Here is a 57,033-nt window from a genome sequence, read left to right as displayed (position 1 = left end):
GCTTGTGTGGCCGACTTGACCTGCTCCGTCAGTTGGGCGGGATCCAGCCCACGTTCTTTGGCGACGCGGTCCACCTGAGCCAGCACCGCATCGAGCGGCAGGTGGGGATCGAGGCCGGAAGCCGAGCGTGTCAGCATGGCTGGGGAGTTGGTTTCAGGCTGTGCCTTGGCGGCCTGTTCGGCAAACTCTGCCCGCAGCGGCGAGCTCATCCCCAGATTGCTGGCGCTGCCGCCAATGGTGTTGAAATCGCTGGCGGAGGGGCGGGGATGGAAGTAGTCAGCCCGCTCGAATTTCTGCCCCAGCAGGGCGCTGCCGATGAGTTGCTGTTTGCTGTCGGTGAGCTGGCTACCGTTGGCCTGCCAGGGGAACAGCAGTTGGGCCAACCCGGTGACGGCCAGCGGGTAGGCGACCCCCAGCAGCAGGGTCAGGGTCAACAGGGTTCTGATTGCTATCATGATTCTCTTGCTCCAAAAGGATGGCTGGGGATGCGGGTTTGCCCCGCATCCCGGTTACGTCGTTACACCAGACCCAGGCCGGTAATGACCAGGTCGATCAGCTTGATGCCGATAAACGGCACCAGCAGGCCACCGACACCGTAGATCAGCAGGTTGCGGCGCAGCAGGCTGGCGGCCGAGCCTTTCAGATCGACACCGCGCAGCGCCAGCGGCACCAGCGCTACGATGATCAGGGCGTTGAAGATGATGGCCGACAGGATGGCGCTCTGCGGGCTGCCCAGTTGCATCAGGTTCAGCGCCCCCAACTGCGGGTAGGCGGCGATGAACAGGGCCGGCAGGATGGCGAAGTACTTGGCCACGTCGTTGGCGATGGAGAAGGTGGTCAGGGCGCCACGGGTCACCAGCAGCTGTTTGCCGACCAGCACCACGTCCAGCAGCTTGGTGGGGTTGGAGTCGAGATCCACCAGGTTGCCCGCCTCCTTGGCGGCCTGGGTACCCTCGTTCATGGCCAGACCCACGTCAGCCTGTGCCAGTGCGGGCGCATCGTTGGCGCCGTCACCGCACATGGCGACCAGACGGCCATCGGCCTGCTCCTGCCGGATATAGGCGAGCTTCTTCTCCGGCGTCGCTTCGGCGATGAAGTCATCCACCCCGGCTTCGGCGGCGATGGCGGCGGCGGTTTTCGGGTTGTCGCCGGTGATCATCACGGTGCGGATCCCCATATGGCGCAGGATCTGGAAGCGGGCCTTGATGCCGGGCTTGATGATGTCCTTGAGGTAGACCACTCCCAGCAGTTTTTCCTGAGTGCAGACCAGCAGCGGAGTCCCACCCTGACGGGCGATGCTGTCGACTGACTTGAGCACCAGCTCCGGCACCGCTTTGCGGTCGAGGGAGAGGTAGTTCAGTACCGCATCGACTGCCCCCTTGCGATATTGATGACCGTTGCGATCCAGTCCGCTCAGACGGGTCTCTGCGCTGAAGGGGATCACCTTGTCATCGTCCAGTTGGCTCGGTTTGGTGTGGCTCTTGCCCGCCAGGGTCAGGATAGATTTACCCTCGGGAGTGTTGTCACCCAGCGAGGCCAGCATGGCCGCTTGTGCCAGCAGGGCCGGGTCGACGCCCGGTGCCGGGATCAGTTCGTCAGCCATCCGGTTGCCGAAGGTGATGGTGCCGGTCTTGTCCAGCAGCAGGGTGCGCACGTCACCGGCCGCCTCGACGGCCCGGCCCGACTTGGCAATCACGTTCAGTTTCACCAGTCGATCCATACCGGCAATGCCGATGGCGGAGAGCAGGCCGCCGATGGTGGTCGGGATCAGGGTGATAAAGAGCGCGATCAGGTAGAGGCGCGGGACCTGAGTGCCGTTGTAGTCGAGGAACCAGGGTAGGGTAGCCACCACCAACAGGAAGATCAGAGTCAGACCCACCAGCAGGGCGTCCAGCGCCATCTCGTTGGGGGTTTTCTGGCGTTTGGCCCCTTCCACCAGTGCAATCATGCGATCCAGCGTGCTTTCGCCCGGATTGTTGCTGACGCGTACCCAGATCTCGTCTGAAACGACGGTGGTATTGCCGGTTACACCGCTGCGATCGGTACCCGATTCGCGGATGACGGGGGCGGATTCGCCGGTGATGGCGGCCTCGTTGACCGAGGCGATACCGGCGATCACCTCGCCGTCGGCCGGGATCATCTCGCCGCTGCGTACCAGCACCAGATCACCCTTCATCAGGCTGGTGGCGGGGACCCATTCGCCCTGACCATCTTTTGCATTAGCTACCCGACGGGCCTTGAGCTGGCTCATGCCAGCCTTGAGGCTGTCGGCTCGCGCCTTGCCGCGACCTTCGGCCAGCGTCTCGGCGAAGTTGGCAAACCAGAGGGTGAGCCAGAGCCAGGCTGTCAGCTGCCAGGCCAGCGAGGGGGCGACCCCGGAGAACGGCTGCCCCAGCAGTGACTCCACCGTCGCCATGACTGCTGCCAGCCAGAGGGTGAACAGAATGGGGCTGCCAAACAGCGCCTTGGGATGGAAGCGGTAGATAGCTTCAACCATGGCCTGCAGGATCTGCGATTGCTGTTTTTTGCCCTTCACCTGCATGGTGTCGGGACTCATTGAAGTGGACTTGCTCATTTAGAAAGCTCCCAGCATCAGATGTTCTGCCACGGGGCCCAGTGCCAGCACCGGCAGGAAGGAGAGGCCGCCAATCAGCAATACGGTGATGATCAGCAGGGTAATGAAGAGCGGGCCGCGGATCGGGAAATCCCCTTCGCTTATCTCCTGACGCGGAGCGCGGGCGAGCTGGCCGGCAATGGCCATGATGGGGATGATGTAGCCGAAGCGACCGAGCAGCATGGCCAGACCGATGGCAACGCACTGCCAGTTGTCACCGGCAGCAAAGCCGGCGAAGGCTGAGCCGTTGTTACCGGCAGCCGAGGCGTAGGCATAGATGAGGCGTGACAGACCGTGTGGGCCATCATGGCCGATGATGGTGCTGGCATCCGGCATCAGCAGGGTGATACCACCGATCACCAACACCCCCACCGGCATCACCAGCATGCTGGCGACCACCCACTTCATCTCGGTGATACCGAGGCGTTTGCCCAGATAGGTCGGGGTGCGCCCCACCATCAGGCCGCACAGGAACACGGTCAGCAGCACGAACAGCATCATGCCGTAGATACCGGCACCCACGCCGCCGAACACCACTTCACCCAGCAGCATGTTGATCATGCCCACCATTCCGGCGAGGGGGGCAAAGCTGTCGTGCATGGCGTTGACCGAGCCGTTGGAGGCGGCGGTAGTCGCCACTTCCCAGATGCTGGAGAGCACAGGGCCGAAGCGGCTCTCCTTGCCTTCCCAGTTGCCTGCCATATTGCTGGCGTCAGTGGTGAGGTGGGCGAGGGCCGGATCCAGTTTCAGCTCCTGAGTGATGGAGACGAAGAGCCCCAGCACCAGCATGAGGGTCATGGCGCCGAGAATGGCACGGCTGTGGGCCATGTCTTTCACATAGCGGCCCAGGGTAAAGACCATGGCGGCGGCGATGGTAAGCAGAGTCACCATCTCCAGCCAGTTGGAGAGGGCTGTCGGGTTCTCGAACGGATGTGCCGAGTTGATGCCGAAGAAGCCGCCGCCGTTGGAGCCAAGCTGCTTGATGGCGATCTGAGAAGCAGCCGGGCCGAGGGGCAGCAGTTGCTCCTGACCTTCCACACCGTGGAACGGCAGATAGGCGGAGAGGCTTTGCGGCACCCCTTGCCACACCAGCACCAGCGCCATGATCAGCGCGATTGGCAGCAGCACATAGAGGCAGAAACGCACCAGATCCTGCCAGAAGTTGCCAAGGTTGATGGTCTGTTGGCGAGCGATACCGCGGAACAGGGCAATGGCTACGGCGGCGCCCGTCCCTGCGGAGACGAAGTTCTGGGTGGTCAGGCCCACCATCTGGCTGAAGTAGGAGAGGCTGGCCTCACCGGAATAGGCTTGCCAGTTGGTGTTGGTCATAAAGCTGACCGCGGTGTTGAAGGCGAGTTGCCAGTTCAGACCCGGCAGTTGTTGCGGGTTGAGGGGCAGCAACCCTTGCGCCATCAGGATCAGGAACAGCAGGCCGAAACCGGCGCCGTTGAAGGCCAGCAGGCTGAGGGCGTAGGACTTCCAGTCCTGCTCCCGTCCATCGGTGCCACAGCAAGCCAGGGTGGCGCGCTCGACCGGTGCCAGCCAGCGGGTTTTGCCTTCAAATACCCGGTAGATGTAGTTGCCCAGCAGCGGTGCTGGCAGCAGAACCAGCAGCACGAAGGCTACCGGATAGATCACTTCTTGCCACATGTTCTAGCTCCTCACTCGTGGTCGCGGTGCGTCAGGGCACACATTGGATTGCTCACGAGGCTCGGCAGTTTGCTGGCCACCGGGTAGATAATTTCTTGCTGCATACAGGTAGTCCCTCACTCGTGACTGCGCGTGAGTGCACGCAGCAGGTAGACCATCAAGGCGAGGACGAGCAGCAGATATAGCCAATTCATATCGACTCCATTGAGATAATTAGCTGCGAGAGTCGATGTAAAACCCTATCGACTCTGTTGGTGTCATTGACGCTGAAAGGGTATGTAAAACAGGCGTAAAGGCGCCATAAAGCGCCATGGGGCAGGCGTAAAATCGGCGTAAAGAACGGCGGTTTTGCGAGAGAAATGGCGAGGAGGAATCAAAAAACCCGGCCTGAGCCGGGTTTGGGTGAAAGACGATGCGATTGCCGAATCACCTGTCAGTTTTCATCAGGCATCACCACGCGCAGCGGGCGGGTCCCAATCTTTGCCCCGGTCACTTCATCGACCACGATGGCCTTGATTTCTGTGCCGGCCTCCATATCGAAGAAACGGATCATGTTGTCGTCGCCCCGATATTGGCGACCCCACTCACCAATCATGAAGAGTATCGGTAGAAAATCGCGACCGGCGGCGGTCAGCAGATACTCCTCACGGGGTGGATGTTCAGAATAAAGCCTTTTTTCCAGCAAACCCTCTTCGGTCAACGTCGCCAGTCGGCGGGTCAACATCGTGGGTGCTATTCCCAGACTTTTCCGGAATTGGTCAAAGCGAGTGAGACCGGCATGGGCATCGCGCAGGATCAATATGCTCCATGCATCACCAGCAATCGCCATGCTGCGCGCGATTGGGCATGGGGTATCGTAACTTTTTTTCATGTTCATACTGTTTTGATTGTGACTTGGTTGTGAATTGATAGTAAGTTGATATCAATTTGATAGTAACACTGCAACCACCAACAATCCACCCAACACGGAGATCTCGGACATGGTTACAAAGAAGATGGGGATCGCCTCGATGACCGGGAGATCTGCCAGCCACCGCCCGGTGACCACACTACGTCAGACAGGGCATATGGATTGGAAAGATGTGCCGACCCGCACCCTTGATGTGAACGGAACATCTTTTGCCTATCGGGCGCTGGGCCCCGACACCGGTGTGCCGGTGATCTTTTTGCACCATCTGATGGCGGTGCTCGATGACTGGGATCCCGGTGTTATCGACGGTATCGCCGCGAAGCGGCGGGTTATCGCTTTCGATAATCGTGGCGTCGGCGCCTCGGGGGGAGCGGTGCCACATACCATTGAGGAGATGGGACGTGATGCCATCGCCTTTATTCGCGCCATGGGATTGCAGCAGGTCGATCTGCTCGGGTTTTCGTTAGGTGGTGGTGTAGCGCAAATGGTGGCTTTGCAGGCGCCGGATCTGGTGCGCCGGATTGTGCTTGCCGGAACCGGGCCGCGGGGAGGTGGCGGTATCGACGAGATCAACAAGATTGCCGCCACCGCCTACCTCAAAGCGGCATTGACGCTGAACGATCCGCGGCACTTCCTGTTTTTTCCCCGCACACCGGATGGCAAGCGCGCGGCAAAAGAGTACTTCTCTCGCCTGAAAGCACGCACGACTGACCGTGACCAGCCCATCTCCCTGCAGGCCAGATATGCCCAGCTCAAGGCGATCCGGAGTGCGGGATTGAGTGCGCCGGATGATCTCTCGGTCATCACGCAACCGGTGTTCGTGGCCAATGGTGAACATGACCTGATGGTCGATAGCCGACTGTCAGCGGACATGGCTCGCCGGCTGCCGAATGCCCGAACCATGAAAGCACTCACATTCAAACGTTACGGCAAGTCGCCGGAGATTGGGCTCACGGATATCCCGCGTCCCGCACTGAAGGCGGATGAAATGCTGGTTCAGGTTTATGCCGCTGGCCTGAACCCGATCGACAACATGATTCCGACCGGCATGTTCAAACCGGTGCTTCACTTTCAGCTTCCCGCCACATTGGGCAGCGATCTGGCCGGTGTCGTGACCGAGGTTGGCAGTCAGGTGACCCGTTTCAAACCGGGCGATGCCGTCTTCGCCAGTATTTTCGATCTCGGAACCGGATCGCTGGCTGAATTTGCGGTGGTGCCTGAGCGCGCTGCGGCGTTGAAACCCGCCAATCTGGATTTCGTGCAAGCCGCCTCGATCCCGATGGTCGGGCTCACCTCGTGGCAAGCGCTGAAGGAGCGCGCCAATCTGCAGGCTGGCCAAAAGGTGTTTATCCCTGCCGGATCCGGTGGCATCGGCACCTTTGCTATCCAGCTGGCCAAGCTGCTGGGGGCCAGGGTGGGCACCACGGTCAGTAGCGGCAACATCGAGCTGGTGCGCGAGCTGGGGGCCGATGAGGTGGTCGATTACAAGCAACAGGCATTCGAGCACCAACTGCACGGCTACGATGCCGTGCTGGGGACCGTCAGGGGCGATGCGATCGAAAAAGCCATCGATATCCTCAAACCGGGCAGCAAGATTATCTCCCTCACCGGCCCGCTGGATGCTGCCTTCGCGCGGGCCCGGGGGCTGAACGTATTGCTCCGCCTCCTGTTCGGGCTGATGAGCCGAAAAATCAGGTCGCGGGCGAACAAGCGGAACGTCGCCTACTCGTTCCTGTTTGTGCGTCCCGATGGCGACCAACTCACCGAAATCGGCGAGCTGCTCGATGCTCAACGCATCAAGCCGGTTATCGACAAGGTATTCCCGTTCGACCAGGCCAAAGAAGCGCTGGAGTACCTCGCCAAGGGCCACGCCAGGGGCAAGGTCGTCGTCAGCATCAAGCCGTGATCACGGCCGCATTGGCTCGTTCACCCACGCCATCCATATCAAGGAAATAACATGACCACACTACCGACAGTCTTTATCACCGGCGCCTCCAGCGGTATCGGTGCCACCTATGCCGAACGTTTTGCTCGTCGCGGCCACGATCTTGTTCTTGTTGCGCGCAACAAGTCACGGCTGGATGCGCTGGCCATGCGCCTGCGTGAGCAACACCAGATAGCCGTTGAGGTGCTGCAGGCTGACCTGACCAATTCGGCAGAGCTGCCGGCACTGGAAACTCGCCTGCGGCATGACGCACGTATCGGCATCCTCATTAACAATGCCGGTATGCCGCAATCCGGGCATTTTCTGGAGCAATCTCCCGAGGCCATCGAATCCCAGATCGCGCTGAACATAACCGCATTGACGCGGCTCGCCGCAGCGATCGCACCGCGCCTTGCGCAATCCGGCACGGGGAGCATCGTCAACATTGGTTCGGTGGTGGGATTTTCGCCCGAGTTCGGTATCTCTCTCTACGGTGCGACCAAAGCCTATGTGCTGTTTTTGTCGCAGGGGCTGGCTCATGAACTGTCACCCAAAGGGGTCTATGTGCAAGCCGTGTTGCCGGCCACAACCCGCACCGAAATCTGGGCGCATGCAGGTGTGGATGTCAACACGCTCCCCGAGGTGATGGAAGTGGGTGAGCTGGTTGATGCTGCACTGGTCGGGTTCGATCGCCGCGAGTTGGTGACGATTCCGCCGCTTCATGTCGCCGAACGTTGGACCGCTCTGGATGAGGCACGTCAAGGGCTGATGTCGGATCTTCGCCAAGCCCATGCGGCCGAACGATATCAGCCGCAAGCCTGAGTACCTCAATCTGCCAGATTGGACTTGGATGCAATGCGAGGAGATACGATCGTCATGCCATTCAACCTGACAGCCACTGCGTAAGAACCGCAGTGTGATGGTGGTACTGATGCGCAGACCGTGGTCGAATCTCGCCGTGTGGTGATAGCGCTGCTACAGGAAGTGGTTGGCGTGTGGTGGCCCACTCTGTCATGCAGTCGTGAGTAGGGAAGGAAAGCGGAACTGAGTTGTCGAAGCCGGCCTGATGGTGATCAGGCCGGCTTCGACGTGCTTAGCACATGGTTACAAACTCTTCTGCGCTGGTGGGATGAGGCGTGGAAACACAGTTGTTGAAGCGGGTCTGATAGTGACAGGCCAGCTTCCAACGTGCCTATCGCATTGTCACAAACTCTTCCGCACTGGTCGGATGGATAGCGACACAGTTGTCAAAGTCCGCCTTGGTGGCACCCATCTTCATGGCGACGCCGAAACCTTGCAGGATCTCGTCCATCGCAAAGCCGATACCGTGCAGACCGACCACCTTCTCTTCCGGGCCGACACAGACCAGCTTCATCCTGGTGGGCTGGCGATGCTGGGTCAGCGCCGAGTACATGGCAGTGAACTGGCTGCGGTAGACCTTCACCTGATCTTCACCGTATTCGGCGATGGCTTCCGGCTCGGTCAGGCCAATGGTACCGATGGGCGGGTGGCTGAACACCACGGTCGGTACCAGATCGTAGTTGAGGTGCTCGTTCGGCTTGTTGTTGAACAGCCGTTCGGAGAGACGACGGCCCGCCGCGACGGCCACCGGGGTGAGCTGGATGCGGCCGGTGTTGTCACCCACCGCATAGATGTTGGCGACGGCGGTGTTCTGGAATTTGTCGGTCGGGATAAAGCCCTTCTCGTCCAGCGCGATGCCAGCGGCAGCCAGATTGAGGTTGTCGGTAGCCGGTACGCGGCCGATGGCCCAGATCAGGCAGTCGACGGTGAGATGGCGGCCATCTTCCAGCTGCAGGGTCAGGCTCTCATCGGCGTTCTTGAGCACGGCTTTGGGAATGGCGTGGGTGTGCAGCTTGGGCCCTTCCTGCGCCATGATTTCGACCAGTGTCTCGTGGATCATGGGGTCGAAGTTGCGCAGCGGCGCGTGCTTGCGCACCACCAGATGAGTCTCGGAGCCAAGCGCCTGCATCACGCCGGCGATCTCCACCGCGATGTAGCCCGCACCGACTACGGCAACCCGCTTGGGTTGGCTCTGCAGCTCGAAGAAACCGTCGGAGTCGATACCCAGCTCGGCGCCCGGAATGGCAGGTACTTCGGGACGGCCACCGGTGGCGATCAGGATATGATCGGCGGTGTATTGCTCGCCATTGACCTCGATGGTGTTGCTGCTGACGAAGCGGGCGAAGCCCTTGATCACCGTGATCTGGTTCTTGCCCAGCACGTTCTCGTAGGACTGGTGGATGCGGCCGATGTAGGCCTGGCGGGACTCGACCAGCTTGGCCCAGCTGAAGTGGTTGAGGGTGGTGTCGAAACCGTAGTCGGCGCCATATTTCAGGGCATCGGCGATCTGGCCGGCATACCACATGGCCTTCTTCGGTACGCAGCCGACGTTGACGCAGGTTCCACCCAACTCTTTGGCTTCAATCAGGGCGACTTTCTTGCCATACATGGCAGCCCGGTTGGCCGAGGCGATGCCGCCGCTGCCGCCACCGATGGCGATATAGTCAAAATGCTGTGCCATTGCGAGGTTCTCCGCTCATTAAGAATGCAATCACAGCATGATGGGGATAAAGCGGCTGGCTCACAAGAGCCAGCGCTCAGTTATGTTGGATCGGCAGGCGAATATGGAACTGGGCACCGTTGCCCGGTTCGCTGGCACAGCTGATACGGCCTTTCAGCAGTTGCACCACCAGGTTGTAGATGATGTGGGTACCGAGCCCGCTGCCACCCTGGCCCCGTTTGGAGGTGACGAAGGGATCGAAGATGCGCGGCAATATTTCGGGCGGGATGCCGCGACCGTTGTCCGAGTAGTCGATAAACAGCTCCTCTCCCTGCTGTTCCACCTTGATGGTGATCTTCTTCGGCTTGTCCCAGTTGTCGAAACCGTGGTTGATGGAGTTGAGGATCAGGTTCGAGTAGATCTGGGTAAAGCTGCCTGGGAAGGAGAAGATCGACAGCTTGGGATCGCACTGGATATCCACTTCGCACTGACTCTTCTTCAGTTTGTGACCGAGGGAGACCACCACCTGATGCAGGTTGTCGGCGAGGCTGAAGTTGTAACGCGCTTCCGATGACTGATCGACCGCTACCTGCTTGAAGCTGGCGATAAGCTCGGAGGCGCGGCGCAGGTTGCTCTGCAGCAGCTGCATCGATTCGTCGAGGTTGACGGTGAACTCGTTGAGATAGGAGCGCGACAGCTGCTTGGAGTCGATATGGGACTTGAAGTCGGCGACCCGCTCCTGCAGATAGGAGGAGGCGGTCACGCTGATGCCGATCGGGGTGTTGATCTCGTGTGCCACCCCGGCTACCAGCGAGCCGAGGGAGGCCATCTTCTCCGACTCCACCAGCGTCTGCTGGGCTTGTTTCAGATCGTCGTAGGCCTTGCCCAGCTGGTTGTTCGCCTCGCTCAGGCTGCGGGTACGCTCCTCCACCTTGCCCTCCAGCTGTTCGTTAAGCTGGATAATCTCCCGCTCGACTTTTTTCAGCTGGGTGATGTCGTAGCCAAACCCGATCTGGTACTTGAGGTTGGGGCCATCGTAGAAGGGAACGAAGGTCCACTGCAGCACCAGCTCGTGGGCCTGCTGGTCATGCATGATGACCTCCTGGTCTGCCAGCGAACCCTCTGCGGCCAGGATATTGTTCAGCTCTTCCCGCTGGGTCGGGCTGACAAACAGATCCAGCCAGTTGTGCTGCAGCAGCTCCTGCTGGTGGTAGCCGGTCAGCAGGATGGCGGCCGGGTTGATGCTGGCAATGGTCAGATCCGGCTCCATGCAGCAGATGACCATGTTGGCCGAGTTGATCAGGGTGGCGGAGAAGTCCCTCTCCTGCTGCAACTGTTCAGCCGCCTGATGGCGGGCAACCAGTTCGTCACGCAGTCGGGTGCGCATCTGGTTGAGGGTGGCGACCAGGGTATCCAGCTCATCGGGTTTCTTGCGCGGTTGCGGGCGCCCCTCCAGCTCCAGCTCCATATCGAGCCGGTCCAGATTGAACTTCTGGGCGTAGCTGGCAATGCGATTGAGGTGCCGCACCACCAGATAGTAAATGATGATCAGGATACAAAATGAGACCACCAGGGTCTTGATGGTCTGGCTGACCATGATCAGCACCGATTTTTCGATCAGGCGCTGGTAGATCTGCTCGAGAGAGGCGGCAACGAACAGCTTGCCGACGATTTCACCCTGATAGGTGAGGTTGAATTCGCGGGAGATATCGTAGCTTTCCCGTTCGGTCCCCTGGGTCAACAGCGGGACTTCCGAGTTGCCGAGCATCTCCTTGACCATCACGAACTGCATGTTGGGCAGGTTCATGATCCCTTCGATCTGCACCTTGACCTGCTCTTCATCGAGGTTCCACAAGCTGGCGGCGATGGGTTGCAGGAAAGAGGCCTCGATCTGGCCGATGCTGTCTTCGATAACGGCCACATCCTTGCGGTAATCCCAGGCGAGTTGCAACACCGTAATGATCATCGCCAATACGGTACTGCACACCAGAATGTAGGAGAGCAGGCGGTATGAGAGTCCGTTGCGGCCTACGGCCTCGGCGGTCTTGGAGATAAGTCCTGACATGGCGTCCTTGCGGTCTGGATGTGATGTTTTTTAGTTTAACTGCTTCATGCACTTATGTCGTCTTTCCTGCGAAGCATAAAAAAGGCCCCGTGTCGGGGCCTTGGTGTGTCGTGATGATCAGTGTCCGCTGTTTGCCTTGGGCGGAATGGTTTCATCGAATACCGGCAACGGTTTGTGCTCGGACGCCAGATAGGTGTAGATCACCGGCAGCACGAACAGGGTGAACAGGGTACCGATGGCGAGACCGGCCACGATGACGATACCGATGCTGAAACGCTGGGCTGCACCGGCGCCAGTGGCGTAGAGCAGCGGGATCAGACCGGCAATCATGGCGGCGGTGGTCATCAGGATCGGACGCAGACGCACCTTGGCGGCTTGCATCACGGCTTCCATCCTGTTCATGCCGCGCAGCAGCTGCTCTTCCTTCGCCACTTCACAGATCAGGATGCCGTGCTTGGTAATCAAGCCAACGAGCGTGATCAGGCCCACCTGTGAGTAGATGTTCATGGTCGCCAGTCCCCATGCCAGGGCAATCAGCGCCCCGCTGATTGCGAGCGGTACCGAGACCATGATGACCAGCGGGTCACGCACCGACTCGAACTGGATGGCCAGCACCAGGAAGATGATGGCCAGTGCCAGCGCGAAGGTGGCATAGAGTGCATTGCCTTCGGTGACGAACTGACGGGCTTCCCCCATGAAGTCGTAACGATAGCCTTGCGGCAGCTTCTCGTCGGCGACGGTCTGGAACCAGTTGATCGCATCACCCATGGCCACGCCGGGAGCCGGAACGGCGCCTATGGTGGCGGAGTTCAGCTGGTTGAAGTGGGGCAGGGCGCGGGGCTCGCCAACCACTTCAATGGTGATCAGGCTGCCGAGCGGGATCGACTTGCCGTCTGCGGCCCGCACGTAATAGCCCTTTATGGACTCCGGATTGAGACGGTATTTGCGCTCGACCTGCGGGATCACCTCGTAGGAGCGGCCATCCAGGTCGATACGGTTGACGTAACCGTCCGCCATCATGGTGCCCATGGTGATACCGATGTCCTGCATGGTGATGCCGTAGGCACCCGCCTTGTCCTTGTCGATGCGGATCTTCATGGTGGCGGAGTCGTAGTTCAGATCGAGATCCGAATAGACGAACTGACCGTTACCCTGAGCGGCAGCCAGAATTTCACCGGCCACCAGGAACAGGCTTTCGAAGCTGTTCGGGGTGGTGATGACGAACTGGATCGGCAGACCACTCGATGCACCCGGCAGTTCCGGGAACTGGAAGGTGGTGATGGCCATACCCGGGATGTCTTTTACCAGATTGGCGACCCGATCCAGCACCTCTTTCTGGCTCGCTTCACGCTGACTCCAGGGCACCATGGAGGCGATACCGAACGCCTGGTTGGCGTTGAACACCCCAGAGAAGACCTGGGAGAAGGCGATTTCCGGCTGCTCATCCAGGATCTTGTTCACATCCGCCATGGTGTTTTCGATGTAGTCCAGGTTGGCGTTGGACGGTGCTGTACCCAGCACCGCCATTACCCCCTTGTCCTCTGACGGGGCCAGTTCGCTCGGGATGAACTTGAACAGCAGCGGCAGGCTGCCGAACACGATGACGGCGAACGCCACGATGACGATGCGCTTCTTCATCACCGCATGCAGCATGCTGTCGTAGCGATCGGTCATCCGTTCCAGCAGGTGGTGGACAGTGCTCTCGAATTTGCCCGGCGTTTCATTGGCCTTGAGCATCTTGGAGCACATCATCGGCGACAGGGTCAGCGCGATGATGCCCGAGACGAACACGGCGCCTGCCAGCGTCAGGGCAAACTCCTTGAACAGCGAGCCGGTGATGCCGCCCATCAGGGCGATAGGGGCGTATACCGCGGCCAGGGTAACCGTCATGGCGATGACCGGCACCGCAATTTCACGGGTACCGATAATGGCGGCCCGGAACGGCTCTTCCCCCCCCTTGATATGGCGGTCGACGTTCTCCAGCACCACGATGGCGTCATCCACCACCAGACCGATCGCCAGCACCATCGCCAGCAGGGTCATCAGGTTTATCGAGAAGCCGAACATATCCATCATCATCACCACGCCGATAAGGCTGAGCGGAATGGTAATGATCGGGATGATGACCGCGCGGAATGAACCGAGGAACAGGGTGATCACCACCAGTACGATGGCGGCCGCCTCCAGGATGGTCTTGATAACCTCGTGAATGGACTCGTTGATCGCCACGGTGGAGTCATACATCACGTTGAGATGCATGGTGCTCGGCATGTTGCGCTCAAGGCTCGGCAGCAGATCCAGCACATCGCGGGCGATGTTGATGGGGTTGGCTGTCGGCGCCGCGTTGACCGCCATGACTACCGCTTCGCGGCCGTTGGCGCTGGCACGATAGATGTCGTGGCTCTTCTCCAGGCTCACCTTGGCAATGTCGGAGAGGCGGATCACCTTGCCGTCACGGGTGGCGACCACCAGACGCTTCAGCTCGTCGACATCCTTGACCTGGGTCTCGGCGTTGCCGTTGAACAGGGTGAAGTAGCCGGTCGCCTGACCTGTCGCGGACTGATAGTTGTTGCTGTTGAGCACCGTCATCACGTCGCTGGCGGTCAGGTTGAAGGCCGCCATCTTGGCCGGATCCAGCCATACCCGCAGGGCAAACTCGACACCGCCGTAGAGGTCAACCTTGGAGACCCCGCCGACAGTAAAGAGCTGCGGCTTGATTACCCGCTCCAGATAGTCGGTGATCTGGCTGGAGTTGAGTTCCGGGCTGGTGAAACCGAGGTAGAGCACCGCCGTAGTTGAACCGGTGGAGGAGGTGACCGAAGGGTCTTCCGCCTCTTTCGGCAACTGGGAGCGCACCGAGTTCACCTTCGCCAGGATGTCGGACAGCGCGGCGTTGGGGTCGGTGTTGAGCTTCATGTACGCGGTGATGGTGGAGCTGCCCAGCTGGCTGGAGGAGGTCATGAAGTCGATGTTGTCGGCTTGCGCGACCGCCTGCTCCAGCGGCTGGGTGATGAACCCCTGGATCAGGTCAGAGCTGGCGCCATAATAGCCAGTGCTGACGGTGATCACCGTGTTGGTCACCTCGGGGTATTCCCGGACCTGCATCTTGAAGATGGCCTGAAAGCCCAGCAAGGCGATCAGGAAGCTGAGCGAGATCGCCAGCACAGGCCGTTTTATAAATATGTCAGTAAATCGCATCGCAGATCTCCGCGCTTACAGCATCGGGGTTTGTGCCGGGACGGCCAGGGCATCGTTCTCGACCACATGCACCTTGGTGTCGTTGCTCAGGCGAACCTGACCCGACAGTACGATCTGGTCACCGGCCTGGATGCCGGAGAGCACATGCACATCGTTGCCACGGCGCTCACCTGCCTTGACCACCACCTGCTTGGCCCGCAGCACTTTCACCTTGTTGCCTTCCTTGTCAGTCTCTTCGCCCTCTTTGAGCACGTAGACGTTCTGACCGTAAAGGGTGAAGGAGATGGCGGTTTGCGGGATCACAATCTGATCTTTCACCGTCGGCAGAATGATGCTGGCGCGGGCGAACATACCGGAACGGAGCTGACCGTCGTTGTTCGGGATGTCAGCCTGCACCTGGATCAGGCCGCTCTGGTAGTTGACCGCTGGTTCGATGGCGGTGATGTGACCGTCAAACTGGGTTTGCGGATAGGCATCCACATTGATCTTGATGGTCTGGCCCAGGGTGATTTTGGAGATATCGGTCTGGGGCACAGTGAAGCGCAGACGCATCACGCTGGTATCTTCCAGCCGCACGATATCGGTGCCCGGCTGCAGATACTGGCCGAGGAAGACGTTACGCAGGCCAACGACACCACTGAACGGCGCGCGCACTTCACGGCGGGTAATGGTCGCCTTCAGGCTCTCGATATCCGCTTCCAGCGAGCGATAGGCCGCTTCCGCCTCATCCAGCTGCTCTTTGGAGATGGAGCTGGTCTTGTAGAGGTTCTGGAAACGCTCGAACTTGGCCTTTGCCGCCGGCAGCTTGGCCTGGGAGGCGCGCAGATTGGCCCGCTCCACGGTGGAGTCCAGACTCAGCAGCAGCTGTTCGGCCTTGACCGGTTTGCCCGATTCGAAGGTGATGGCATCGATGGTGCCCGCCAGCTCGGTGGAGAGGGTCACCCCCTGATTCGGCTCGATGAAGCCGATCGCTTCGATGGTCGGTACCCAATCCTGCGCCTTGGTCACCATGGCGGTGACTGGGAACTCGGGTTCCGGCCGGTTGGCCATGTATTGGGCAATCATCTTCTGTTTGAACAAATTGAAGCCGATGACGCTGCCAAACAGGGCGATCGCTATCAGCAACATAATGGCCATCCATTTTTTCATGAACAGGCTCCTGAGGTGGAAATGTGGGGGAGTAAAATGGCATTCCAGCTGGCGCGGATCGCGGTTTCCAACTGCGATTCGGTCAACGTGATGTTGTGTACCCTGCACTGCAGGGCAAGATGCATGACACTGTCCAGACTCAACACCTGGAGTGCCCGTATCGGTAAATCAATAAACAGTCCTTGTGCCACGCCCTGTGCAAAAAAGCGGTCCAGAGGTTCCCATGCCGCCAGGATGACCGGATTGGTTTCCAGGTCTGCCCCCAATGGCGAGCTCTCGTACTGCAATTTGCACTTGATGGCGTTTGGTTCGTTAACAAAAATGGTATGAATATTGAGCCATAGTTGGCGAAATTGTTGAAATGAAACTTTATCGACATCTACACCGGCCATGACCATGGGGACACACTGCAAGATAGTGTGTTGATGCAGCTGCCGGATCAGGTCATCCTTGTCGCCGAAGTAGCGATAGATGGTGCCGGTAGCCACGTTGGCCTTTTTGGCGACTTCCGCAATCGACAGACCATGAAAACCCCGCTCACCCAGCACCTCATGGGCTGCGTTGAAGATGCTCTCTTTCTTATCCGGAATCATCAGTGTGTCTTTCAATTGAATGAACGTTCATTCATTTTAGGTGGGTGTCAAATCAAGTCAAGGTTGCAAGACAATTTGACATGGGAATTACCCCTTTTCTGGGGCAGGCAGGGGATAAGTGGAAGAAAAATGCACGATGTGCTTGAAAAAGCAACGGTCAGTGCATTGGTGGCAGAAAAGTGTAGACAAACCCCCGTCCATCATCAATAATGCGCCCCGTTCGACAGCGTAGCGCCCGTAGCTCAGCTGGATAGAGCGCTGCCCTCCGGAGGCAGAGGTCACAGGTTCGAATCCTGTCGGGCGCACCATCAAACGTGCGCCGGTTAAACGGGCGTGTTGTGGAACGAAAACAGCTGTGGTGGCTGTAGCTCAGTTGGTAGAGTCCCGGATTGTGATTCCGGTTGTCGTGGGTTCGAGCCCCATCAGCCACCCCATTTTACAGCTTGTCAGGTATGCGAAGGTGGCGGAATTGGTAGACGCGCTAGCTTCAGGTGTTAGTGCCCCCCGGGTGTGAGGGTTCGAGTCCCTCTCTTCGCACCATACTTGCTGTATGATGAGGATGACCATCAGGTCGTCTTTGTTTTTTGAAGTAAACTATTTTGAAAGAAATAGCCTCGGTGATTAGCGCAGTCCGGTAGCGCATCTGGTTTGGGACCAGAGGGTCAAAGGTTCGAATCCTTTATCACCGACCACATTTAGAAAAACCCCGCTTCGGCGGGGTTTTTTGCTTTCCAGCCTTTTCTGCGCCAGCTCTCCTCTATCTCTGTTACGTCTGTTTACACTCTATCCGGGCAGTGCTCCCCGGCTTTCGGTTATGCTGCTGCCTCGAGTCACTGACAACCGGATGTCATCGGCCCATTTCAGGCGTTTTTCCATGAATAATAAAATTTCCGTTGCTTGCACCCCTGCCATAGTGGCTGCCTTGCTGCTGGGGGGGTGTACCATCAAGCCGCCATCAACCGATGTGATGATGGGCTCCATTACTTCGCAACCGCAGGAGCGGGCGCTCTCTCCCTTGCTGACCAGCGGCGATTTTTGCGTCGCGGTGTCGCAACAGAAGGTGCTGGCCCTCTCCTGCAGCGGCAAAGACGATCAGCTATTCGAGTGGGATCTGGGGGAGTTGCGCCTGCAGGATCGCTGTCTGCAAGCCAAAAACGACAGCGAGCTGATGCTGGCCCCTTGTGACGGGCAGCCGCAGTGGGAGTGGCAGAAGGACCGGCTGTTCAACAGCAAGGTCTCCCGCTGCCTCGATGTGGCCGGGCGACGCCATACTCCCGGCACGCCGCTGCGGCTGGCCGAATGTTACGGTGGCGCGAACCAGAGCTTCAGCTGGCAACGGCCCAACCCCTGGCTGGAGACGCTGAAAAAACAAAGCCTCACATGGTGAGGCTTTGCTGTCTCTATTTCGGCGTTAGAGGAAAGATGAACTCCGGCTGGGCGGAGCGTCGCGGTGCTTGCTGCCGAGCGGGATCAGGCGGCAGACATCTTCACTACCCGCACCCTCCAGCGAATCGAGCCGGTTGATCAGCAGAGATTGAATGCCATGTAGTTGATTGGCTTGCTCCAGCGTTGCTATCAGCTGCCGTGAGTCTCTCTCATCTTCCACCTCCTCTTCATAAAAGAGGGGGGTGACACCGCGCAGAATCGTCATCTGGTTGAGTAACATGGGTTTGTTGGACAGTGCCCAGATTGGATTGTTCAGGTTGCTGCGAGAGATAGCGGTGACTGCATCTCCCTGTGAGGTCAGCACAGCGATACCACAGGATTGATCGTGACTGAACGCAGCCGTCATTGCAGCCAGTGCCATGCAGTGGCTGGATTGATCGCTGTGATGGGACGCTTTCTGCCAGCGTGGTTGAATCGGGTCTATTTCACGTTCTGCTCCGTGTGCGATGCGAGCCATGGCTTCCACTGCCTCGACCGGATAGAGACCCGCCGCCGATTCGGCTGACAGCATGACGGCATCAGTACCGTCTATCACCGCATTTGCGATATCCAGCACCTCGGCTCGGGTTGGCATTGGGCTACTGATCATGGACTCCATCATCTGGGTGGCCGTGATGACCGGTCGGCCGAGCTGATGGCAACGTTTGATCAGCTTCTTTTGTACGCCGGGCAGTCTGGCATCGCCAATCTCTACCCCCAGATCTCCACGTGCCACCATGACGATGTCTGCGGCGCGAATAACCTCGTCCATCGCCTCGACCGAGGCCACCACTTCCGCTCGTTCTACCTTGGCGACGATGGCGGCATGACTGCCTGCGGCCCGGATCAGCGTTCTGGCCTCAACAAGGTCGGTAGCACAACGAGGGAAGGAGACGGCGATAAAGTCGGCCTCGATCTGGCTGGCGGTCAATATATCGGCTCTGTCCTTGTCGGTGAGTGCCGGGGCGCTGAGCCCTCCACCCAGTACATTGATCCCCTTGCGGTCGGAGAGGGGGCCACCGATCTGCACCCGGGTGAAGATGCTGCTTCCTTCGATATGCAGGACCTCAAGCTGGATCCGGCCATCATCCAGTAGCAGGATGTTGCCGCTGCGTAAGTCGTTGATTAGCTCCGGGTAGTCGAGGCCGACGCGATCCTGATCGCCCGGTTGGTCACCTGGCGCCGCATCAAGGATAAAAGAGGCGCCAGGGGTCAGGGTGATGCTCCCTGTGGCAAAGCGGGCAATACGGATTTTTGGGCCTTGCAGGTCGGCCAGGATCCCGATATGGAGCCCCAGCCGGGCGGCGGTCTTGCGGATCAGGCTGGCGGTGGCAATATGTTGCTCACCGCTGCCATGGGAGAAGTTCAGGCGAAACACATTGGCGCCAGCCTCCATCAGTTTTTCCACCATGTCGGCCGTTGAGCTCGCAGGGCCCAGAGTGGCAATGATTTTGGTTTTACGCATCGGAAACATCCCTTCTCGGATTTGGCAATGAAAAAAGGGTGGTCAATTGACCACCCTTTGTCTGTTACAAGATCAATATTCGACCACTTTTTTGGCGTTCCATACCGTCAAGGCGAGCAGCATGGAGACCACGGATGCGCCGAGCCAGAAATACTTGGCACTGCTGAAGTCATAGTGAGTGACACCATCGACCACGCTGGTTTTGATCAGGGCGGCGGAGACCAGCTCCTGACAGGAGGCTGCGATGTAGGAGCAGAGGCCGATAAAGCCCTTAACTGCGCCCACGGCAGTTTTTGGCATCAGGTCACAGGCTGTCAGGCCCGCCAGGAACACGACCAGTCCCCCGATGGCATAACCGATCAGCGCCAGTGCGACGGCATCCATCATGCGGCTCTGCGGGCCCCAGAACATCAGGCACATACCGGCAATGTTGGCCAACCCGTAGAGCAGGGTCGGGATGTGGCGGTTGGCGTTGAAGATTTTGTCAGAGATGATGCCCGCCAGAATGGCGCCGAGGAAACCGGCGATGGGGTAGGCAGACATGGCAAAGCCCGCATCGATCAGGTTGTACCCTTTCTGCTCTTGCAGATAGAGCACGGCCCAGGAGCTCATAGCGTAGCGAGACATGTACATGCAGGCACAGGCTGCCGCGATCAGCCATACGGTCGGCTGTTTAAGCACAAACAGCTGGGCGCGACGGATCTCGGCTGGCTCGACCTTCTTGGTGATCTCCGCTTGTTCGCCAAAGGCAACGGCAGGTTCTGGCAGGGCATAGGTCTGCGGGCGATCTTTCAGCACCAGATACATGCACAGCGCGGCAGCCAGAGAGGCAAGACCGGCACCGATAAAGCCCGCTTTCCAGCCGAAGAAGCTGACGATGCTGGCGGTCAGGATCCAGGAGATGCCTTCACCGATGTTGCGGGAGCCGCCCCAGATGGAATAAACGGAGCCCCGCTGCTTGGGGGAGAACCACTGGAAGATGGAGACGCAGGATGGTGCGGAACCGACCGACTGGAACCAGCCATTCAGACCCCACATCAGCACCAGGAAGAAGGTTGCGGTATTCATGCCCATCAGGATGGTACAGATGGAGGAGAGACCGAGCGACACCGACATGAAGCGGCCAATGTTGGCGTAGTCGGAGAGGAAGCCGTTCGAGAACTTGCCTACGGCATAGGTAAACAGGAAGGCGGAGCCAATAATCCCCAGCTCTTCCAGCGTCACTATACCGGCGTCAAGCATGGGTTTCTTGACCACGTTCAAACTCATTCGGACGACGTAGAACATGGCGTAGCCGAGTACCAGACCGAGGAACACCTGCCATTGGTACTTGCGGTAAATCGAGCGGATTTTATCGGGCGAGGCATCCATGACCGGAAGGTCTGCTCGCGTTTTGAAAAAGTTGAACATATTGTTCTCCGTGTATGTTGGGCAGCAAGGTTTCAGAGGAAGCTCTGTTAGCTGGAGCCATCATATGAAAGGAGAAAACGGGGCGGCAAAATGGCCGAAATGAGTCAACCTTGACTCAATCGTGTGGGTTTCATGGGGCGAAAATGACTTCTTTTGACTGTCCCGGTAACGAGCGATGAATAACAATAGGTTCGTGTAACAGGGAGGTGAGTCAAAACTGGCTCACCCCTGATGAAATGATTTTTACCCCTTGTGTTGAATATTGGATGTACCGCACATAATCCGATAATTGCCAGCGAGCCGACAGAGAGACCATGCCCATATTTTGCCGACAGCTCCCGTTTTTGCTGGTCGCGATCCTGCTGCCTTTTACCCCTCTCCATGCCTCGACCCTGACGGTATTGACCTCCTTTTCGGAGGCGCCGGTCAAGGCGGTGATCGAGGGGTTCTCCCGGCAATATCCGGCGATCCGCGTTGAGGTCATCTATCGCCGGACGCTTCCCGCCTTGCGGCTGCTGACGGCGGATGATGCTCCCGGGGTCGACATCATCATGTCTTCATCCCCGACTTTTTTTCACACGCTGGATCAGGCTGGTTTGCTGGCCGGTTTATCGGCTGAAACAGTGCCTCCCGATTGGCTGACCCCCCATATGTTGGGGCTGGGCAACAAGGTGGCCGTGGTTGGATACTCGGGCAGCGGCATCATGTATAACCGCCGCTATCTGGACAAGTACCACCTGCCGGTACCGACCACCTGGCAGCAGCTGGCTTCGCCACAGTTCATGGGGCATGTGATGATGAGCTCCCCTTCCCAGTCAGGTACGACCCATATGATGGTGGAGAGTGTCTTGCAGCAGTATGGCTGGGAGCAGGGATGGGCACTCCTGATGAGGCTCGGCAGCAACCTGTCGGCCATTACGGCCCGCAGTTTCGGCGTGAGCGACGGGGTGACTCGCGGTCTGGCCGGTGCCGGTCTGGTGATCGACAGCTATGCCCGCAACAGTCAGGCTCGTTTCGATCACGTTGGCTTCAATATCCTGCCTGATGCGGTGATACTGCCTACCTATCTTGGCGTTGCTCGCAGCAGCGAGCATCCGGCCAATGCGGCCCGCTTCATCAAGTATCTGTTATCAGCCAAGGGGCAGGCCATTATCGCCACCCCGGGTATGGCCAAGGTGACGCTGAATCAACCCCGCCTTGCCAGCGAGGCCAAATATGTCACCGACAAAGATCTGCTGTACCGGCGCGCCGGTCTGCTCAAGGCGTTATTCGAGCAGACCATCACCCAGCAGTTACCGCGGTTGAAGCTCACCTGGCAGGAGATCAACGGCGCGGATACCCGGGGTGATCCTGCCCGTGAACGCCTGCTGGAACAGGCAAGAGCCAAAGCCAGCACTCCCCCCTTGAGTGAGCGGGAGGCTAGTGACCCGGCCCTGCTAGCGCAGTTTGACGGACTGTATGACCGGGATCAGAGCAATCCGCAAACCGAGAAGGTGATGCACCAGTGGCGCCAGACTATGGAAGCTCGTCTTGGCGAGGCTCGCCTGCTGGTCGATCAGGCGGTCAAGCCATGATGGGCTGGGGTCGCTTGCTGCGCTTGCCGAGAAGTCTGGGCCGCCGCCTTATTCTCGCGTTTGTTTCCATTACTGTCCTGACCTGTGTCATGGGGATGGCGGCTTACATGGTGTGGGGTCGACTGGGGCAGCAGGTAAACCGGATTGTTGAAGAGAGCCTGCCGGCCATCGGCAGCGCTTATCAGCTGGAGCGGGCCAGCTCCCGTCTGTTGCTGCTATTGGCACAGTTGCGTGATACCCGGGATCCGGTGAAATACAGCCAGCTTTCTGCGGCGGTCTCCAGCACCCTGCTTGATATCCGCAACGCATATCCTCGGGGCAGTGAGGATGATCGCTCACAGCAGCAGGCGTTCACCGAACTGAACTTGCTGGTGGACAATCATGGTACTTACCTCAAGCGCCAGATCGATCATCTTGAGTCGTTGCAACAGTTACAGAAGCGAATCAACTGGCTGCATCAGGATTTGGTGGACGATGTGGCGCCGCTGTTGCAAGAGGTAGAGTGGCATCTCACCGGTATGGTTGGCAGCCCGAATGACATGGGGGAGTTTGGCTCCGTCATCAAGGAGTTCTCTGCCTTGCAAGACCTTACTTTCAAGGAGAATGAGCTGCTGGCGCTGGTCAACGAGGTGATTGCCCAGCGCAATCAGCAGGATCTGGAGAGTGCATTTCTGTTTATCGGCTACAAGATCGACGAGATGGATGAGTTGATCTCCCGCCTGGCCGAGTATCCTTCGACCGTGAGCTATCGCCAGATCCTGCAGGATATCGTGACGCTGGTGAAGCCGAACGGACACCTTTACCTGTTGTTGCAAGCCGATGCGCAAACCCACCAACAGCTCACAGCACTACGGCCACAGCTTGATAGCGCCGTCTCTCGCTACCATCAGCGGGTCTCTCTGATCGTGACCGAGGCGAACCGCTCTCTGAGTGCGCTCGGTCGCAACAGTAGCCAGATGGTGGCAACGGGCAAGCTGGTGATCCTGGTGGTGCTTGGACTATCCATCTTGATCAGCATCTTCGTGCTGGTGGTGCTGATTGGGCGCAGGTTGATTGGTCGACTCGATACCCTGGGGCAGGATCTTGCCCGGGTTGCGGAAGGTCAGATGGATGCGGTGGTCAGAACGCAAGGCCGGGACGAGATCGGTCTGCTGGGCGAGAGTCTGCGCCACTTCTGTCAGCAGCTGCAGCAAATGGAGAAGACCAATGCCCTCAACCTCATCAATAACACCCAGGCCTGCTTAATTACCTGTCATCCCGATGGCACCATAGAGTCGGTGAACCCCAGTGCCTTGACCCTTTTCCAGCAAACAGTGATCAAACCGGAACAACCTCTGTGGCAGGTATTCCCCGATGATGCCAAGGCCATGTTGGCTGCCCAGTTCGAGCCCGGGCAGCAACTGCTCACGCTGGGCTACAGTGAGTGCACAATTGCCACCGGCGCTGACAGTCAGCCCCGTTTCCTGCACTTCAACCTGCGTCGGTTCGAGCAGGGGCGCGGACACAGGTTCATTATCACCATCACGGATGTGACCCGGCAGGAGATAACGGCCCGAGAGTTGGGGTCGCTGGTGGCTGAGCGTACCCGGGAGCTGACAGAAAAAAACCGGCTGCTTGCCGCAGAGGTGGTGCAGCGGCAACAGGCAGAACACAACTTGCTGCAGGCGCAGGATGAGCTGATCCAGGCGGCCAAGATGGCCGTGGTGGGGCAGGCGATGACCAGTCTGGCCCATGAACTCAATCAGCCGCTGTCAGCCATGATGACCTACCTCTATACCAGCCGTGTGGCGCTGGATGCCGGTCACTACCACTCTCTGGGCAGCGATCTTGGCAAGATCGAGAAACTGAGCCAGCGCATGCATCGCATCATTACCGCCTTGCGCAATTTTGCCCGTAAATCGCCAACCCCCGATACCCGCATCCGGCTCGATCCGAAAGAGTTGGCCGATCAGGCGCTGTTGCTGCTAGAAACCCGCGCGAAGCGCGATGGCTGCCAGTTGCAAAACGAACTGCCGGATGGGCTGTGGATTGAGGCTGATCCCGTGCTGGTTGAACAGGTGTTGGTCAATCTGCTGGTTAACGGGATGGATGCTATCGCCGGACGGGAGCTGCGCCAGATCCGTCTGCTGTGTCTCGCACAGGAGGGCGGGTCGCTGCGCATCGGAATTGCCGACAGTGGACCCGGATTTGGTGAGGCCATCCTGCCCAAACTTTTTACCCCCTTCACTACCTCCAAAGAGGTGGGGTTGGGGCTGGGACTGACCATCTGTCGCTCCCTGCTGGCGCGCTGCGGGGCGGATATCTTGCTGGGCTCCGCGTTGGAGAGGGGGGCCATGGTTATAGTGGAATTTGCCGGGGGGCGTGAGCCACCGAAGGAGATGAAAAGCGATGCTGTTACCCCATAATCGTCAGGCCAATGTGTTGCTGGTGGACGACGATGAGGACGTGTTGGAGTCCTATTGCCACCTGTTGCGCCTGTCCGGCTACCAGCCCAAGGCAACCACCTCTCCCCATGAGGCGCTGACGTTGTTGTCACAGCAGTGGCCGGGGGTGGTCGTGTCCGATATCTATATGCCCGCCATGAACGGCATGGAGCTGCTGGACCGGGTGCTGGAGATCGATGGCGATCTGCCGGTCATCATGATCACCGGGCACGGCGATATCCCTTTGGCGGTGAGGGCAGTCAAGCTGGGGGCCTTCGATTTTCTGGAAAAACCGCTTAATCCCCAGTCGTTGCTCGATCTGCTGGAGCGGGCCTGCGCGCAACGCAGTGCGATCATGACCCAGCGCAGTGAGATCCGGGCGACGGTTGAGGATGAGTTGATCGGCACCAGTCCGCAACTGGTCGCTATCCGCCAGCAGATCAACCAGTTGGCACAGACCGACAAGGATCTGATGCTGGAGGGGGCGCCGGGTTCCGGTCGCTACACGCTGGCTCAGTTGCTGCACAAGATCAGTGCGCGTAAGGCGCATCCATTCCACCTTCATGATTGTTCGTCAGCGAGCTCCCTGAGCGAGATCCAGGCCAGCCTGGTCAAGGCGGAACAGGGGACGCTGGTGCTGCAATCTCCGGCAAGGCTGACGGCAGAGTGCCAGCGCTGGCTGGGTAACCATCTGCTGGAGCAGGAGCGGCGGGGAGAGAAGTCACTGCGTACCATAGCCCTGTTTGAGGAGTCTCCCGAGGCGCTGGTTGAGCAACAACTACTGATGCCCCAGCTCTACTATTTTCTTTCACAGGTGAGACTCAAACTGCCGAGGCTGGTTGAGCGAAGCTGTGACATCATTCCCCTTTTTCGCCATTTTTTGCGAGAAGGGTGCAAGCGGATAGGCAAGACGGTGCCCGCAGTGGATCGTGCCTATCTGGAGACCCTCAAGCGCCACCAGTGGCCCGGCAATATTCGCGAGTTGAGAAACGTGGCCGAACTCTATGCGGTCGGGATCATCAAGCTGGCGGGCTCTGAGCGAGCCATCCCCGGCGCGAATGCCAAGGAGCCGCTGGACGATCTGGTCGACGAGTTTGAACGGCGGGTGATTGAGGACACCCTGTTCCTCTTTTCTGGCCGGGTGACCGAGGCGGCCAGCTACCTTGGCATTCCCCGCAAGAAGCTCTATCTGCGGATGAAGAAGCACGGGCTCGACAAGGAGCAGTTCAAGCCTGGTAGCTGATGGCGGTTGCAGGTGACGCATTCATCGATCCTGACCGATAATGATGCAGTCCTGATTGAGCGGGAGTGGATCATGAGATGTCCAAGTTGCATGAGTGAGGCGGTGGACAAGGTTGAGGATGAACGGGTCGGCAAGGCCTGTGCAATGGGGTGTGGTGCTGCGGGTGGCTACGCTTGTGCCGCCACCTTTGCCAAGCTGGGTGCCGGTTGGGGAGCCTCTTTGGGCAGTCTTGGCACGCCGGTCGGCGCTATCGCAGGCGCAGTGGGGGGCGCCTTGCTGGGTGGGGCGACCGGAGGCGGGTTGGGTCTTTTGCTGGGCCGTTCCATCGATCGGCAGATTTCACGGGAATATTGCTGCACGGCCTGTGATTACCGTTTCAAGCGGTGAGCACGCCTACTTCGGCACAGTGACAGTCATGGATACCACACCGGGTATCCATGTTGATCTGCTTCTGGCCTGAACTCAGGCTGCGCTGACGCTCTCCAGCTCGAACAGCTTTTCCAGATAGACGGCAACGCCATCTTCATCGGAGGTGAGGGTCTGCTCATACTCCGGCAGCGCCATTTTCAGGCGATCATGGGCGTTGCCCATGACGATGCCGCGTCCCACCATGGTCAGCATCTCGAAGTCGTTCATTCCATCCCCGAAGGCGATCGCCTCGGACATGTCAAAGCCGTTCTGTTCCAGCACGGCACGCACCGCATTACCCTTGTGAACCCCGGCGTGCATCACTTCGAGGCAGTCCGGTAAGGAGAAGGTGACGTTGAGTTGGTCGCCGTAGCGCTGGTTGAGGTGCGCCTCGATCTTCAGCAGCTTTTCGTGGTCGCCGATGTAGAACACCTTGTTGATCTTCTCTTTCGGCTCCTTGGTCAGATCATCGACCAGCCGATAGGTGAAGCCGGACTCGTCGTGGAAGCTCAGCAACCAGGGCAGCTCCTCTTCGACCACCCAGTCATCGCCCTGATAGACGTTGAGGTGGATGGAGGGGTCGCGCTCCAGCGCGATCAACTCGGCGGCGATCTCGGCCGGCAGCGGCTGGTTGAACACCAGCTGGTCCTGCTTGTCATGAACCACGGCACCGTTGGAGGTAATGAGGTAGATGTCCATCCCCAACGCATCGCGGAAGCTGCGCACGTCCACGTGGTGACGGCCGGTGGCGACCACAAATTTCACACCTTGTTCTACCAGGCGGTGCAGGGTATCCCGGGTGCGGGAAGAGATCTGGTGCTGCTTGTTGAGCAGGGTGCCATCGAGATCGGATACAACTACCTTGAACATCATTACCTCGGCATCAATTGAAAACAGGGGCAGTTTACCTTAGCCCGCACTGTCACCCCATTTATTTAGGGTTACAAAAAATAGCCAGCTCAGAAGCGGGCGAAAAATTCAGCCATCGCGGTCAGGGCGGGCTGGCGCTTGTCATCCGTCTCCATCAGCAGTTCATGCCAGGCACCCTCGATCCGCAGCGGCTTGCCCCCTTCGCACTTTGCCAGGGTGCAGAAGCGATCCTGGGCGGCATTGTCCACGATCTTGTCGTCGCCTGCCTGCAGGACCAACAGGGGGGTCTTGATGGCACCCGCCTCGGCGATAGCGGCATCGGCACCGGTGATACCCTGATAAATCCAGTGGGCAGTAGCGCCACCCAGCTTGATCTGCGGGTACTGCTCGTAGAGCTGGCGGAAGGCCTGATAACGGGAGTGGCTGTGGGTCAGCCCGTTATCGGCAAAGCCGTCATCCTGATAGGGGCCCTGACCGGGGCCGTAGGGGGGCTCGCCGATCCAGCCGCCGACCGTCCCCAGGGTGGCTGCCAGCCCCTTGGCCAGCCACTTGGGCAGGCCGCCGAGGTTGATGCCCATCATGGGGGAGGAGAGCACGGCTGCCTTGATATCCTCGGGCCAGCGCTCCAGATAGCGGGCCGAGATGGCACCGCCCATGGAGTGGGCCAGCAGGAACAGCTTGGCAGGCTGGTCTGCCATGATTATCTGGTCGTGAAACTGCTTGAGATCGACCACATAATCGTCGAACTGGTCGACATATCCCTTCTGCTGGTCATCCAGCATCCGGCCGGACATCCCCTGACCGCGGTGATCGATGAGGTAGAGGCTATAGCCCTGGCGCCAGAGATCCCACGCCAGCTCCTGATACTTGAGATAGCTCTCGACCCGGCCATTGACGATGAGGATGGCGCGATCGACTTTCTCCTGCCGCAGGGCGGCATAGCGGATGATGACGCCATCCTTGCCCTTGAACTCCCCTTCGACGGCATGCTGGTGCCAGAAGTCGGGCAGGGTTTGCCGGTAGAGGCTGGGTACATCGGCTTCGCTGGTGAGCTGATAGGTATTGGTCACGGCAAGGGCTCCGGCAGAAAACAGGGTCAAGGCCAACAGGGAAAGAGCGAGGGATTTCATCGGGCACACTCCTGTTGCCAATGGTGATAAAGGGCGGCGATATCCCCCGAGCAGAGCAGCGCCATGCTGGCTTGCAAGCGGGGCAGGGGCCAGTGCCACCACTGCATCTCTTGCAGCATGACGATCTGCTCCTCATTGAAACGGCGACGGATCGGCTGGGCCGGGTTACCACCGACAATGGTGTAAGGAGCCACATCTTTGGTCACCACGGCGCGGGTGGCGATGACGGCACCATCACCTATGGTGATGCCGGGCATGATCATCGCTTCCGAGCCGATCCAGACATCGTTGCCAATCCGGGTGTCGCCCTTGCGCAGAAAGCCGCTGCGAGCCCCTTCGCCAAAGGTGTCTGGGTTGAACGGGAAGGTGGAGACCCAGTCCAGTCGGTGGCCCTGATTGCCTGCCAGCATGAAGGTGGCACCCGAGCCGATGGAGCAGAACTTGCCGATGATCAGGCGGTCTACTTCCGTGCCCCACTGGCCGCTGTCCCAGCTGGCACGGGTCGAGCCATCCCCCAGCAGATAGCGTACGCAGTGATCCTCGAACGGCTTGCCGTGGTAGTAGCCGGAGTAGTAGCTGTAGTCGCCAGCCTCTATGTTCGGGTTGGTCAGGTGATCCCGGATGATTTGCGATTCCAGCCAGCTGCCAAAAGGGTTCTCCATCACTCCTCCTGCGGATCGTCCTGCTCGCTCTGTTGCGCCCAGCCTTTGCGGGTCAGCTGCATCCGCTGCCACCACTCTTCGTCCGCCAGAATTTCACCGGCCTGGCCGAGCTGGGGATAGGGCATCTCTTTCTCTTTGCAGAGCTGGGCATAGATGGGATAACCCCCCTCGAACAGGATACTGTTCTGCTCCTCCAGCGTGAGCGGGCAGCCGCGCTGATAGCAACCGGCCAGCTCGCGCTGGCGCTGCGCTTCGTAGAGGATGGCGGCAGCCGCCACCGAGACGTTGAGGGACTGCACCATGCCGACCATGGGGATGACGATATGGTGATCGGCCAGCGCCAGCGCCTCTTCACCGATGCCGTGTTTCTCCTGACCCACCAGAATGGCGGTCGGTTTGGTGTAGTCGATGGCGCGAAAATCGACCGAACTCTCGGAGAGATGGGTCGCCAGGATCTGCATGCCGGAGGCTTTCAGCTCGGCCACCGCGCTGCCGATATCCGGGTGCAGTTTTACATCCACCCAGTTCTGGCTGCCGCGGGCGGTGCCCTTGCGCTTGTGGATCCAGGTCTTGGGCCAGACGGCGTGTACCCGGTGGATGCCGATGGCATCGGCGGTACGCACGATGGCGGCCAGATTGTGAGGTTTATGGACCTCTTCCATACAGACAGTCAAATCGAGCTGACGCTGGGCCAGCATGTCGGTGATGCGCTTGAAGCGTTCGGGAGTCATATCAGTTTCTATGCTGTGAGGTTTGTGCACGCATATCTTGCATACAGACGGTCAAATCGAGCTGGTACTGTACCAAGGTGTCGGTGATGCGCTTGAAGCGTTCGGGGGTCATGGCTTGTCTCTATAAAAGCAGCAGGCGGCTTGCGCCGCCTGTATTCAGTTCTTCTGTCGGCTCACCTTGAGCACGTTGGGCATCACGCGGATCTTGCGCATGATATTGGCCAGGTGGATGCGGCTCTTGGTGGTGATGAGCAGGCTGACCTGATAGACCCGGCCATCCTTCTCTTCGGTGCTGATGGCGTGAATGTTGGCGCCGGTGGCGGCAATCACGTTGGCCAGCTCGGCCAGCGCACCCTGATGATTGATGATCTCGATGCTGATGCCGGTGCGGAACTCCTGTTCCTGCTCCTTGTCCACTTCCCACTGCACTGGCAGGTACTTGTCCGGCTCCTTGCTGTAGCCCTTGATGTTGCGACAGGTTTCCTGGTGGATCACCAGCCCCTTGCCCGGGCTGATGTGGGCGATGATTGCATCCCCCGGGATTGGGCGGCAGCAGTTGGCGAAGGTGACCAGCATGCCGTCGGCACCCTTGATCGGCATCTTCTTGCTGCTGGACTTGGGTTGCTCTTCCGGCGGCAGTTCATCCCCCAGCATACGGCGCGCCACCATGACGCTCATGGCGTTGCCCAGGCCCACATCGGCCAGCAGCCCCTGCAGGTTCTCGTGCTTGGTGTCGGCCAGCACCTGCTTGATGCGCGGCTCGGGGATGTCTTCGATATTCTTGGCGCCCAGCGCATGGTTGAGCAGGCGGCGACCCAGCACCACCGACTCTTCGGTGCGCAGGTTCTTGAGGAACTGGCGGATCTTGGAGCGTGCCTTGGTGGTCACCACAAAGTTGAGCCAGGCCGCGTTGGGGCGGGCGCCCGGCGCCGTGATGATCTCCACCGTCTGACCCGAATGCAGCGGGCTGCTGAGCGGGTAGGGGTGGCGGTCGACCCGGGAACCGACGCAGGCATGGCCGATGTCGGTGTGCACCGTGTAGGCGAAGTCCACCGGCGTGGCGCCAGCGGGCAGCTCCATGATGCGCCCTTCGGGGGTAAAGACGTAGATCTCGTCGGGGAACAGGTCGGTCTTGACCCCTTCGATAAATTCAAACGAGCTGCCAGCGCTCTGCTGCAATTCCAGCAGGCTCTGCATCCAGCGCTGGGCGCGGATCTGGGCGGTGGTGCCTGAGCTGTCGCCATCCTGCTTGTAGGCCCAGTGGGCGGCAACCCCTTTATCGGCCATCTGATCCATGAATTCGGTGCGGATCTGCACCTCCACCGGCACCCCGTGCGGTCCTACCAGCGAGGTGTGCAGCGACTGGTAGCCGTTGGTCTTGGGGATGGCAATGTAATCCTTGAAGCGGCCGGGGCGCGGCTTGTAGAGGCTGTGCATCTGCCCCAGCACCCGGTAACAGGTATCTATGTCCTTCACCTTGACCCGAAAGGCGTAGATATCCATTACCTCATGAAATTGCAGCTCTTTTTTCTCCATCTTGTTGTAGATGGAGAAGAGATTCTTCTCGCGGCCACTGACCTGATGCTCAATCCCCGCCTCTTTCAGACGACCGCTGATTTCGCTCTGGATCGAGTCGATGATCTCGCGGCGATTGCCGCGGGCGCGGCGCACCGATTCGCGCAGCACACGGGATCGCATCGGATAGAGCGCCTCGAAGCCCAGCTCTTCCAGCTCGTTCTTCATGGTATGAATACCGAGGCGGTTGGCGATGGGGGCGAAGATTTCGAGGGTTTCCCGGGCGATGCGGCGGCGCTTGTCCGGTCGCAGTGATCCCAGGGTACGCATATTGTGGGTGCGGTCGGCCAGCTTGATCAGGATGACCCGGATATCCTGGGTCATCGCCATCACCATCTTGCGGAAGTTCTCGGCCTGCGCCTCTTTGCGATCGCGAAATTTCAGCTTGTCGAGCTTGGAGACCCCGGCCACCAGTTCTGCAACCGCATTGCCAAACTGTTCGGCCAGATCGGCCTTGGTGACAGAGGTGTCTTCGATGACGTCGTGCAGCACGGCGGCCATCAGGGTTTCATGATCGAGGCGCATGTCACCCAGGATCCGGGCAACGGCAACAGGGTGGGTGATATAGGGTTCGCCACTGGAACGCATCTGTCCCTGGTGGGCATCACGGGCCACCACATAGGCTTGCTTGAGCTTCTCAACCTGCTCTGGCGGCAGGTAGGAACTGGCTATTTCTTTAAGGTTTTCAAATAAATACAAGACAGTCCCCGCAGCGGTGAAACGGCAATTCGTGGAATTGAGGGTAGAGCCCTGAGTTTGCGAGGTTTTCGAGCGGTTGTAAATGGGGATGAACAGTCGGCACCCGGGCGGGTGCCAACCGGGGGAATTACTTAACCGCGGCCTTCGGCGATGGCAGCAACGGCAGCCAGCTCGGCGGCTTCCTGCTCTTGCTGCTCGTAGCGGTCCTGGGTGTCCATCACTTGATTGTTCACCAGACCCAGCTCGATCTCACGCAGGGCGATCACAGTCGGCTTGTCGTTCTCTTCGTCGACCAGGGGATCTTTGCCTTGTACCGCGATTTGACGAGCGCGGCGCGCGGCGACCAGCACCAGGTCAAAACGGTTACCTACCTGTTTTACAGCATCTTCTACAGTAACGCGTGCCATGCAGGACTCCAGTGTTTGGGCTTTCTGTATTTAGAAAAGCAGTGTTTAAAAATGACGCAAAAGTTTACTTGTTTTTGGCTTACTCTGCCAGTAGCTGTTGCAGCAAGTTTTTTTGAGCCTGTTGCTGGTGACGCATCTCCAGCCGTTGGCACTCAATAATGGACCTGAGCTGGAACAGCGCCTGCTCGAAGTCTTCATTGATAATGACATAGTCATACTCGTCGTAGTGCACCATTTCGGCAATGGCTTTCGCCATCCGGCCGGCGATCACCTCGCTGCTGTCCTGACCGCGCCCAATCAGGCGGCGCTCCAGCTCTTCGCGGCTGGGGGGCAGGATGAAAATGGATTTGGTCGGCATCTGCTCGCGGATCTGGCGGGCACCCTGCCAGTCGATATCGAGGAATACGTCGATCCCTTTGGCCAGACAGGCTTCGATGGCGGCGCGTGAGGTGCCGTAGTAGTTGCCGAACACTTCGGCCCACTCCAGAAAATCACCGCGTTCGATCAGTGCCTTGAACTCTTCCACCTGTACAAAGTGGTAGTGCACGCCGTGCTCTTCGCCCGGACGGGTGGCGCGCGTGGTGTGGGAAACCGACAGCTGCATCTTGCCCGCAGCGTTATGTTGGGTCAGCAAGGCATTGAGCAGACTGGATTTACCCGCGCCGCTCGGAGAAGAGATGATATAGAGAGTGCCTTGTTGCGCCATGTTATTACCTTTAATCGAAACCGCTGTTTTGGTTGTAGCAGAGACCGCCGTCTTGTGCCCGAAAGGGAGACAGCCAAACGCAAAACGCGGAAAATTATTGAGTCAGGAGGATGTAAAGGCGGCGAATTTTACCAGAATGCGGCGAATAAAAAAACGGCCGGAATCATATTCCAGCCGATCAAAGTATTCGTAGCTTGCTGCGGGAGCGTAACCCACATCAGCCTTGATTGTGCCTTTTGGGGCGGGCTGGGGCCATCAGGTTATCCCTGCCTGATGGCTCGGAATTCCCGAGTTGCCCTGTCAGTACGGCAGCTGGCGATCGGCGCAGAGCCGATCGAACGCGGCGATCACCTGATCGCGGGTGATCTTGCTCATGGCCTCCGGGTCCTTGAGGCGGGTGCGCCAGCTCAATTCGGCCAGCGGCTTGCCGGTCTCCTGCTCGACCAGCTCCTGATAGACGCTGACCACGTAGTCGCGGCACAGATAGGGGCCGGTGCGAGCGGGATTGTGGTGGGCATAGAGGCCGATCACCGGTGTGCCGACCAAGGTTGCCATGTGAGTTGGGCCGGTATCGGGGGCCAGCACCAGATTCGCTTCGCCAATCAGCGCCAGCAGCTGCTTGAGGTTGGTCTGCCCCACCAGATCGACCGGCTTGCTCTGGCTCAGTTGCCGGATCTCGGCGGCCAGATCCCGCTCCAGCTTGGCCGGACCGCCACAGAGATAAACCTGAAAGCCCTTGTTGGCGGCGTGATCCGCCAGCGCGGCATAGCCTGCGGCAGTCCAGTTCTTGAATGCCTTGCTGGCGGCGGCGCAGATCAGCAGGGTCGGTTTACCGCCAATCTTCTCCTTTGCCCACGCCTGATGTTCGGCGCTGATGGGCAGTTGCCAGTCCGGGGTCAGATCCTTGATGCCAAGCTCTTTGGCGAAGGCGAGGAAACCGTCCAGCACGTGGGGGGAGTCGGGGGATGGCACCTTGTGGTTGGTGAACAGCCACTGACCGTCATTGGCCCGCGCCTTGTCGAAGCCGAGTTTGATGTTCGCCCGGATGCCGAGGGTGGCAATGCTGGCCCGCATGGCCGCCTGCAGGTGGAGCAGGGCATCAAATTTACGTCCCTTGAGGGTCTGCCAGAGATCGCGATAGCCGCGCCACCCCTTGCTCTTGTCGAAGGGGATCACCTCGACCCCGGGCAGATCGGCAAACAGGGTTGCCTCGATCTTGCCGGTGATCCAGGTGATGCGGGTCTGTGGCCACTCCCGCTGGATGACGCGCACCAGCGCCAGTGCGTGGCAGCAATCCCCGATGGCGGAGAGCCGCAGGATGCAGATGGAGGAGGGTGGCGTTTGAAATAGCGGCATGTTGTGGCGCACGGCTGGCAAAAAGGGTGGATGGCATTATGCAAACTCCCCTCTGGATTGTAAAATTGCGCACAATCGTCAGCCAGGATCGTGCCGGGCCCAGTGCCATGACCTGTTTCTGCACGTCGCTGATTAAAGGCCACTATTGCGGGCATGCCAGAGCGGCAGCCTCATCGCCAATTGAAAAATTGCGATCCATGACCCACCGAGCGGGATCTCCACGATGCGAATACAGACCGAACACAACCAGATCTGCTGGTACGCCGAAGGGGCCTTTCGTGACCCCTCTCCCCAGTTATTCGATCCTGCCTGGTGGCAGAACAACCGTCAGGTGGTGGGTACGTCCATCGGGCGGGGGGTGACCTGGTTCGTCAAGGATGAGTCCCGCCATCTGGTGCTGCGCCACTACTATCGCGGCGGCATGGTGGGCAAGGTGGTGCGGGATCGCTTCTGGTTCGAAGGGGTCGAGTCGAGCCGCGCCATGGCCGAATATACCCTGCTGGCCAGGTTATGCGAACTGGGGTTGCCGGTGCCGCGTCCGTTTGGTGCCCGCATGGTCAAGCATGGCCCCTTCTATCGCGCCGATATCCTGATCGAGCGGATTCGCGGTGCCAAGGATATGGTGGCGCAGCTCAAACAGGGGCCGGTGGCGACCGAGGTGTGGCACAAGATCGGCCAGACGGTGCGTCAGCTGCACGATGCCGGGGTCTATCACGCCGATCTCAACAGCCACAATCTGCTGCTCGATAAAACGGACAAGGTGTGGGTGATCGACTTTGACAAGGGGGCGATCCGCTCCCCCGGTGAGTGGCAGAAGGCCAATCTGGAGCGCTTGCTCCGTTCATTCAATAAAGAGTCTCAACTGCATACCAGTTTCCACTTCGTACCGGAGAACTGGCAGACGCTGATGAACGGGTATCACACAAAAGCGAGCTGACCCTGTTGCTCGGCGCGAGAGCCAATGTTACTTATTGAGCAGGTATTCAGATCCGGTTTCGAGGCGCCCCATGGAAATGCTCAAGACACCCTTGGTCGATGTGACTGCCCGGCTTGATCCGGGTCTGCTGTCTGATGCCATGACGCTGCTGGAGGCGGGGATCTGGACCTGGTCTGCTCAACAGGGGTTACGCCGCGATCCCTCCTGCCTGCGCCTGCTGGGGCTTGGCGAGAGCTGGCCGGATGATCTCGGCTGGCTGGATCGGGTTCATCCCGACGATGCTGCCCGGCTGGAAGATGCCCTGCTCGCCTGTCAGAGCGGCCGCAGCAGCGGTCTGCGCCTCGAATACCGCATTCTGCATCATCATGGTCACTACATCCGGCTGGAAGAGCGGATGCGTCGCGATGAGCGGGGCTATCTGCTGGGGGTTGTGCGTCACCTCGATCCTGCCGTGGTGCTGGTGGAGGAGCGACATGGCACCGATCCGCTGACCGGTCTGGAGAGCCGTGGCCGCTTCGAGCAACTGCTTGAGGAGCGGCTGGCGACCGAGAGCGGCAGCTTCAGCCTGCTGCAGTTCTCGGTCGATCACATGGCCAAAATCCAGCAACTGTTTGGCGAAGCGGCTTGTGACGCCATGCTGGCCAAGCTGGCACGCATCGTGCGCCACGAGCTGCGGCGGGAAGATCCCTTCGCCCGCTGGGATGAGGACGGTTTTATCCTGATGCTCTCCCAGACCGAGCGGATGAGCGCGCTGGAGATCGCCGAGCGGCTGCGCCTCGAGATTGCCGATGCCAGCCTGTTGTCACAGCGGCCGGTCACCGTCAGCATCGGGCTGGTGCAGAGCCAGACCGGCGAGCAGCTCGATCATCTGCTGGCCCGGCTGGCCACCTGCCACGGTCAGGCCAGACGGGAGCACAACACCGTCGTCGGCTGAGAGGGGTCAGGGTTGGCCGTGCTGGTCGCGCTGGCAGACCCAGAGCGAGGCCAGCATCAGCAGGCCGCCGATGGTCAGCCGGGTCAGATCGGTATCCTTGCCCCAGAGCAGCAGATTGACCAGCAAGCCGGCCGGAATGAGCGCATTGTTCATGATCGCCAGCACCCCGCTGCTGACCAGCGTCGCCCCCTTGTTCCACAGGAAGTAGCCGAGGCCGGAGGCTCCCACTCCCAGCCACAGCAGAATGCCCCACTGCAATCCTGATGTCGGATATTGCGGCTTGCCCAGCAGCCACCAGGCGGGCAGGGCGATCACCAGCGCTCCCAGATAGAAGCAGCCGAATACCGCCAGTTGCGGTGGTTGCTCCGCCTCCCGCGCCAGCAGTACCTTGTAGCCTACCTGACCGAGCGCGAAACAGAGGTTGGCCCCCTGCACCACCAGAAATCCCAGCACATAGCTTTCGGTCAGGCCATCGAAACGGATGACGGCAGCCCCGATCACTGCCAGCAGGGCGCCCCACAGATAGGTGGGCTTGAAGCGCCGCTCCAGCAGATCGTGGAGCAGGGTGACATAGAGGGGGGTGAAAATGGTAAAGACCAGCACTTCCGGCACCGTCAGCAGCAGGAAGGAGTGGTAGTAGAAGAGATACATGATGCCGAGCTGGATGGCGCCGAGGGCCATCAGCTTGGCCACCAGATCGGGGCGCAGCCAGCGGCGGCGCAGGAAGGGGAGAAACACCAGACTGGCGAGGGCGATGCGGGTCAGCACCGAGAAGTAGGCATCCACCTGGCCAGCGAGGTATACCCCGATCAGGCTGAAGGAGAATGACCAGAGCAGGGTGACCCCTATCAAGTAGTTCATGTGTTTGATTTATCGTCAGTTGTCAATTTTAAGGGGGCTATGATGGCCGAGATGGAAGCGGCAATCCAGCGTTTATGGGCGCGATTGCCACAGGTCGGAGCATTTAGCTTTACCGCCAGCAATGGCGAGGGGTCGGCGACCGACTGGAATGGTCGGGGCGAGGGGCGTGTGCAGGTGACCGATCATCAGGGTGGCAGGCTGTTTAGCGAGCAGGGCCGCTACACCACGCCCCATGGACGGGAACTCGCCATGCACAACCGCTTCTGGTGGCAGCGCAGCGAGCGGGGGATCCGCCTCTCCCATCTGCGTTATGAGGCGCCGGTCGAACTGTTCGAGCTGCTGCCGCAAGGAGATGGCCGCTGGCTGACCGCCGAGCCGCATCTGTGCGGGGCGGATCACTACAGCGCCGAGCTGACCGAGATCGACGGCGGTTTTTTGCTGAGCTGGCTGATCACCGGGCCGCGCAAAAACGAGCGGCTCAGCTATCGCTATCTGCTCTGACGCCGGCTGGCAGGCATAAAAAAACCGGCGCAGAGCGCCGGTAGCGGGGGACAAATCGGAGGTTTTTTTAAAAACAGTCCCAAAACAGGAGAGATAGACTCTCGTCACACATTCAGAGATGGACTTCAGGCATTCAGGGCATAGCTCAGCATGGCTTGCAGCTTGCTATCGAAGAACCAGGGCAGCAGTACCATCAGCAAGCCCATGATCCCGGCCAGTCGCTGGCGATACTGCCAGCCGGCAATCAGTACCAGACCCCCGCAGAGAGTGGTCAGGATGCCTGACATAGGGTGACCTCGCGCTGCGTGCGACGCTGTTGCGCCCACTGGTTCATGGCGACCGAGCCGAGGATCAGGGCCAGAGCAACACCTGTGGTGGGGTGGATCTGCTCGCCGAGGAACAGGGCACCCAGCATCACACCGAACAGCGGCACCAGATAGTTGCTGAAGGAGGCGAACGTCGGGCCAGCCTTCTGGATCAGCGCCATGTAGAGGAAGTAGACCAGACCGGTACAGAGGGTACCCAGCACGGTAATCGCGCTCAGGGCCTGGCTGCTCGGCATGGTCAGGTTGCTCAGGTCAACCATGAAGGGGGCGACCAGCAGCAACTGGGTGGCCGAGGAGATCAGGATATTGCGGGCAACCACGACCGGATGGTCCTTGGCGAAGCGCTTGATCATCAGCAGGCCGATGGCGAAGCAGCTGGCACCGAACAGGATGGCAACGGCACCGAGCAGACCGGCGTTCATGCCCTGGGAGAGTTTCGGCCAGAACAGGGTGAGTACACCGGCAAAGCCGATGATCACCGAGAGCAGACCGGTTTTGGTGATTCTTTCACCAGAAATAAACAGCGGTGCAGCCAGAATGGTCACAAACGGGATACAACCCATGACCACGGCGGCGATGGCGCTATCCACGTACTGCTGGCCCCAGGCGACCATGATGAAGGGGATGGTGGCATCCAGCAGGGCGATCAGCATATAGGTGCGCCACGGGGTGTGCTCACTCTTGAGCCGCATGAACAGGCAGAGCAGACCCAGGGTCAGGCTGCCGCACAGGGCACGACCGGCAGCCACCAGAATGGGGGGCAACTCGGCAACGGCCTGGTGCATGAAAATGAACTGGGAACCCCAGAGCAGGCCAATGGCCAGCAATAACAGATAGCTACGCATTTTAATCTCCGATGTATTAAGCCAGCGCATTCTAGGTAATCTGTTACTATGGTAAAAATGAATTGTTGGCATTTAACTATGGCTAATATCGATGGATAGCTCACTCGCCCGTCTCGACCTCAACCTGCTCGCCGTATTCGACATGCTGATGCAGGAGCGCAACGTCACCCGTGCCGCCGAGCGGCTGCACCTCTCCCAGTCCACCGTCAGTCATGCGCTGGGGCGGCTGCGAACGGCTCTTGACGACCCCCTGTTCGTGATGAGCCGGCGCGAGATGATGCCGACCGAGCGGGCCAAGGCGCTGGCCGGGCCGGTGCGTCAGGCGCTGGCGATGCTGGAGCAGGGCTTGCGGCAGGCCAAGGGGTTTGATCCTGCTACCGCGCGGCGGATTTTCCGTATCGCCACCCCGGGCTCGGTGGAGCACGGGCTGGTGCCGGTGCTGGTGGACAGGCTCCATCGGCAGGCCCCTCACTGTCGGCTTGAGGTGTGCGAGCTGGCCGACAGCAACTACGAGCGGGAGCTGGAGAAGGGGGAGCTGGATCTGGTGATCGGCTTCGCCGGGGCGAATCATCTCTCACCCCGCTTGTGGCGGGAGGAGTGGTTCAACAACCCGCTGGTCTGCCTGTCGCCACTCGGCAGTGAATTGCCCGATGTGCTGACCCCGGTAGAGCTGGTGAGCCGCCCCCACATCCATACCTCCAGCTGGGGTCACAGTCAGGCGATGGTGGAGCTCTGGCTGGCCCGTTTCGGGGTGGAGCGGGAGCTGGGCGTGCGGTTGCCGAGCTTTATGGCGGTGCCACCGCTGATGGCCACCGGCCGCTATCTGGTGGTGGTGCCCGAGATGATCGGACGCCACTTCTGCCGTTACTACCCGCTGCGGATGCACCAGCTCGACCCCGCCATCCCCATCGTCTACCTGATGGCAGGGCACCCGCTCACCGCCCACGACGAGGCGATCGGCTGGTTCAAGAGCCTGCTGCACCAGCTGGTGTTCGACCTCTACGGCACCGATGCGCTCGGCACCCCGGCTCAGCGCAGTCTGGCGAAGTAATCCAGTCCCATGGCGCTTTTCACCTCGGCCAACACCTCGTCGGTGATGATGCGGGCCTGCTCGGTGCCCTGATAGAGCAGCTCCAGCAGTTTGTCCTTGTCGGCGATGGCGGCCTGACGGCGCTCCCGCATCGGCGCGAGCAGGGTCTGCAGACAGTCGTTGAGCACCTGTTTGCAGCGCATATCGCCCAGTCCGCCGCGCTGATAGTGCGCCTTCATCTCGGCCACCAGCTCTTTGTCGGGGTGGAAGGCATCGAGATAGGCGAACACCGTATTCCCCTCCACCTGACCCGGATCGCTCACCTTGAGGTGGTTGGGGTCGGTATACATGGCGAACACCGCCTGTTTGACCTCTTCTGCCGACATGCCGAGTTCGATGGTGTTGCCGAGGGATTTGGACATCTTGGCCTTGCCGTCGATGCCGGGCAGGCGGCCGGTGTCGCTCAGGATCGGCTGACACTCGGTCAGTACCTCTTTGCCAACTAGCGTGTTGAAGCGGCGGACGATCTCGTTGGTCTGCTCCAGCATCGGCAGCTGATCTTCCCCGACCGGCACGTGGCTGGCGCGAAAGGCGGTGATGTCGGCGGCCTGACTGACCGGATAGACCAGAAAACCGGCCGGCAGCGTGCGTTCGAACCCTTTCTGCTGGATCTCCGCCTTGACGGTGGGATTGCGCTCCAGTCGGGCGACGCTGACCAGATTGAGGTAGTAGCAGGTGAGTTCGGCGAGGGCGGGCAGGGCGCTCTGCAGGCAGAAGGTGGTTTTGGCCGGGTCGAGGCCGACCGCCAGATAGTCGGCCATCACCTCCAGCACGTTGTCGGTCACCTTGGCCGGGTTGTGGCCGTTGTCGGTCAGCGCCTGCAGGTCGGCGATCATCACGAATTGACGGTAGTGGTGCTGGGCGTCGACGCGCTGGCGCAGGGAACCGACATAGTGGCCGATGTGCAGTTTGCCGGTGGGACGATCGCCAGTCAGGATAACGGGGTTGTGCATGTCACTCTCTCCAGTTGGGTGAGCCGGGAGGCGACAAAGGGATAAAAACAGTTGACCGCCTCTCGGCGGTCACGGTGTTTTCTTTGGGAAAATCTCGAATAGAAACGCGGTGCCGCCTGTTTAGGAGCAGCACCACCAGTAGTTGTGATTGAATGCGGTCATGTTCATAGCAAATCAAACTACGCCGGTTTCATTACTTCTGCAAGGGGACGACCAGCAGATCGCACGGCACCGTATTCATCAGCTGACGGGCGCTGGAGGTGAGCAGGCTCCAGAAGCTCTGGCGATGGCCGCACACCAGCAGATCGATCTCGTACTCCTTGACCGCCTGATTGACTCGCTCGCTCAGATCGCCGCAGATCACCAGCTTCTTCTCGATGGGATAGTCCACCGAGGCCAGAAATGCCTCCAGCTTCTCTTTCGCTTCGGCGATCACCTGATCCTGCACGTTGTCGATGTCGATATCGATCATCTCGGTGTAGAGATCCTTGAGGTCCACATCGACATGGATAACCGACAGCTTGGCGCCGTTGGAATGGGCTCTGTCCACCGCCTTGTCGATCACCTTGCGGTTATCTTCAGAGAGGTCGATCGCGGCCAGAATATGCTTGTAATAGGTTGTTCCACTCATGGGATATCTCCTTACCGATCCTTCACTCCACTATACCCATCTCTGCTGAAACTAAAATGGTGTCGTAGACACAGTTTCGGGATTTAAATGAGTTTAATTTTTAACGTCGCAGGGTTGGCCACTCAGTTACCGACCATTATTTGCCTATAAATTAAACAGGAGTTTGAAGCCGGTCACACCCTTTGGCTTGCCCATGATAGGGGAGAGGCATAGGATGGGCCCGTGCTTCGCAATGAACACAAAACAACAAAAAGCATCTGAATACCGCTTTGGGGAGCCACGTGCTCCCTTTTGTTTTTCTGCCTCATTTCTTGCCGCTTTTCTGACTGATAGCGGTCCGGCATCAAGTTAATCTCCTGCGAGTTGGTTATGCTGTAGCCAGTTTCTTTGGAGGCCTTCCCATGATCATTCATCCCCAGATTCAAGGTTGTGTTGCCCGCAACTGTCACCCCATCGGCTGTCGCGCAGCCGTGCAGCAGCAGATCGAACGGATCAAGGCCGCTGGCCAGTTCAACGGGCCCAAGCGGGTGCTGGTGCTGGGGGCCTCCTCCGGTTTCGGGCTGGCGTCGCGCATTGCGCTCGCCTTTGGGGCTGGTGCCGACACCATCGGTATCTCGTTCGAGCGTGGCCCCTCCGACAAGGGACTCGGCAGCGCCGGTTGGTACAACAACATCTGGTTTCGCAAGGAGGCGGAGCAGGAGGGGCGTATCGCCATCAACCTGATTGGTGATGCGTTCTCGGATGCCATGCGCCAGCAGACCATCGATACCATCCGCCAGCAGCTGGGGCAGGTGGATCTGGTGATCTACTCGCTGGCGAGCGGCATTCGGGTGCTGCCAGATGGCACGCAAGTGCGTTCTGTGCTCAAGACCACCGGCCAGCCGTTCAGCGGTTGGGGGCTGGATCTGGAGCGCGATACCCTGGTGCAGCAGTCGCTGGCGCCCGCCACGCCAGAGGAGATCCGCGATACCGTCACCGTGATGGGCGGCGAGGATTGGCAGCTCTGGATGCAGGCGTTGCAGCAGGCCGATTGCCTCGCCCCCGGCGCCCAGACCGTGGCCTACTCCTACATCGGCCCCGAAACCACCTATCCCCTCTATCGGGATGGCACCATCGGTTATGCCAAGGAGCATCTGCACGCCACCGCCGAGACCATCAATTTGCTGCTGGCCGAGATCGGTGGCCACGCCTGGGTATCGGTCTGCAAGGCGCTGGTGACCAAGGCGAGCGCCTATATTCCGGTGCTGCCGGTCTATCTGGGCCTGCTGATGGGGGTGATGAAGGAGCGCGGTGTGCACGAAGGCTGCATCGAGCAGATGCAGCGGCTGTTTGCCGCCAAGATGTACGGGGCCAATGGGGTGGTGGCCGATGGCAACCGGCTGATCCGGATGGATGACCACGAGCTCGACCCGGCCATTCAGGCCGCCGTCTCGGCCCTCTGGCCCAAGGTGACGCCGGACAACTTCCACGGGCTGGGGGATTTTGTCGGGCTGCGGCAGGATTTCATGCAGCTCAACGGCTTCGAGCTGCCGGGTGTCGATTACGCGGCGCCGGTGGATGTCGCCTCCCTTGGCGAACTGACCCCCTGAGCTGAAAGAAACGGGATCTCCCTCTCGTTGGCGGGTTGATTCGCGGCGGGAGTGTGGCGACAATCGATACCAAATCACTGAGGAGAAACAAGATGCTGGCCCAAGCCATGATCGAGAAGTTGAACGAGCAGATTAACCTGGAGTTCTACTCCTCCAATCTCTATCTGCAGATGAGTGCCTGGTGTGAAGACAAGGGCTTCGAAGGGGCTGCGACCTTCCTGCGCCAACATGCGGTCGAGGAGCGCCAGCACATGGAGCGTCTGTTCACCTACGTGAGCGAGACCGGCGCCATGCCGCGTCTGGGTGCCATCGATGCCCCTCCCCACGAGTTCAAGTCGCTGGGCGACGTATTCCGCGCCACGCTGGAGCACGAATACCACATCACCAAGTGCATCAATGGCTTGGCCCATGTGGCCTTCACCACTCAGGACTACTCCACCTTCAACTTCCTGCAGTGGTATGTGGCCGAGCAGCATGAAGAGGAGAAGCTGTTCAAGAGCATCGTCGACCGTCTCGGTCTGGTGGGTGAAGATGGCAAAGGCCTCTACTTCATCGACAAGGAGCTGGCCGAACTGGCCAAGGGCGCCCCTGCCAGCATCATGGACAGCAACGCCTGATAGTCGTGGACACTTAGTGTTCAGCCAGTACAATAACGGCCCTTTTAAGGGCCGTTGTTTATTCTGATGCGAAACCAACGTTCTGTTCCGCCAGAGGCAATCACGGTTCTGGCCAAGTGCCGTTTCTATTTTGATAAGTGAGTGATGATGAAGCAGGTCGATGTGGTGGTGATTGGGGCCGGTGCGGCCGGATTGATGTGTGCGGCGCAGGCAGGCTACCGTGGCCGCTCCGTGCTGGTGCTCGACAACGCCAAGAAGCCGGGCCGTAAGATCCTCATCAGTGGCGGTGGTCGCTGCAACTTCACCAACCATCAGGCGGGCGCCCACGCCTACCTCTGCGCCAACCCTCACTTCAGCAAGTCGGCGCTGGCCCGCTACACCCAGCAGGATTTCATCGATCTGGTGGACCGCCACGGGGTCAACTATCACGAGCGCACTCTGGGACAGTTGTTCTGCCTCGAGAGCGCCAAGGAGATCGTCGATGTGCTGCTCACCGAGTGCGACTGGGCCGGGGTAACCCTGCAGTTCCAGACCGAGATCCTCACCGTCAGCAAACAGGACGAGGGTTTCGTGCTGACCACCAGCAAGGGTGAGATCGGCTGTCACTCGCTGGTGGTGGCGACCGGCGGCCTCTCCATGCCCAAGCTGGGGGCTACCCCTTACGGCTTCAAGCTGGCGGAGCAGTTCGGCCTCAACGTGCTGCCGACCCGTGCCGGGCTGGTGCCCTTTACCCTCCATCAGGCAGAGAAAGAGGCGTTCGCCGATTTGGCGGGTATCAGCCTGCCGGTAGCGGTGACCGCCGAGGATGGCACCCGTTTCAAGGAGGCGATGCTGTTCACCCATCGCGGCCTCTCCGGCCCCGTCATCCTGCAGATCTCCTCCTACTGGCATGCCGGCGAGAAGATCCATATCAATCTGCTGCCGGAGCTGGATATTCCAGCCGCCCTGCGCGAGTGGGCGCAGGCGCACCCGGCGCAGGAGCTGAAAACCGTGCTGGGGCGCGAGCTGCCCAAGCGCTTCGTCGACAAGCTGGTGGAGCTGGGCCAGCTGGTCAGCAAGCCGATGCGCCAGTACAACGAGCGTGAGCTGGAAGCGGTGGCCAACCTGCTGGGTGACTGGCAGATCCTGCCCAACGGCACCGAGGGCTATCGCACCGCCGAAGTGACCCTGGGCGGCGTCGATACCAACGAGCTCTCCTCCAAGACCATGGAGGCGCGCAAGGTGCCCGGCCTCTACTTCATCGGCGAAGTAGTGGATGTGACCGGCTGGCTTGGTGGTTACAACTTCCAGTGGGCCTGGTCCTCCGGCTGGGTGGCCGGGCAGTACTGTTGATGTCACAGGGGCTGGTTTATCCGGCCCCGATTTATTGGTCAGGGTTATGGTGATCGGTCGGGTTGCTGCAAGGGGGCGTAGATGCTTGAGAATCAGATGATGTTGTTGGCGGTGTTCGAACGGGCGGCGCTGATGCTGATGACCCTCTTCTTTCTGACCCGTACCCGGCCGTTCCAGCGGCTGTTCCAGAAGCGGGATCACACCCCGGCGGAGCTGGTGCTGGTGGCCTCCATCTTCTGTCTGTTTGCGGTGTTCAGCACCTACACCGGCATTCCGGTGGAGGGGGCGCTGATCAACGTGCGGATCATCGCCATCATCTCCGGCGGCATCCTGTTCGGCCCCTGGGTCGGCATTCCGGCCGGGGTCATCTCCGGCCTGCACCGCTACCTCATCGACATGGATGGTCACACCTCCATCCCTTGCCTTATCGCCAGCATCATCGCCGGTCTGCTCGCCACCTGGCTGCACCTGCGCTGCCGCAAGTCACGGCTCTGGCTCTACGGCATTCTGGCGGGGATGCTGTGCGAAGGGCTGACCATGCTGCTGATCTGGCTGTTGACCGAACCCCATGAGGTGGGGGTGGAGATCGTCAGCCATATCGCCTATCCGATGATCGCCGGGGCGCTCTGTATCGGTCTTATCATCAAGCTGGTGCAGGATCTCGATGACGAGAAGGAGCTGATTGCCGCCAAGCAGGCCAAGCTGGCGCTCGATATCGCCAACAAGACGTTGCCCTTCTTCCAGAACATCGATCGCCACTCCCTCAGTCAGGTGTGCGATGTGATCCGGCGCGACATCAGCGCCGATGCGGTGGCCATCACCGATACCCATGACGTGCTGGCCTATGTCGGGGTGGGCAAGGACTATTACGAGCTGGACGAGCACCACGCCATCAGCGGCATGACCCAGCAGGCGGTGCTGCTCGACCAGATCATCATCAACAACGATCTGCGTCAGTATCACCTCTCCGATTTTCACTCGGTCATCATTATTCCGCTGCGGGAAAACGGCTCGGTCAGCGGCACCCTCAAGATCTACTACCGCCGCACTCACAGCATCACCAGCTCCCTGCGGGAGATGGCGGTGGGTCTCTCCCAGCTCATCTCCACCCAGATGGAGGTGTCGCGCATCGAGCAACTCAAGGAGATGACCCGCAAGGCGGAGTTCACCGCGTTGCAGAGCAAGATCAACCCGCACTTCCTGTTCAATGCCCTCAACGCCATCTCGTCGCTGATCCGCATCCGACCCCAGCAGGCGCGCCAGCTCATCGCCAATCTGGCGGATTACCTGCGCTACAACCTCAACAAGGGTGATGAGCTGATCGACATTCAGGAGGAGCTGCAGCAGGTGCGCGACTACGTGGCCATCGAGCAGGCCCGCTTCGGCGACAAGCTGGAGGTGGTGTTCGAGGTGGACGATGTCCACATTCAGGTGCCGAGCCTGCTGTTGCAGCCGCTGGTGGAAAACGCCATCCTGCACGGCATCCAGCCCCGCAGCGCGCCGGGTCGGGTCACCATCGAGGTGAAACAGCTGGCGGGCGGCATCCGGGTATCGGTACGGGATACCGGTTACGGCATCAGTCAGGCGGTGATCGACGGGGTCGCCGCCGGTCGGGTGGAGAGCCGCAGCATCGGTCTGATGAACGTGCATCAGCGGGTCAAGCTGCTCTATGGCGATGGTCTGCACCTCAAGCGGCTGGAGCCGGGTACCGAAGTGAGTTTCTATCTGCCGGATCAGGAGGCAATGCCATGCTGAAAGCGATCATTGTGGAAGACGAATATCTGGCTCGCGAAGAGCTGATCTATCTGGTGAACCAGCACAGTCAGATCGAGATAGTGGCGAGCTTCGAGGACGGGCTGGAGGCATTCAAATACCTGCAGGATCACGAGGTGGACGTGGTGTTTCTCGATATCCAGATCCCCTCTATCGATGGCCTGCTGCTGGCCAAGAACCTGCACAAGTCGAGCCATCCGCCCCACATCATCTTCGTCACCGCCTACAAGGAGTTCGCGGTGGAGGCGTTCGAGCTGGAGGCGTTCGACTACATCCTCAAGCCCTACAACGAGCCACGCATCATTAATCTGCTGCAAAAGCTCGAGCATGCGGGCAAGTCGCAGCCTGCCACCACGGGGGAGGCGAACGGCGAGGGGAGCAGCCCGCACAATCGCACCGTCAATCTGGTGAAGGGGGAGCGCATCATCGTCACCCCCTGCGAGCAGATCTACTACGCGGAAGCCGATGAGAAGCTCACCTATGTCTATACCCGCGATGACCGCTACGTGATGACCATGACCATCAGCGAGTTTGTCAGCCGCTTGCCTGCCGAGGGGTTCTTTCGCTGCCACCGCTCCTACTGCGTCAACATCAACAAGATCCGCGAAATAGTGCCCTGGTTTAACAGCACCTATCTCATCCGGCTCCATGATCTGCCGTTCGAGGTGCCGGTCAGTCGCAGCAACATCAAGGCGTTCCGTCAGCTGATGCGGCTCTGATTGTCATTCATTCCCGCCGATCTGCATTTCATGCCTTAATCGATCGGCGCGAACAGCGTCTTGTCTATAGTGGCCCCAGTTTCCTTAAGGCCATCGACCGAGACGCATCATGACCAAAGAGATGAATCGCACCCGGTACCTGACACTGATCGGTACCATCATCACCCAGTTCGCACTGGGTTCTGTCTACACCTGGAGCCTGTTCAACGCCCAGCTCTCCGACAAGCTGGACGAGCCGGTGAGTCAGGTGGCCTTTGCCTTTGGTCTGCTCAGCCTCTCGCTGGCGGTCGCCTCCTCCATGGCGGGCAAGCTGCAGGAGCGGTTCGGGGTGCGCAACGTAACCCTGGGCGCCGGCGTGCTGCTCGGTATCGGCTTCTTCCTCACCGCCCACGCCAGCAATCTGGCGATGCTCTACCTCTGCGCGGGCATTCTGGTCGGTTTTGCCGACGGTACCGGTTACCTGATGACCCTCTCCAACTGCGTGAAGTGGTTCCCGGAGCGCAAGGGGCTGATCTCCGCCTGCTCCATCGGTGCCTATGGCCTCGGCAGCCTCGGTTTCAAATACATCAACCTGCTGCTGCTCTCCAGCTCCGGCCTTGAGACCACCTTCCAGCTGTGGGGGCTGATCGCCATGTCCATGGTGCTGGTGGGCGGCATGCTGATGAAGGATGCGCCCAAGCAGGCCGCCTCTTTGCAACAGAGCGAGAGCCGTGACTTCACCCTGGCCGAGGCGATGCGCAAGCCGCAGTACTGGATGCTGGCGCTGATGTTCCTCACCGCCTGCATGAGCGGCCTCTACGTTATCGGCGTGGCCAAGGATATCGGCGAAAACATGGTGGGCCTGCCAGCCGTGGTGGCTGCCAACGCCGTTGCCATCATCGCCATGGCCAACCTGGGTGGTCGTCTGGTGCTGGGTATCCTCTCCGACAAGATGTCCCGCATCCGGGTCATCACCATCGCCCAGCTGATTACCCTGGCGGGCATGGTGCTGCTACTGTTCGTGCCGCTCAATGCCAACCTGTTCTTCGTGGCGGTGGCTTGTGTGGCGTTCAGCTTCGGCGGCACCATCACCGTCTACCCCTCGCTGGTGAGCGACTTCTTCGGTCTCAACAACCTGACCAAGAACTACGGTGTCATCTATCTGGGCTTTGGTCTGGGCAGCATCATCGGCTCCATAGTGGCCTCCCTGTTTGGCGGTTTTATGGCGACCTTCAACCTGATCCTGGTGTTGTTGGTGGTGGCGCTGGTGCTCTCCCTCACCATCCGCCTGCCGGCGCCGGTAACGGTGGAGCGGGCCTGATTAGCCTCCCTGCCACAGCAAGCAATAACAGAGACCCGGGCCATGCCCGGGTCTTTGCATTTCCGATGGTCGATCAGTGTGGCGCTAGCCCCAACAGCTGGCGGGCCTTGCGGCAGGTCTCCGCCACCGTTGGCCACTCGTCGCCGGAGATGGTTATGTGACCCATCTTGCGGCCGGGGCGGGGTTCGCCCTTGCCATAGAGGTGCAGATGCAGGCCGGGCAGCGCCAGCAGGGCGGTCCAGTCCGGCGTGCCGTCTTGCCAGAGATCCCCCAGCAGGTTGATTAACAGGGCGGGCCGCACGGCGATCTGCTCTGGCAGCGGCAGATCGCAGAGGGCGCGCACCTGCAACTCGAACTGGCTGCATGCGGCATTGTCGAGGCTGGGGTGGCCCGAGTTGTGGGGGCGGGGCGCCAGTTCGTTGACCAGCAGCCGTCCCTCCACCAGAAAGAACTCCACCGTCAGCACCCCGATGTAATCGAGCGCCGCGATCAGCCGCTCGGCGATCGCTTTTGCCTTACTCTCCAGCGCCAGCACATTGGCCGGGGAGCAGGTCTGATCGAGAATGCCGCCGCTGTGCCAGTTCTGCACCAGCGGCAGGGCGCTGATGGCGCCACTCGGGCTGCGGGCCAGGGTCAGGGCAAACTCCCCCTCCAGCGCCAGCCGTTGCTCCAGTACGCAGGGCACGCTACTGGCTGCCAGTGCCGTCGCCAGCTCATCCAGATCGCTCACTTGCCACTGCCCCTTGCCGTCGTACCCCTCGCGGGCAGTCTTGAGGATGGCGGGGAACAGCGCGCTGACCTGTGCGGGGATGGGCTCCTCCGGCATTAGCGCCAGATAGGGGGCGACCGGGATGTTGGCGCCGTGCAGAAAGGCTTTCTCCTCGCGCCGATCCTGACAGACCCGCACCGCACTGGCGGCCGGGTGTACCGGTTTTTGTTTTTCGAGCAGTGCGAGAGTGGCGGCGGGCACATTTTCGAACTCGCAGCTGACGGCGGCGCAACGGCTGGCCAGCTCGTGCAGGGCGGCGGTGTCGTCATAGGGGGCGACAATATGGTGATCGGCGGCGGCACCGGCGATGCTGGCGGGGTCGGGATCCAGCACCACCACCTTGTAGCCGAGGCGGTGGGCGGCCATCACGAAGTAGCGGCCGAGCTGGCCGCCTCCCAGCATGCCGAGGGTGGCGGGAGGCAGGATCATGTCGGCTCCTCCAGTTGCAGCGCCAGCACCCGGTCGCGCTCGTGGGTGCGGAAGTCGTCGAGCTGCTGCCGGTAGCGGGGGGCGTCGTCATCCCGGGTGACCGAGAGCAGGGAGACCGCGAACAGGGCGGCGTTGGCGGCCCCCGCCTCGCCGATGGCGAAGGTGGCGACTGGCACCCCTTTTGGCATCTGCACGATGGAGAGCAAGGAGTCCATCCCCTTGAGATGGCGGGAGGGGATAGGCACCCCCAGCACCGGCAGCGTGGTCTTGGCGGCGACCATGCCCGGCAGATGGGCGGCGCCACCGGCCCCGGCGATGATGGCGCTCAGGCCGCGATCGCGGGCAGTGGCGGCATACTCGAACAGCAGGTCCGGGGTGCGGTGGGCCGAGACCACCTGCGCCTCGTAGGGCACGCCGTGCTCCTTGAGGATACGGGCGGCAGCCTGCAGCACGGGCCAGTCGGAGTCGGAGCCCATTACCAGGCCGATCAGGGGAGGGGTGTTCATCTTTTCTGGTTCCTTGCTGTTAAACGTTTGCTTTCGGTAAACAAAAAGAGCCGGCAAACCGGCTCAGAATTTCTCGGGTCGCACGATTTCAACCGGTTGCAGAAAGGCGATCATGGCGTAATCGGGGTAGTAACGACTCTGCAGATGGGCCAGCAGCCGTTCCGCCTGCTCCCGGCTGCAGATCGCCTCCAGCCGGATGTTGCCGCTCTCGCTCCAGCTGGCGTTGCGCTCGCCGTGATCGCCCCGGCCGCGGGCATCCATAATGGTGTAGCCGCGCAGCCCCTCGCGGGTGAGGGTGCGCAGCAGGGTGGGTTCCAGATTGGCTTCCGTGATGACGGTCAGCAGGGTGCGGCTCTCGGTCTGCATGTGGCTACTCCGTGAAGTGGCGGGCCCAGCTGTGGTAGAGCGGGATCCCCAGCATGATGTTGAACGGGAAGGTGATCCCCAGCACGGCGCTGAGGGACAACCCCGGGTTGGCCTGAGGCACGGCGATGCGCATGGTGGCCGGCACGGCAATATAGGAGGCGCTGGCCGCCAGAGTCGCCAGCAGGGTCAGGCCGCCGAGGGAGAGCCCCATCAGCTGGCCAACGGCCAATCCCAGTCCCGCTGAGGCGAGCGGCATCAACAGCGCAAAGCCGAGCAAGAAGAAGCCATGCTTGCGCAAGTCCTGACACTGGCGGGCGACGATGAGGCCCATTTCCAGCAGGAACAGCGCCAGCGCCCCTTTGAACAGGTCGACAAACAGCGGTTTGAGCGGGGCAATCCCGTCCGGACCAGCCAGATAGCCGATGGCCATGCCGCCCAGCAGCAGGGTCACCCCCTTGCCGAGGAAGGTCTCGTGGGCCAGCATGCGCCAGCGGGTTTCGCGACTGATGCCGCGGGCCAGCACTATGCCCACCAGAATGGCCGGGATCTCCATCACCGCGAGGAAAATGGAGAGCTGGGATTCAAAGCTGATGCCCCGTTCGGTGAGCCAGTTAACCCCGACCGCAAAAGTGGCAACGCTGACCGATCCGTAGTGGGCGGCAGTGGCGGCGGCATCGACCCGGTTCATCTTGAGGCGCAGCACGGCAAAGCCGAGCAGGGTTTGCACCACACCGAGCAGGATCACCAGCGCCAGTTGTGGCAGCAGGGGCAGCAAGGACTGCTGGGCCAGACCGACGCCGCCCTTGAGGCCGATGGCCAGCAGCAGAAAGAGGGAGAGGGTGTCGTAGAGGGCTGGCGGCAGCTTGAGCTCGGAGCGCACCAGGCCAGCCAGCAGGCCAAACAGAAAGAAGAGAACAACAACGTCCAGCATGATGGTTCGCAGGGCAGTTCAGATAATGGTTGCATGCTAGAGCCCGCAATGTTTCGATAAAATCAGATTCTCGCTGATAGTTGTTCGGAAAAAACTGATAGGGAACGGCATGCTCAACTACAAACAGCTCTACTACTTCTGGCATGTGGCGCGCAGTGGCAGCGTGACGCAGGCTGCCGAACAGCTGCACCTCACGCCGCAGACCATCAGCGGTCAGGTCGCCGAGCTGGAGCAGTCCCTCGGGGTGGCGCTGTTCAACCGGGTGGGGCGGCGTCTGGTGCTGACCGCCGCCGGACTGCAGGCGCAGGAGCAGGCGGGGGCGATTTTCTCGCTCGGCGCCGAACTGGAGCATACCCTGCGCCACGCCAGTCAGGAACTGACCATGCAGGTGGGGATCGCCGATTCGGTACCTCGCACCCTGGCGTTCGAGCTGCTGGCCCCCGCCATGGCGCTGGCGACCCCGCTGCGGTTGGTGTGTCACGAGGAGCGGGCCGAGCAGCTGTTCAGCGAGCTGGCCCGCCACAAGCTGGATATGGTGCTGATCGATCGCCCGCTTCCTCCCGACAGCGGTGTGCGCGGCTACAACCACGAGCTGGGGCGCAGTCCATTGGCGCTGTTTGCCAGTCCCGAGTTGGCGGTGCGGGCACGGGATGGCTTTCCCGCCTCGCTGGAGGGGTTGCCGCTGCTGATCCCCGGAGAGAAGTCGGCCACCCACGATCGGCTGCTGGCGTGGTATCGCCAGCAGGGCATTCATCCTCATCTGGTGGGGCAGTTTGATGACTCCACCCTGATGAAGTCGTTCGGCAAGGCGGGGATGGGGATCTTCCCGGCACCGCTGGCGATGGCCGACGAAATTGGCCGTCTCTACGGGGTGGAGCGGATTGCGACCCTCACCGACGTCACCCTCTCTTATTATCTGGTCTCGGCAGGGCGCCATCTCTCCCATCCCGGGGTACAGGCGGTGATGGAGGGGGCGCAACAGCGGCTGGCGGCGCTGGCGGGCAATAAATAGAAATCTGGATGGCTATACATCCAGCTTGGCTCTGCCTATAATCCTCCCGCTTTGGCGCATCATGCTTAATAGGGAATCCGGTGAGAATCCGGAGCTGGCGCGCAGCGGTAAGGGGGAACGAAGCGACATCAGGGCACTGCCGTCAGGCGGGAAGCCGTCGCCGTAGGCCATCAGCCCCCGAGCCCGAAGACCTGCCAGAGTTCGTATTTCGGGCCGAGAGAAACCGGCCACGAAGTAGATACTTACGCGAACTTAAGGATCTCTCATGTCGAAGAAATTTCTGGCGGCTGCCCTGTTGCCGACGGCGGCGTTTGCCCAGCAGCTGACCATTCCCGTCAATCCCACCATGGTGGTGACCGCCACCCGCGTCGCCCAACCCGCCTCCAGCGTGCTTGCCCCGGTCAATGTGGTGACCCGGGACGAGATCGATCGTCTGCAAGCCCAGACCGTGACCGATGTGGTCAAGACCCTGCCCGGCGTGGAAGTGGTCAGCAATGGCGGCCGTGGCCAGCTCAGCTCGCTGCGAGTGCGTGGCGGCACCTCTTCCCAGACGCTGGTGCTGGTGGATGGGGTGCGCAGTGCCTCCCTGACCGCCGGGATGACCGAACTGAATAACCTGCCGCTCAATCAGGTAGAGCGGATCGAGTATATCCGCGGCCCGCGCGCCACCATCTACGGTTCTGACGCCATCGGCGGGGTGATCAACATCATTACCCGCCCCGACAAGGGGACCAATCAGCACAAGTTCAATATTGGTGCCGGTTCCCATCAACAGCGCCAGGCCGCTTTCAGTAGCGCCAGCCAGGTGGGCGAGGCCGGTCAACTTAAGGTTGCCGGTGGCTTCGATGATGAATCGGGTTACAACGTGCATCCCCTGCCCGGTATCAACGATGGCGACCGTCACGGGCATCAGGGCTACAACGCCATGCTGGACTACCAACAGGCGCTTGGCAGCAACTGGGATCTGTTCGGTACGACCCGCTGGTTTCGCAATGTCGCCCAGTACGACCGCTCTTCTGCTGCTTCCGCTTGGGGGCCTGCCACCCATCAGCGCAACGAGACCTGGACTGAAAACCAGAGCTATCAGCTGGGGTCGCGCTATCACAACGAGCGTTACCTGAGCGAATTGCGTGGCGCCTTCTCCAGACAGGATGCTTACGACTATCAGGACAACAGTGGCCGCGATCAGGCTGATAACCGGACCTATACCCGCCAGTACAGCCTGAACTGGGTCAACAGCTTGAAATTGAACGAGAGCTGGACCTTGGGAGGCGGGGCCGATTGGCAGAGTGATCGACTGGATGATCGCTCCCGCTCCTCCGGCGCCACGTATCCATCCGACGCCAAAGAGCGCGACAACACTGGTCTCTATGCCCTTGCCCAGTTTGACAACCAGACCTGGCAGGGCGAGCTGAGCGGCCGTAGCGACGACAACGAGCAGTTTGGCCGTCACAACACCTGGCAGACCGGCGCAGGCTGGCGCTTTGTCGAGGATTACCGCCTGAGTGCCCGCTACGGCACCGGTTTCCGCGCCCCCTCCTTTAACGACCTCTACTATCCGGGCTCTGGCAATCCCAACCTGAAACCGGAAGAGTCGAAGAGCAGCGAGCTGATGCTGGACGGTCAAACCGCTGGCGTGGAGTGGCGAGCCACCGGTTATCGCAACGACTTCGAACAGATGATCCAGTGGGCACCCAACAGTCAGGGTATGTGGATACCACAGAACGTTGGCAAGGCGCGTATTGAAGGGATCGAGCTGGAAGGGGAGTTTGACACCGGCTGGTTGAGTCATAGAGTCTCTGCCGAATACAAGGATCCCAAAGACAAGGTAACCGACAAGCAGTTGCAGCTGATCTCCCGCAAAGGGGCCAAGTGGGTGACTCAGGCGCAGTGGCAGCAGTTTGATGGTTCATTGAGCTGGATCTATCAGGGGGAGCGCTATGGCGATGCGGCCAACACCACAACACTTGGTGGCTACAGCGTGTGGAATCTGGCGGTCGGCTACAAGGTAACCCCGGCGCTCAAGGTATCTGGCAAGATCAACAATCTGCTTGATAAGGAGTATCAGACTGCGGTGGGTTATCCGGCCGATGAGCGCGCTTACTACGTGACAATGGATTACTCCCTGTAAATAGTCTCCTCTTGATGGGAAAAACCCGGGCCCTGCCATTGGCAGGGCCTTTTCTATTGGCGGCAGGCGGGAGTATGATCGCCGCCTTGCACCAAAGGGGAGCTCAAGTGGCCAATATTCTCGTGTTTGATTCCGGTATGGGTGGCCTGACCATCTACCGCGAGATCCGCCGCGTTCTGCCGGCACACAACTATTTCTACTGCTTCGACAATGCCAACTTCCCCTATGGTGAATTGAGCGAGCCCGCCCTGATTGCTGCCTGCACCCGTTTGGTTACCACCATGGTGGCCCGTCATCATATCGATCTGGTGGTGATTGCCTGCAACACTGCCAGCACCATAGCGCTGCCGGCCCTGCGTGAGGCTCTGGATATTCCCGTAGTGGGGGTGGTGCCTGCTATCAAGCCCGCCGCTGCACAGACTCGCAACGGTTGCATCGGTCTGCTGGCTACGCCGGGCACGGTGAGTCGTGACTATACCCACGAACTGATCGCCCAGTTTGCTCCCGGTAAGCGGGTGCTGCTCAAGGGCACCACCGAGCTGGTCATAGAAGCCGAACACAAGCTGGCGGGTTTACCAGTCAATATGGCGTTGCTGCGTGAAGTGCTGGCCGACTGGCTGGAGGGGGAAGAGAAGCCGGATACGCTGGTGCTCGGTTGCACCCACTTCCCGCTACTCAATGAAGAGATTGGGCAACTGATGCCGCAATGCCAGCTGATTGACTCGGGCAGTGCCGTTGCCAAACGGGTGGCCTGGTTGTTGAGCAATGGCGGGCATGGCGCCGTGCAGCCTGTATATATAGAAGAGGTGATTGCCAGGGCTTACTGTACCCGGCTGGATGGGGAGGCCCAGAAACTGACAGCCCCCTTGCAAGCATGGGGGCTGTCATCACTGGAAGAGGTAAGGTACTGACGAGCGGTTAGACGTCAGCTTCGCTACCTTCCCTCTCCTCTTTATCACGTTTGTCATTCGCTTCACGTACCTTGAGGGTGCGCTGCTGGTACTCTTTATCATTCAACGCGGCAATCGCCTTGGCGGCATCGGCGGCGGGCATCTCCACGAAACCGAAACCTCTGCGCTTGCCGGTAGACTTGTCCTTCATCAACCGCACTGAAATGACCTGGCCCTGTTCGGCAAACAATTCGCGCACGGCAATCTCGTTGGCGCGATAGGGCAGGTTGCCTACATATAAGGTGCAAGTCTCCTGATTGGCGATCGACTCGGCGACATTAGCCGGGGTTCGCTTCAGGAACAGCGGTACCACGAAACCGCCGATGGCCAGACCTGCTGCAAAAATCACTTCCGCTTTCAAAGAGAACTGCAGGGCCTGGGCAACCAGGTAGCCAACCACTGCCAATACCAGAGCAAGGATTGCGGCCTGCATATATACGGGAAACTTGGATAAATTCATCTTAAAAGACCTTTTGTAAATGAAAGCAAAAAAGGTGCAACACTATATTCACCTCCATGGTAACCAGCTTTCCTGATTGGCGCTACCATGGACCACTCGGGAGAGGTTATCGGCTCCAGTATGGCATTCCCAAGGTCACTGAAGGCGACATAAATGACGCTAAAATGGGAGTGAAATAACCAGATTGTGGATAACACTGTATATATACACTGAATAAGCTGTTTCTAATTGAATAATTTGAAATTTTCGTGATTTTCTTCAAAAAAAGCCTTGTCATCGCGGCCTCGCTCCCTATAATGCGCCCCTACCAGCACGGCGGAACACGCCGAACTGATGAGCCAGCTTCCTTGTGAAGCAGGCGCC

Annotated in this window: 49 protein-coding genes, 4 tRNA genes and 1 riboswitch (1 of these 54 only partly in view); of the genes, 24 read left to right on the top strand and 29 right to left on the bottom strand. The window is 59.9% G+C overall.

Annotation, left to right across the window (positions count from 1 at the left end; translation table 11 throughout):
- The 4 genes from OKC27_RS03955 to OKC27_RS03940 form a co-directional block, all read right to left on the bottom strand.
- Positions 1–455: the 5' portion of a potassium-transporting ATPase subunit C gene (locus tag OKC27_RS03955; RefSeq protein WP_182938587.1), read on the bottom strand. 73 nt of this gene lie to the left of the window's left edge; only the first 455 of its 528 coding nucleotides appear in the window; it begins with the start codon at positions 453–455; its stop codon lies beyond the left edge, outside the window.
- A gap of 62 nt (positions 456–517) precedes the next feature.
- Positions 518–2,575 carry a potassium-transporting ATPase subunit KdpB gene (gene kdpB, locus OKC27_RS03950; protein ID WP_182938588.1) on the bottom strand — a complete coding sequence of 686 codons (2,058 nt, stop codon included), beginning with the start codon at positions 2,573–2,575 and terminating at the stop codon, positions 518–520.
- Entirely contained in the window at positions 2,576–4,264 is a 1,689-nt protein-coding gene (gene kdpA / locus OKC27_RS03945) for a potassium-transporting ATPase subunit KdpA (protein ID WP_182938589.1), read from the bottom strand.
- Between the two features lie 433 nt (positions 4,265–4,697).
- Positions 4,698–5,135: a winged helix-turn-helix transcriptional regulator gene (locus OKC27_RS03940; RefSeq protein ID WP_226170909.1), complete on the bottom strand. Its 438-nt coding sequence runs from the start codon at positions 5,133–5,135 to the stop codon at positions 4,698–4,700.
- Positions 5,136–5,244: 109 nt separating this feature from the next.
- Between OKC27_RS03940 and OKC27_RS03935 the strand changes: the two genes are divergently transcribed.
- Together OKC27_RS03935 and OKC27_RS03930 are read left to right on the top strand one after the other, a co-directional pair.
- Positions 5,245–7,080: an alpha/beta fold hydrolase gene (locus OKC27_RS03935; protein ID WP_182938590.1), complete on the top strand. Its 1,836-nt coding sequence runs from the start codon at positions 5,245–5,247 to the stop codon at positions 7,078–7,080.
- 51 nt (positions 7,081–7,131) lie between these two features.
- Complete coding sequence (locus tag OKC27_RS03930; RefSeq protein WP_058052666.1) at positions 7,132–7,920, top strand: SDR family NAD(P)-dependent oxidoreductase; 789 nt, start codon at positions 7,132–7,134, stop codon at positions 7,918–7,920.
- A 370-nt stretch (positions 7,921–8,290) separates the two neighbouring features.
- Here the strand turns inward: OKC27_RS03930 and gorA are convergent, their stop codons facing one another.
- From gorA to OKC27_RS03905, 5 genes are all read right to left on the bottom strand, one after another.
- Positions 8,291–9,640 (bottom strand): glutathione-disulfide reductase, encoded by a 1,350-nt coding sequence (gene gorA / locus OKC27_RS03925; RefSeq protein WP_182938591.1) that lies wholly within the window; start codon positions 9,638–9,640, stop codon positions 8,291–8,293.
- A 76-nt stretch (positions 9,641–9,716) separates the two neighbouring features.
- Entirely contained in the window at positions 9,717–11,684 is a 1,968-nt protein-coding gene (locus OKC27_RS03920; RefSeq protein WP_042656856.1) for an ATP-binding protein, read from the bottom strand.
- 117 nt (positions 11,685–11,801) lie between these two features.
- Positions 11,802–14,882, bottom strand: coding sequence for a multidrug efflux RND transporter permease subunit (locus OKC27_RS03915; protein WP_182938592.1), 3,081 nt, complete (start codon positions 14,880–14,882; stop codon positions 11,802–11,804).
- 15 nt (positions 14,883–14,897) lie between these two features.
- Entirely contained in the window at positions 14,898–16,031 is a 1,134-nt protein-coding gene (locus tag OKC27_RS03910) for an efflux RND transporter periplasmic adaptor subunit (protein WP_042063327.1), read from the bottom strand.
- Complete coding sequence (locus tag OKC27_RS03905; RefSeq protein ID WP_042063326.1) at positions 16,028–16,624, bottom strand: TetR/AcrR family transcriptional regulator; 597 nt, start codon at positions 16,622–16,624, stop codon at positions 16,028–16,030. Before OKC27_RS03905 ends, OKC27_RS03910 begins: the two co-directional genes overlap by 4 nt.
- A 231-nt stretch (positions 16,625–16,855) precedes the next feature.
- On the opposite strand from OKC27_RS03905, the gene OKC27_RS03900 reads away from it, so the two are divergent.
- The 5 genes from OKC27_RS03900 to OKC27_RS03880 all read left to right on the top strand — a co-directional run bounded on the left by OKC27_RS03900 (position 16,856) and on the right by OKC27_RS03880 (position 18,011).
- Positions 16,856–16,932, top strand: a tRNA-Arg gene (locus OKC27_RS03900).
- A gap of 50 nt (positions 16,933–16,982) precedes the next feature.
- Positions 16,983–17,058: transfer RNA gene (locus tag OKC27_RS03895), tRNA-His, on the top strand.
- A 20-nt stretch (positions 17,059–17,078) separates the two neighbouring features.
- Positions 17,079–17,164 (top strand) — tRNA-Leu (locus OKC27_RS03890).
- Between the two features lie 75 nt (positions 17,165–17,239).
- Positions 17,240–17,316 (top strand) — tRNA-Pro (locus OKC27_RS03885).
- Between the two features lie 182 nt (positions 17,317–17,498).
- The gene (locus OKC27_RS03880; RefSeq protein WP_182938593.1) at positions 17,499–18,011 is read left to right on the top strand and encodes a ricin-type beta-trefoil lectin domain protein; all 513 of its coding nucleotides are present in this window, start codon (positions 17,499–17,501) and stop codon (positions 18,009–18,011) included.
- A 24-nt stretch (positions 18,012–18,035) separates the two neighbouring features.
- On the opposite strand, the gene pyk is transcribed toward OKC27_RS03880, so the two are convergent.
- Together pyk and OKC27_RS03870 are read right to left on the bottom strand one after the other, a co-directional pair.
- A complete protein-coding gene (pyk, locus tag OKC27_RS03875) occupies positions 18,036–19,514 on the bottom strand; it encodes a pyruvate kinase (protein WP_182938594.1) in 1,479 nt (492 codons plus the stop codon).
- Between the two features lie 72 nt (positions 19,515–19,586).
- Positions 19,587–20,924 (bottom strand): MFS transporter, encoded by a 1,338-nt coding sequence (locus OKC27_RS03870; protein WP_270805959.1) that lies wholly within the window; start codon positions 20,922–20,924, stop codon positions 19,587–19,589.
- 314 nt (positions 20,925–21,238) lie between these two features.
- Here OKC27_RS03870 and OKC27_RS03865 point away from each other — a divergent pair, with 314 nt between their 5' ends.
- The 4 genes from OKC27_RS03865 to OKC27_RS03850 all read left to right on the top strand — a co-directional run bounded on the left by OKC27_RS03865 (position 21,239) and on the right by OKC27_RS03850 (position 26,551).
- The gene (locus tag OKC27_RS03865) at positions 21,239–22,498 is read left to right on the top strand and encodes an ABC transporter substrate-binding protein (protein ID WP_182938596.1); all 1,260 of its coding nucleotides are present in this window, start codon (positions 21,239–21,241) and stop codon (positions 22,496–22,498) included.
- Complete coding sequence (locus OKC27_RS03860; protein ID WP_270805958.1) at positions 22,495–24,903, top strand: ATP-binding protein; 2,409 nt, start codon at positions 22,495–22,497, stop codon at positions 24,901–24,903. Before OKC27_RS03865 ends, OKC27_RS03860 begins: the two co-directional genes overlap by 4 nt.
- Positions 24,887–26,164 carry a sigma-54-dependent transcriptional regulator gene (locus OKC27_RS03855; protein ID WP_182938598.1) on the top strand — a complete coding sequence of 426 codons (1,278 nt, stop codon included), beginning with the start codon at positions 24,887–24,889 and terminating at the stop codon, positions 26,162–26,164. The genes OKC27_RS03860 and OKC27_RS03855 overlap by 17 nt, the downstream gene beginning before the upstream one ends.
- Before the next feature lie 72 nt (positions 26,165–26,236).
- Positions 26,237–26,551 (top strand): hypothetical protein, encoded by a 315-nt coding sequence (locus OKC27_RS03850; RefSeq protein ID WP_075112347.1) that lies wholly within the window; start codon positions 26,237–26,239, stop codon positions 26,549–26,551.
- Between the two features lie 75 nt (positions 26,552–26,626).
- Here OKC27_RS03850 and OKC27_RS03845 read toward each other — a convergent pair whose 3' ends face one another.
- The 8 genes from OKC27_RS03845 to OKC27_RS03805 form a co-directional block, all read right to left on the bottom strand.
- Complete coding sequence (locus OKC27_RS03845; RefSeq protein ID WP_042063577.1) at positions 26,627–27,442, bottom strand: Cof-type HAD-IIB family hydrolase; 816 nt, start codon at positions 27,440–27,442, stop codon at positions 26,627–26,629.
- A gap of 89 nt (positions 27,443–27,531) precedes the next feature.
- Entirely contained in the window at positions 27,532–28,572 is a 1,041-nt protein-coding gene (locus tag OKC27_RS03840) for an alpha/beta fold hydrolase (RefSeq protein WP_182938599.1), read from the bottom strand.
- A complete protein-coding gene (locus OKC27_RS03835) occupies positions 28,569–29,234 on the bottom strand; it encodes a CatB-related O-acetyltransferase (RefSeq protein WP_182938600.1) in 666 nt (221 codons plus the stop codon). The genes OKC27_RS03840 and OKC27_RS03835 overlap by 4 nt, the downstream gene beginning before the upstream one ends.
- The gene (gene trmH, locus OKC27_RS03830; protein WP_182938601.1) at positions 29,234–29,965 is read right to left on the bottom strand and encodes a tRNA (guanosine(18)-2'-O)-methyltransferase TrmH; all 732 of its coding nucleotides are present in this window, start codon (positions 29,963–29,965) and stop codon (positions 29,234–29,236) included. The genes OKC27_RS03835 and trmH overlap by 1 nt, the downstream gene beginning before the upstream one ends.
- Positions 29,966–30,121: 156 nt before the next feature.
- On the bottom strand, positions 30,122–32,239 hold the full coding sequence (spoT, locus tag OKC27_RS03820; RefSeq protein ID WP_042063569.1) for a bifunctional GTP diphosphokinase/guanosine-3',5'-bis pyrophosphate 3'-pyrophosphohydrolase: 2,118 nt from the start codon (positions 32,237–32,239) through the stop codon (positions 30,122–30,124).
- 131 nt (positions 32,240–32,370) lie between these two features.
- The gene (gene rpoZ, locus OKC27_RS03815) at positions 32,371–32,646 is read right to left on the bottom strand and encodes a DNA-directed RNA polymerase subunit omega (protein ID WP_005307060.1); all 276 of its coding nucleotides are present in this window, start codon (positions 32,644–32,646) and stop codon (positions 32,371–32,373) included.
- 79 nt (positions 32,647–32,725) lie between these two features.
- Positions 32,726–33,352 carry a guanylate kinase gene (gmk, locus tag OKC27_RS03810; RefSeq protein ID WP_042063568.1) on the bottom strand — a complete coding sequence of 209 codons (627 nt, stop codon included), beginning with the start codon at positions 33,350–33,352 and terminating at the stop codon, positions 32,726–32,728.
- Between the two features lie 300 nt (positions 33,353–33,652).
- Positions 33,653–34,708 (bottom strand): glycosyltransferase family 9 protein, encoded by a 1,056-nt coding sequence (locus OKC27_RS03805; protein ID WP_139407087.1) that lies wholly within the window; start codon positions 34,706–34,708, stop codon positions 33,653–33,655.
- A gap of 223 nt (positions 34,709–34,931) precedes the next feature.
- Here OKC27_RS03805 and OKC27_RS03800 point away from each other — a divergent pair, with 223 nt between their 5' ends.
- Positions 34,932–35,645 (top strand): 3-deoxy-D-manno-octulosonic acid kinase, encoded by a 714-nt coding sequence (locus OKC27_RS03800; RefSeq protein WP_182938602.1) that lies wholly within the window; start codon positions 34,932–34,934, stop codon positions 35,643–35,645.
- A gap of 70 nt (positions 35,646–35,715) precedes the next feature.
- The gene (locus tag OKC27_RS03795) at positions 35,716–36,579 is read left to right on the top strand and encodes a GGDEF domain-containing protein (protein ID WP_182938603.1); all 864 of its coding nucleotides are present in this window, start codon (positions 35,716–35,718) and stop codon (positions 36,577–36,579) included.
- A gap of 6 nt (positions 36,580–36,585) precedes the next feature.
- Here OKC27_RS03795 and OKC27_RS03790 read toward each other — a convergent pair whose 3' ends face one another.
- Positions 36,586–37,440, bottom strand: a complete 855-nt coding sequence (locus OKC27_RS03790) for a carboxylate/amino acid/amine transporter (RefSeq protein ID WP_182938604.1) — start codon at positions 37,438–37,440, stop codon at positions 36,586–36,588.
- Between the two features lie 39 nt (positions 37,441–37,479).
- On the opposite strand from OKC27_RS03790, the gene OKC27_RS03785 reads away from it, so the two are divergent.
- Positions 37,480–37,941, top strand: a complete 462-nt coding sequence (locus tag OKC27_RS03785) for a DUF6314 family protein (RefSeq protein ID WP_182938605.1) — start codon at positions 37,480–37,482, stop codon at positions 37,939–37,941.
- A gap of 125 nt (positions 37,942–38,066) precedes the next feature.
- Here the strand turns inward: OKC27_RS03785 and OKC27_RS03780 are convergent, their stop codons facing one another.
- Together OKC27_RS03780 and OKC27_RS03775 are read right to left on the bottom strand one after the other, a co-directional pair.
- Positions 38,067–38,228: a hypothetical protein gene (locus OKC27_RS03780; RefSeq protein WP_111808873.1), complete on the bottom strand. Its 162-nt coding sequence runs from the start codon at positions 38,226–38,228 to the stop codon at positions 38,067–38,069.
- A complete protein-coding gene (locus OKC27_RS03775) occupies positions 38,213–39,112 on the bottom strand; it encodes a DMT family transporter (protein WP_042063560.1) in 900 nt (299 codons plus the stop codon). The genes OKC27_RS03780 and OKC27_RS03775 overlap by 16 nt, the downstream gene beginning before the upstream one ends.
- 91 nt (positions 39,113–39,203) lie before the next feature.
- Here OKC27_RS03775 and OKC27_RS03770 point away from each other — a divergent pair, with 91 nt between their 5' ends.
- On the top strand, positions 39,204–40,163 hold the full coding sequence (locus OKC27_RS03770) for a LysR family transcriptional regulator (protein WP_182938606.1): 960 nt from the start codon (positions 39,204–39,206) through the stop codon (positions 40,161–40,163).
- Here OKC27_RS03770 and trpS read toward each other — a convergent pair.
- Together trpS and OKC27_RS03760 are read right to left on the bottom strand one after the other, a co-directional pair.
- Entirely contained in the window at positions 40,142–41,155 is a 1,014-nt protein-coding gene (trpS, locus tag OKC27_RS03765; RefSeq protein ID WP_182938607.1) for a tryptophan--tRNA ligase, read from the bottom strand. The genes OKC27_RS03770 and trpS overlap by 22 nt on opposite strands.
- A gap of 193 nt (positions 41,156–41,348) precedes the next feature.
- Positions 41,349–41,786, bottom strand: a complete 438-nt coding sequence (locus OKC27_RS03760) for a universal stress protein (RefSeq protein ID WP_270805957.1) — start codon at positions 41,784–41,786, stop codon at positions 41,349–41,351.
- Between the two features lie 401 nt (positions 41,787–42,187).
- Here OKC27_RS03760 and fabV point away from each other — a divergent pair, with 401 nt between their 5' ends.
- The 6 genes from fabV to OKC27_RS03730 all read left to right on the top strand — a co-directional run bounded on the left by fabV (position 42,188) and on the right by OKC27_RS03730 (position 49,116).
- Entirely contained in the window at positions 42,188–43,375 is a 1,188-nt protein-coding gene (fabV, locus tag OKC27_RS03755; RefSeq protein ID WP_270805955.1) for an enoyl-ACP reductase FabV, read from the top strand.
- 92 nt (positions 43,376–43,467) lie between these two features.
- Positions 43,468–43,992, top strand: a complete 525-nt coding sequence (gene ftnA / locus OKC27_RS03750; RefSeq protein ID WP_042063553.1) for a non-heme ferritin — start codon at positions 43,468–43,470, stop codon at positions 43,990–43,992.
- Positions 43,993–44,139: 147 nt separating this feature from the next.
- Positions 44,140–45,324: an NAD(P)/FAD-dependent oxidoreductase gene (locus tag OKC27_RS03745; protein WP_162518095.1), complete on the top strand. Its 1,185-nt coding sequence runs from the start codon at positions 44,140–44,142 to the stop codon at positions 45,322–45,324.
- An 81-nt stretch (positions 45,325–45,405) separates the two neighbouring features.
- Positions 45,406–47,079, top strand: a complete 1,674-nt coding sequence (locus OKC27_RS03740; protein WP_042063551.1) for a sensor histidine kinase — start codon at positions 45,406–45,408, stop codon at positions 47,077–47,079.
- On the top strand, positions 47,073–47,816 hold the full coding sequence (locus tag OKC27_RS03735) for a LytR/AlgR family response regulator transcription factor (RefSeq protein ID WP_182938609.1): 744 nt from the start codon (positions 47,073–47,075) through the stop codon (positions 47,814–47,816). Before OKC27_RS03740 ends, OKC27_RS03735 begins: the two co-directional genes overlap by 7 nt.
- Before the next feature lie 109 nt (positions 47,817–47,925).
- On the top strand, positions 47,926–49,116 hold the full coding sequence (locus tag OKC27_RS03730; RefSeq protein WP_163129633.1) for an L-lactate MFS transporter: 1,191 nt from the start codon (positions 47,926–47,928) through the stop codon (positions 49,114–49,116).
- Positions 49,117–49,189: 73 nt separating this feature from the next.
- Here the strand turns inward: OKC27_RS03730 and OKC27_RS03725 are convergent, their stop codons facing one another.
- The 4 genes from OKC27_RS03725 to OKC27_RS03710 form a co-directional block, all read right to left on the bottom strand.
- Positions 49,190–50,314 (bottom strand): 5-(carboxyamino)imidazole ribonucleotide synthase, encoded by a 1,125-nt coding sequence (locus OKC27_RS03725; protein WP_182938610.1) that lies wholly within the window; start codon positions 50,312–50,314, stop codon positions 49,190–49,192.
- Positions 50,311–50,820 carry a 5-(carboxyamino)imidazole ribonucleotide mutase gene (gene purE / locus OKC27_RS03720; RefSeq protein ID WP_182938611.1) on the bottom strand — a complete coding sequence of 170 codons (510 nt, stop codon included), beginning with the start codon at positions 50,818–50,820 and terminating at the stop codon, positions 50,311–50,313. The genes OKC27_RS03725 and purE overlap by 4 nt, the downstream gene beginning before the upstream one ends.
- Before the next feature lie 63 nt (positions 50,821–50,883).
- A complete protein-coding gene (locus tag OKC27_RS03715; protein ID WP_182938612.1) occupies positions 50,884–51,186 on the bottom strand; it encodes a P-II family nitrogen regulator in 303 nt (100 codons plus the stop codon).
- A gap of 4 nt (positions 51,187–51,190) precedes the next feature.
- Positions 51,191–52,117 (bottom strand): sodium-dependent bicarbonate transport family permease, encoded by a 927-nt coding sequence (locus OKC27_RS03710; protein ID WP_182938613.1) that lies wholly within the window; start codon positions 52,115–52,117, stop codon positions 51,191–51,193.
- Positions 52,118–52,226: 109 nt separating this feature from the next.
- Between OKC27_RS03710 and OKC27_RS03705 the strand changes: the two genes are divergently transcribed.
- The 3 genes from OKC27_RS03705 to murI all read left to right on the top strand — a co-directional run bounded on the left by OKC27_RS03705 (position 52,227) and on the right by murI (position 56,171).
- Complete coding sequence (locus tag OKC27_RS03705) at positions 52,227–53,129, top strand: LysR family transcriptional regulator (RefSeq protein ID WP_182938614.1); 903 nt, start codon at positions 52,227–52,229, stop codon at positions 53,127–53,129.
- 35 nt (positions 53,130–53,164) lie between these two features.
- A riboswitch (cobalamin riboswitch) is annotated at positions 53,165–53,342 on the top strand.
- A 52-nt stretch (positions 53,343–53,394) separates the two neighbouring features.
- Positions 53,395–55,260: a TonB-dependent receptor domain-containing protein gene (locus OKC27_RS03700; RefSeq protein ID WP_182938615.1), complete on the top strand. Its 1,866-nt coding sequence runs from the start codon at positions 53,395–53,397 to the stop codon at positions 55,258–55,260.
- Positions 55,261–55,367: 107 nt separating this feature from the next.
- Positions 55,368–56,171: a glutamate racemase gene (murI, locus tag OKC27_RS03695; protein WP_088868056.1), complete on the top strand. Its 804-nt coding sequence runs from the start codon at positions 55,368–55,370 to the stop codon at positions 56,169–56,171.
- 7 nt (positions 56,172–56,178) lie between these two features.
- Here the strand turns inward: murI and OKC27_RS03690 are convergent, their stop codons facing one another.
- Positions 56,179–56,670: an RNA recognition motif domain-containing protein gene (locus OKC27_RS03690; protein WP_042063539.1), complete on the bottom strand. Its 492-nt coding sequence runs from the start codon at positions 56,668–56,670 to the stop codon at positions 56,179–56,181.
- Between the last annotated feature and the right edge of the window lie 363 nt (positions 56,671–57,033).

Source organism: Aeromonas sp. QDB62, from assembly GCF_027705695.1.
GTDB lineage: Bacteria > Pseudomonadota > Gammaproteobacteria > Enterobacterales > Aeromonadaceae > Aeromonas > Aeromonas allosaccharophila.
The sequence above is the reverse complement of the archived record's forward strand: the minus strand, read 5'-3'. Positions and strand labels throughout refer to the sequence as shown.

Coding starts and splice junctions, on each gene's coding strand:
- kdpB (WP_182938588.1), bottom strand. CDS start 2,575: ATGAGCAAGTCCACTTCAATGAGTCCCGACACCATGCAGGTGAAGGGC.
- kdpA (WP_182938589.1), bottom strand. CDS start 4,264: ATGTGGCAAGAAGTGATCTATCCGGTAGCCTTCGTGCTGCTGGTTCTG.
- OKC27_RS03940 (WP_226170909.1), bottom strand. CDS start 5,135: ATGAAAAAAAGTTACGATACCCCATGCCCAATCGCGCGCAGCATGGCG.
- OKC27_RS03935 (WP_182938590.1), top strand. CDS start 5,245: ATGGTTACAAAGAAGATGGGGATCGCCTCGATGACCGGGAGATCTGCC.
- OKC27_RS03930 (WP_058052666.1), top strand. CDS start 7,132: ATGACCACACTACCGACAGTCTTTATCACCGGCGCCTCCAGCGGTATC.
- gorA (WP_182938591.1), bottom strand. CDS start 9,640: ATGGCACAGCATTTTGACTATATCGCCATCGGTGGCGGCAGCGGCGGC.
- OKC27_RS03920 (WP_042656856.1), bottom strand. CDS start 11,684: ATGTCAGGACTTATCTCCAAGACCGCCGAGGCCGTAGGCCGCAACGGA.
- OKC27_RS03915 (WP_182938592.1), bottom strand. CDS start 14,882: ATGCGATTTACTGACATATTTATAAAACGGCCTGTGCTGGCGATCTCG.
- OKC27_RS03910 (WP_042063327.1), bottom strand. CDS start 16,031: ATGAAAAAATGGATGGCCATTATGTTGCTGATAGCGATCGCCCTGTTT.
- OKC27_RS03905 (WP_042063326.1), bottom strand. CDS start 16,624: ATGATTCCGGATAAGAAAGAGAGCATCTTCAACGCAGCCCATGAGGTG.
- OKC27_RS03880 (WP_182938593.1), top strand. CDS start 17,499: ATGAATAATAAAATTTCCGTTGCTTGCACCCCTGCCATAGTGGCTGCC.
- pyk (WP_182938594.1), bottom strand. CDS start 19,514: ATGCGTAAAACCAAAATCATTGCCACTCTGGGCCCTGCGAGCTCAACG.
- OKC27_RS03870 (WP_270805959.1), bottom strand. CDS start 20,924: ATGTTCAACTTTTTCAAAACGCGAGCAGACCTTCCGGTCATGGATGCC.
- OKC27_RS03865 (WP_182938596.1), top strand. CDS start 21,239: ATGCCCATATTTTGCCGACAGCTCCCGTTTTTGCTGGTCGCGATCCTG.
- OKC27_RS03860 (WP_270805958.1), top strand. CDS start 22,495: ATGATGGGCTGGGGTCGCTTGCTGCGCTTGCCGAGAAGTCTGGGCCGC.
- OKC27_RS03855 (WP_182938598.1), top strand. CDS start 24,887: ATGCTGTTACCCCATAATCGTCAGGCCAATGTGTTGCTGGTGGACGAC.
- OKC27_RS03850 (WP_075112347.1), top strand. CDS start 26,237: ATGAGATGTCCAAGTTGCATGAGTGAGGCGGTGGACAAGGTTGAGGAT.
- OKC27_RS03845 (WP_042063577.1), bottom strand. CDS start 27,442: ATGTTCAAGGTAGTTGTATCCGATCTCGATGGCACCCTGCTCAACAAG.
- OKC27_RS03840 (WP_182938599.1), bottom strand. CDS start 28,572: ATGAAATCCCTCGCTCTTTCCCTGTTGGCCTTGACCCTGTTTTCTGCC.
- OKC27_RS03835 (WP_182938600.1), bottom strand. CDS start 29,234: ATGGAGAACCCTTTTGGCAGCTGGCTGGAATCGCAAATCATCCGGGAT.
- trmH (WP_182938601.1), bottom strand. CDS start 29,965: ATGACTCCCGAACGCTTCAAGCGCATCACCGACATGCTGGCCCAGCGT.
- rpoZ (WP_005307060.1), bottom strand. CDS start 32,646: ATGGCACGCGTTACTGTAGAAGATGCTGTAAAACAGGTAGGTAACCGT.
- gmk (WP_042063568.1), bottom strand. CDS start 33,352: ATGGCGCAACAAGGCACTCTCTATATCATCTCTTCTCCGAGCGGCGCG.
- OKC27_RS03805 (WP_139407087.1), bottom strand. CDS start 34,708: ATGCCGCTATTTCAAACGCCACCCTCCTCCATCTGCATCCTGCGGCTC.
- OKC27_RS03800 (WP_182938602.1), top strand. CDS start 34,932: ATGCGAATACAGACCGAACACAACCAGATCTGCTGGTACGCCGAAGGG.
- OKC27_RS03795 (WP_182938603.1), top strand. CDS start 35,716: ATGGAAATGCTCAAGACACCCTTGGTCGATGTGACTGCCCGGCTTGAT.
- OKC27_RS03790 (WP_182938604.1), bottom strand. CDS start 37,440: ATGAACTACTTGATAGGGGTCACCCTGCTCTGGTCATTCTCCTTCAGC.
- OKC27_RS03785 (WP_182938605.1), top strand. CDS start 37,480: ATGATGGCCGAGATGGAAGCGGCAATCCAGCGTTTATGGGCGCGATTG.
- OKC27_RS03780 (WP_111808873.1), bottom strand. CDS start 38,228: ATGTCAGGCATCCTGACCACTCTCTGCGGGGGTCTGGTACTGATTGCC.
- OKC27_RS03775 (WP_042063560.1), bottom strand. CDS start 39,112: ATGCGTAGCTATCTGTTATTGCTGGCCATTGGCCTGCTCTGGGGTTCC.
- OKC27_RS03770 (WP_182938606.1), top strand. CDS start 39,204: ATGGATAGCTCACTCGCCCGTCTCGACCTCAACCTGCTCGCCGTATTC.
- trpS (WP_182938607.1), bottom strand. CDS start 41,155: ATGCACAACCCCGTTATCCTGACTGGCGATCGTCCCACCGGCAAACTG.
- OKC27_RS03760 (WP_270805957.1), bottom strand. CDS start 41,786: ATGAGTGGAACAACCTATTACAAGCATATTCTGGCCGCGATCGACCTC.
- fabV (WP_270805955.1), top strand. CDS start 42,188: ATGATCATTCATCCCCAGATTCAAGGTTGTGTTGCCCGCAACTGTCAC.
- ftnA (WP_042063553.1), top strand. CDS start 43,468: ATGCTGGCCCAAGCCATGATCGAGAAGTTGAACGAGCAGATTAACCTG.
- OKC27_RS03745 (WP_162518095.1), top strand. CDS start 44,140: ATGAAGCAGGTCGATGTGGTGGTGATTGGGGCCGGTGCGGCCGGATTG.
- OKC27_RS03740 (WP_042063551.1), top strand. CDS start 45,406: ATGCTTGAGAATCAGATGATGTTGTTGGCGGTGTTCGAACGGGCGGCG.
- OKC27_RS03735 (WP_182938609.1), top strand. CDS start 47,073: ATGCTGAAAGCGATCATTGTGGAAGACGAATATCTGGCTCGCGAAGAG.
- OKC27_RS03730 (WP_163129633.1), top strand. CDS start 47,926: ATGACCAAAGAGATGAATCGCACCCGGTACCTGACACTGATCGGTACC.
- OKC27_RS03725 (WP_182938610.1), bottom strand. CDS start 50,314: ATGATCCTGCCTCCCGCCACCCTCGGCATGCTGGGAGGCGGCCAGCTC.
- purE (WP_182938611.1), bottom strand. CDS start 50,820: ATGAACACCCCTCCCCTGATCGGCCTGGTAATGGGCTCCGACTCCGAC.
- OKC27_RS03715 (WP_182938612.1), bottom strand. CDS start 51,186: ATGCAGACCGAGAGCCGCACCCTGCTGACCGTCATCACGGAAGCCAAT.
- OKC27_RS03710 (WP_182938613.1), bottom strand. CDS start 52,117: ATGCTGGACGTTGTTGTTCTCTTCTTTCTGTTTGGCCTGCTGGCTGGC.
- OKC27_RS03705 (WP_182938614.1), top strand. CDS start 52,227: ATGCTCAACTACAAACAGCTCTACTACTTCTGGCATGTGGCGCGCAGT.
- OKC27_RS03700 (WP_182938615.1), top strand. CDS start 53,395: ATGTCGAAGAAATTTCTGGCGGCTGCCCTGTTGCCGACGGCGGCGTTT.
- OKC27_RS03690 (WP_042063539.1), bottom strand. CDS start 56,670: ATGAATTTATCCAAGTTTCCCGTATATATGCAGGCCGCAATCCTTGCT.